This is a genomic window from Nitrosomonas aestuarii (genome assembly GCF_003046585.1).
Lineage (GTDB): Bacteria > Pseudomonadota > Gammaproteobacteria > Burkholderiales > Nitrosomonadaceae > Nitrosomonas > Nitrosomonas aestuarii.
In genome coordinates this window covers 57672-115342 of the sequence record NZ_QAAE01000003.1, presented here as the reverse complement: position 1 = coordinate 115342, position 57671 = coordinate 57672, and the positions used below count along the sequence as shown (strand labels likewise).

Below are 57671 nucleotides of genomic sequence, written 5' to 3'. Positions count from 1 at the left end.
TATATGACATTGTCGGACTCTCTACGCCGCGTAAAGAGTTAAATGCTGTGACGCGGATATAGTGATTTGGAAAAGTTTTACGGCAACTGTTGATTTCCATCAGAATTCCAGCAGGATCTTTCAAATCAAACATGGGGTTGCCGAACATTTCCCAATATGTGTTACGTGGATGGGGGTCATCGGTATATTCAATGCCGATTGCCCAGCCATTTTTTAGCGCATATTTCAACTGTGCCGAGATCTGCTTATCAGTCAGTGGGGGTAGGAAAGAAAACTGTCCTTGCGTAAGCAGATTACCTGTATTGGTCATCATAATAGTTTCTCCTGAATATGATTAAACACTTGCGGTAGTGGATGGTACAAAATCAGCCGTATCGGTGGATTCATAGTTGAACGTAATATCTTTCCATGTCTCCAGTGCCTGTTTGAGCGGCGTACACGATTTAGCAGCATCTGCAAGTATCTGCGGACCTTCTTTCACGTAGTCACGACCCTCGTTCCGTGCCAGAATCATGGCTTCAAGCGCGACGCGATTGGCTGTTGCTCCAGCTTGTATGCCTTGAGGATGGCCAATGGTACCGCCACCAAACTGCAACACCACATCTTCACCCAGATAATCAATGAGTTGATGCATCTGGCCTGCATGAATACCACCTGAAGCTACTGGCATGCATTTATTCAGAGATGCCCAATCCTGATCGAAGAACAATCCATGCTCCAGGCTTTTCTCAGTACGTGTTTCACGTAAAGTATCATAAAACCCCTTGATCATGAGTGGATCGCCTTCAAGCTTGCCAACAACAGTACCTGCATGAATGTGATCTACACCGGCCATTCGCATCCATTTGCAAATGACGCGGAAATTCATGCCGTGATTTTTCTGACGTGAATAAGTTGAGTTACCAGCGCGATGCAGATGCAATATCATGTCATTTTTGCGTGCCCATTTAGCCATTGATTGAATCGCGGTATAACCGACCACCAGATCAATCATGACAATGACGGAGCCCAGCGATTTGGCAAACTCTGCACGTTCATACATATCTTCCATGGTTCCGGCCGTGACATTCAAATAATGCCCTTTAACTTCACCGGTGGCTGCCGACGCCTTGTTTACGGCTTCCATGCAATACAGAAAACGATCACGCCAATGCATAAATGGCTGAGAGTTAATGTTTTCATCATCTTTCATGAAGTCTAAGCCGCCTTTGAGACCTTCATACACCACGCGTCCATAGTTGCGACCTGAAAGACCCAGTTTCGGTTTAGTTGTAGCGCCTAACAATGGGCGGCCAAATTTATCTAAACGTTCCCGTTCAACAACGATACCGGTTGCTGGACCCTGAAATGTTTTGAGATAAGCAACCGGAATGCGCATATCTTCCAGCCGCAGTGCCTTAACCGCTTTGAAACCAAACACATTACCGATAATGGAAGCAGTCAGGTTAGCAATTGATCCTTCTTCGAACAGATCCAGGTCGTATGCAATGTAAGCAAAGTATTGCGCCTCGTTATCGGTACCAGGACCAGTATTAGGCACAAGTTCAGAACGATAGGCTTTAGCACGATATAACTCGCATGCAGTCAACCTGTCTGTCCACACTACAGTCCATGTAGCTGTGGAGGATTCGCCCGCGACTGCCGCCGCTGCCTCTTCATGATCAACCCCTGCTTGCGGTGTAATCCGAAACATTGCAATAACATCGGTGTCTTTGGGCTTGTAATCGGGTTCCCAGTAGCCCATTTTTTTATACGGAATGACACCTGACTTATAACGCTCTTTACCTTCTTTCATAGTTTGAGAAGCCATAATTTTTATCTCCAGAATATTTAGGAAACCCACTGTATATACATTTTTAACAACGAGATCAGCGTGCACACCGGATCAATAAAAAAGCATCCTATAGCGGGCTTCAGGTATCATGCACTATTATATGCATTTATAATAGTCATAGTTTTCTATGTATACTATAGATTATAATCTATGATATGGAGGGATCACGATGCGTCATAGCACTTTGCGCCAACTTGAAGTCTTTGAAGCAATCGTTCGTTATGGTAGTTACACGCGTGCTGCAGAAGAATTGTTCTTGACCCAACCAACAGTGTCCATGCAAATCAAGAAGCTAACTGATGCAATCGGCTTGCCACTGTTCGAACAAATTGGCAAAAAAATTTACCTCACTGATGCGGGAAAAGAACTGCATGAAATGAATCAGGATATTTTCAAACGTTTCGAGCGTTTTGAAATGATTGCTGCAGATATGAAAGGAATGAAGACCGGCAAACTGCGACTTGCAGTGGTAACAACGGCCAAGTATTTTGTACCGCGATTACTTGGCATGTTTTGCCGCAAATATCCTGGAATTGAAGTTTCTCTGAAAGTAAGTAACCGCGCACATATTCTGGAGCGTTTAGCCAACAATCAGGATGATCTTTATGTTTTGGGACAACCCCCTAAGGAGATAGATGTGATTGCTGAAACATTCCTGGAAAATCAGCTGGTCGCACTTGCATCGGTTGATCATCCACTCGCCAGTGAAAAAGGAATTACAGCGAAGCGCATCGTCAAAGAGTCGTTTTTATCCCGCGAGTCTGGTTCCGGTACGCGCATAGCTACTGAACGTTTTTTTGCTGACCTGAATCTGAAACTCAAAGTGAGAATGGAACTGGGCAGTAATGAAGCAATCAAACAGGCCATTATTGGAGGATTGGGCATATCAATCCTGTCACACCATACTATTGCGCTGGACGCACCTGCGGGGCAGTTCGTTGTGTTGGATGTAAAAGGCTTGCCCATTAATCGCCATTGGTATTATGCCTATCCAGCAGGAAAGCAGTTGTCGGTCGTGGCGCAAGTATTTCTAGAATACTTACAGCAGGCATCACAACTGTTGACCGATGTTTCTTGCCACTATGCGAGTACCGGTCACTGTCCACTGTTACCCAATCAAAACCAGAAAAGTTCAAATCAATTCAGAATCAAGAATGTATCGTCAGACTCGTGATTTATGACAAAATATTTCCGATTTGTTTTCAGTTACATTTTATAATCCTACAATTACAAGAACGCTTGAGGAATAAATCTCATGGCATACAATGAATATAAAATACTGCATATTGCAGAAGGTGGTCTGGGCACCATTTTTTTAGGCGCTTCAGGTCTGCCGCTTAAAAAGCTGGAAACAATTCTCAATAAAGAAGCCGCTGACGGTTGGCAATTGGTATTTCAATTGGTTGAACAAAAACGCTTTATGTTATTCTGGAAGCGTGAAGCCGTCATCATCACGCTCGGCCGTTAGCGCACGAGACTGCAGGCATTACTCATGGTATCAAGCGATGAAGCACTTGAAGAAGAAGAACGTCTGCGTAAACTGATTCGTGCATTACCGGATGACAAGCGGTTTGCTTTTCATAAAGAGGCAGAAAAACAGTTAAAAGACCCGGATACTTATGCAACCTTAAACTATCTGTTCATTGCCGGTCTTCACCATTTTTATTTAGGAAAATGGATACGCGGTTTTTTCAATATTGCCGTTTTCCTGGCAGGTGCGATAATGTTGTTCACTCCTCTGACCATCGTTGGCATTTTACTGATTATCATCATCACGGTTATCGAATTTTATGCGCTTTTCAAATCGCAGACTATTGTTCAAGTTTACAACAACTGCGTCTCGGAGAAGATATACCGCCAAATAATCAAGAAATAAAAATACCTCTGATATGTTAGAGCGTCTAACACGGCTTTGATTTCAATCAGAAACTGATCCGCACACCCAGATTAAACTGACGCCCTCTGCGGAATTGACGTGTCAATTCGCCACCTTGTAAAATCAAAACATCATCATCCAGTAAATTTTGCATATTCAGGCGAACTGACAACCATTTATTAACAGTCTGGTTATATACAAAATCCAGTTGGTGGAACGGTTCCTCATATTTATCAGGCGCACCCAGCAGACCGGCCGAGACAATACGCTTACTCGCGATGTTATACAGCAGTGTTGCCTGCGTTCCCCAACCGGGATTTTCATAGCCGATCTGGAAATTGAAAATTTGCGCAGAATGCCCTTGGAGCGGGCGATTATTTGTCGTTTGCGCTCCCAGATTCTGAGCGTTCAATTTCACATTGGAATCCGACCAGGTATAGTTCCCACCTGCATAAAAGTTTTGCATCACAGGATGGATAAAACCTAAATCCTTGAGTAATTCCACTTCAAACCCAAATACTGTTGCTTTGTCGGCGTTCTGATAAGTCTGCAATCCGGCTGTGCCTGGTAATGTCACCAGCTCGATCGGCTGTGTCAGGTCTTTCCAGAAGAAACTCGCCATCACTACCTCACTCGGAGACATAAAGTACTCCCAGCGCACATCGAAATTGGTGATATCCGTTTGTTGCAAATTCGGATTACCGGTTGTTTCCTGATTGGTATTCAGATCGGTAAAAGGTGCCGGCGACAATTCTCTGAAATCCGGTCTTGAGATTGTCTGGCTGAAGCCGGCGCGCAATTGCTGCTTATCGGATATCATCCAGGTGGCTGTGGCCGAAGGCAGCATATCCGTACGATTGATTTCACTTGTGACTGACTGATTCGAGTTGGCAACATTTTGGAATGTTTCGACAAACTGGTCATTCTTTTCCCATCTTGCACCCCCTGTAATATTGACACGATCATATAGTGCAAGATCCACTTTCCCATAATAGGAAAACAGTTTCTGTGACGCATTATAGCTATCGGTTGGACGCGTAGTGTCACGTAGTTGGAAACCATTCGATCCGATATTCGACGGTTGAAGAATGGATTCCAGTGATGATTGTCGCAAAACAGCCGGATCTGAACCGCTCGGCCCTACCGGGAAAAAAGCAAAACGCTGAATACCGGATTTGCGTGTTTTGTCCTGAAGAATGAAACCGCCGTTTAATGTAACCTTATAATCCTGAAAAAATTCTAAAGGCAATTTGGTATCTACGCGCCAGCTTTCATCTTTATCAGTCAGATCACCAAAAGAAATCTGGTTGCTATCCGCTCTTCGGGATAATGCAAAGTTGCCATCGGTTAATTCATCAAAACGATAGTCCCGTGTATTGGGTTCTTCCCGGTTTGCAGTTGCATTAGTATACAACCAGTTAATCGATAAATCCTTTGCCCAGTCGAACCGGTGATCGCCACCGACCTGTTGCATAAATAATTGGTTGGAAAAAAACCGCAGTTTTGTTCGACGCACATCGGTAACCTCGGCATCGGTAAAGCCCTGACTGATTCGGGCCTCATCGACCGCCTGACGCAGAAACATGGTTCTGGTGAAAATCCGGTGATTATCCTTGTACTCCAAGTCCGCCGCCACATAACCATTCAATTCCATAGTACTTAGCGTACGTCTGGTATCGAAATCCTGAATCAGCCTTAAACTGTCATCTGTCGTTGTTGGGGTGTATTCCCGATTGATTTCATTCTGATTTCTGAATTGCTGATTCCAGCCACCGGCAGCGATATAACCCGCCCTGAAATTGCCCATGTTAAACACATCTCCCAACGCCGCCTGAAATCCGGCATCAGGTCCCTGTTTTTTCTCCGTTACATCCCATACACCTGAGATGTCTTCGCCGAAGGATTCAATTTCTGCAGCTGTAAAGCCGCCAGGATTAAAAAGCGTTTGAGGTTGTATGGTTCCGCCATTGGCTGTCGCTGCAGCAATTGAGCCGGGGAGATCACGCGCGCCATCATCAAAACTCAGAAAATCGATGCCGCCGCCTTTGTAAGAAAGTCCGTCAGCAAATGATGTATTGTCATTAAACCCGGTACTCGCGCTCAGATTAAAGAAAAACTCGTCCGGTATGCCGCGCGTACGCATTTCCAGTGTCCCGCCCGCGAACTCACCCGGGCGATCTGCTGAATAGGTTTTTTGCACCAGTACACTGTCCAGAAAATTCGTGGGAAAAAGATCCAGCGGCACAACGCGACGAGTTGCATCCGGACTCGGAACCGCAGCACCGTTTACCAGTGTCGATGAAAATCGTTCACCCAGGCCGCGAATAAAAATAAACTGACCGCCGACGAGCGTTAAACCGGATGCTCTGCGCAATGCACTGGCAACATCCGAATCCCCGCTGCGGCTGAATTGTTCGGCGCCCAGGACCGTTGTCACTTCGGTCGATGTTTTTTGTTCTTCCATTACAGAAGCCAACGTACCCGCCAGATGGGGTTCCAATACTACATATTCAGCCAGTTCAACACCTGCAGGAGTCAAGCTGAAGGCTATTTCAGTCGTCTGATTAATGATAATCTCAACTTCATCCTGGGTCTGACTGCTATAAGCTGGATGCAGTAACGAAACACTGTAACTGCCGACTGGAATCGTGGCTTCCAGCCTGCCTTCATCATCGGTTCTGAGCTGCTGCCGGAGACCACTCACAAAAACCTGTACATCTTTAACCGGTCTGTTTGTTTCTACGGAAAGCACTTTCACACTGATCACGCCATCGCCTTCAATGATTTTTTCTTCCGCTGTCTCTTCAACACCTGCAACGGTACCAGTCACCGAGCTTTCAATATTCAGCTGCGGCACGCGGCCATCCGGATAAAAAGTCAGCAAAATCTGTACATTCTCAGCCGGCCGTAGCGGCAGATCAAATACATATGACTGGTCGCTTGTTGTCACTTTCATATGATATTCACCCGGCGGCAGTTTTGCTGCCACACTGCCGTTGTCATTTGTTTTGATAGCCGCCTCGCCATCGGTGCGCCAACTGAATACGGAAGGTGAATCATTAATCAATTGCGTATCGGTTTTATCATAGTCCACACTGATGACTGTTAATTCGGCATCCACAATTGGCAAACCTTCCTGAAACAGGTGAATTGAGAATTCAGCCAGTTCCGGTTGTTCGGTTTCTCCCCATGCGTAAGCGCAAAACAAACCGACCAGCATCCATACAGCCAGACAGGAAAGGCTTTTTTTGATTTTGTTTTTAACCGTTTTTAAAAGGGTGTTCATGAGGAAAAATGATTGATCAGACTGCGGGTTATTGTTAGCTTAAGCGGCTTCCGATCATTAAGGAGATATATCTGTAATAAGTTGGAGGCAAACCGAATACGCTATGCGCCCGAGATGCAAAACAAACAACTGCTAAATACATTTCCATGGTTCTTCTTTACACACTTGCATCAAACGGCGCAGCTCCACGCCTTTTCTAAACAATTCGCTCTCGGACAAATGATCCAGGTGCTTATTGGCTTCGGCAAAACGACCACTTGAAAAATACGCGTATGCTAAGGCGTAACGTACATGCTGGTCTTCAAGCAGTCCCGTCCGGTACAAAGCAGACTCCATATTGGCGGCGCGTTCAAATTGCTTGAGCGCCAATAAAATTGACAAACGTTGCTTTAATTTTATTTTTTGATCCTGCACGCCTTCATTGAGCGTTAACGCTTTATGAAAGCGATTTGCCCGGCGGTAGACTTCCGCCGCTTCCGATAACAAATCCGGATTAAGCAATGCTGCCTGCTCAAGAATAAATGCCGCCGAATTGAGTTGCCCTTGATCAAGATAGGTATGTGCCAAAAGTTTTGCAACCATCTGGTTATTATTAAATTGCAAACGGGCGATTTCCAGAATATCCAGCGCTTCCTTGTATTGCCTGCTTAACCGCAGCGCGTTGCCTATCGCAATATAATCTTCTGCAGCAGCTTTCGATTGCGCAAGATATCGCCTCCCTAGCTGGGTAGCTTCATGAAACAACTGCAACTCCACGAAATAAAACACCTTGCGTCTGAGAAAGCCATAATCTTGCGGAAACAGGCGTATTCCTTCATTCAGAGCATTGATAGCAGCGGCCGGTTCTTCCAAGTGCCAATGGGCTTGTGCTTTTAAAGTAATTAAGTTGGCTTTTTCGGCATGCGCACCCGATTTATCGATGGCTTGAATCGTGCTTCGATAATCTTTAAGTGAATAATGCGCCTGTGCCAGATAAACAAAAATAACCGAATCCGCCTGACCGCTCTTCACCGCCGACTGCAAGCTGTCCTTCGCTGCATGAAAATCGTTCAGATTTAGATAAGCCAGGCCCTGCAACGTGTAGTAGCGCGACAGGTCCGTTTTTTCATCCTCCAGATCCACGCTCTGCAATGCCAACAAGGCACGGTCACTATGGCCGTCCCGCAACATCACTGCAGCCAATTCCATAAAATCTGTCTGCTGTGATTTGTTATCACCCGCCCACACAGACATACCTTGCAATCCCAGCCAGATAACGACACTAAGCAGGCAAAGGCTTCTGAAAAACGGAAATACGATACTAGGCACAGTTGTATTCAGCTCAATCAGGACAAGTCAAAGCGGATTCTTTGCTTAGCCCACACTTTGACGACATCACCTTGATATTTAGCCGGCTCGAATTGCCAGGAACGTATGCCTTGCAGGGCAGCTGCATCAAAAACACCGGACGGGTTTGATTCCAGCACCTGAACTTGATCTACCGAACCTTTTTCACTGACCAGTATCGATAAAACCACATACCCTTTGACACCGTTCTTTTTTGCCGAAGGTGGATATCTGAATGCACTTTGCGATATTGCTTTGGGCGGCACATCAACCAGATCGGCCGTCATTACCACATTACCCTTATTGCCGATTAACGAATCATCCAGATTACCAAGCTGTCCGGCATTAAAACCCAACAGCCCAAGATCAATTCCGGATAGTGCCGTATCGAGCCCGGTAAATGGCGCAGGCGCCTGACTTGGTGTAATGCGCCGCGGTGGCTCTACCTTTTTGATTTCTTTTTTTGGTTGCTCCTGGATCTGTTTGACTATACTGATTTCAGTGATTTCCTGCCCAGGTGTTTTGTCAACTTTGCCAATAAACTGATTCATGGCCAGAATTAAACTAAAAACCAGCACCGGGCCAATGAGCATTGAAAACGTTGCCGCCCAATGTTTACCATTGAATCCCTTTTGGTTTGTTGATGTCATTGTCGTGATTGTTTCCATAATTGATTATCCCGCTTCTTTTTTGGTTGCCACGCCTACACTTTCCGCACCAGATAAACGTGCCTGGTCCACAACTTCAACCAGCTTACCGGCAGGAACACCTTCATCCGTTATTACCAGAACAACTTTACTGGTGGATGTGCTTAATAAATCCCGCAGCTTGCTCTGTATCAGCCACATACGAACCGGTTCGCCATCCAGATATGTGTCGCCATGCTGATCCACAAAAAGCCGGATGGCTTTGCTGGATGCAGCCACCGCACTGCTCGCCTTAGGGCGTTCCAGTTCGAGCTTCATATCCTTTACAAAAGTTGTCGTAACCATAAAAAATATCAACAAGATAAAAACAATATCAATCATCGGACCGATATCAATGGTTGCATCGGTTTCTATTGGATCGTCGTGATATTTCATGATGAAGAACCTTTTTCCTGATTAGCCAGGTGTGATGACTGAGTGAATGGGGTTGGCTGTGTGCACAGCAGTTCTCTGATCTGTAATAGCTCCCGCTCGATTTTTTGTTGCTTCTTATGCAGCATGCTATGAATCAGCATACCGGGAATTGCGACTGCCAATCCTGTCTGGGTGGATATCAATGCCTGCGATATTCCGCCCGCAATACCGCCAGATTGAGTGAATAATGACATTGATCCCAGCGAATCAAATGTTTCAATCATCCCGATAACCGTTCCAAGCAGTCCAAGTAAAGGGGATACCACAACAATGGTTTTGGTCATGACTGAAAATTTTTTGATTTCTTTTAGATAAACATAAAAAAATTCATCAAGGTAGCGCCGCAGATTGTTAACGCCTCTATTACGTAAAGCAAGTCCCTGCTGAACGGCCTGTTCAACGATATTGCGGGGCGATTGATCGATGTTTTGACTAAAAAAATCGAGCATGTCATGAATTGACATGGAACGCTTTGACTTCATCGTCCAATAGCGGTACCCCAGTCCATACCAAAGCAGCAGAGCGCACAAAAATAACGGTGGCATGACAAAGCCGCCGGCGCCGAACAGCTCCTTAATCAACAGAATGTATTCATGCAGATTGACAGACACTGATTCGTTTCCTATCTGGATGGATGACCCAGGGCTGGTGTCATGTTGCTAGCGGATAATTCTGCAGAACTTGTCTGTAAGTCCGACATCGGTGCGCCAAGAAAGGCATTGGTCACTCTGAGCGCCGCATGTTCCATATCGCGTTTAATATTTCTTGCCCAGGCTGACAATACTGAACCTACTAATAAGGCCGGAATAGCCACAATCAAACCGAGTTTTGTTGTCACAAGTGCTATGGAAATGCCGCCGGACAGCAGTTTGGGGTCTCCGGTGCCAAATTCGGTGATGACGTCAAATGTCGCTATCATTCCGGTAACGGTTCCAAGCAGACCCAGCAGTGGAGAAACAGACGCGATCACTAAAATGGCGGAGCCAAAACGATCCAGCACGCCGGATTCGCGTAATATCGCTTCATGCACAACACTTTCCATATGATCGCGGTCATCTTTCAGGTGACGCAGTGTGTTGGACAGAACACGGGTTATTGCAGCAGACCCCGCTTCAGAGCTTTCTTTGGCCGCTTCCAGATCACCAGCGATCACCTGCTGTACCACCTGGTCAGAGAGTGCGTGCGTATTTGAACTGTTGGCACGCAGCAAATAAATTCGAATGCATGCCAGTAGCAACACGAATCCACCAAGTCCGACAATCACCCAGCCGATAATGCCGCCCGAATGGATAACTTCGATGATGGTTTTTTCAGCCATTTCATCAATGGCCTGGGTGCGCGATTCGAAGAGAAACAGCTGTAGTAATTCTGGCTGCTGGTTTTTACTCAGTGCTATCGCGCTATCCGCACTGGGTTCTCTCCAGATTTTAAAATCACCACCACCTGCCGGGACCAGGCTGCCGCTGCCTTCTGGACTGACACCATAGGCAGCGATGTTACCTAAACGAATAATTTCACCTTGAGTCTGTTTGCCATTTTCAAGAAAGAAGGTGCCTTGTTCGGTCTGGATCATACCGAGTTCCCGAATCAGTGATAAAGCCTGATTAAATATATATCCCACTTTAGTAGGGTCAGCCCCACGCATCTCCATTAATGACGCAGGTACTGTTATTTCGTGATTTTTTAGTGTCGCTTCCGCCTGTGCATACGTAATTTCCAATGCATCACTTCGTTCAAATACCGCTGCTTCGTCCCGTTCCGCTTCGGCCAGCAATGTATTCAGTTGATCAATCTTAGCGGAACGTTCAATGGAACCGCGTTCGAGTACACTAATCTTATTGCTGAGACCGCGCTCTTCACTTTGTATACTCGACTGATATTTTTTCAAACGTTCGATCAGTTCTCTTTTCTGTGCCTCAAGAAATGCATACTCGCGTTTATAAGCGGTTTCCAGGTTTATTTTTTCCTGTGCAGGTGATTGCTGTTGCGAATTTGTAGCTGCTGCAGGCGTCGGTCCGTTTGCCGGCGACACCGTCTCTGCATTTACTGATTCCTCAGCATGGGTTGAAACTGAAGCAAAAACTATAACAGCTGAAAACGCCAGCGTTAAAAACAACAAAAAATTCTTTTTCATTTTCTGAGTGGATTTGGTAATTCAAAATAACCTTGACGAATTTGTTTTTTTAATGCGTCAAACAGCTTTGCAATACGCTCGATGTCACCCGTTGCATTGATCGCCTCAAATTTCCAGCCATGCTCATCCGATTGCCTGGCTACCCCTGCCCTGTTGTCCCGGGTCTGAAAGAAAAGAAATACTGTTCCCAGCTTTGCCACATCTGCGAGCACTTTCTCTCCGTCCAGTGAGATAGTTTGTTGATAAAGACCATTTTCTTTGCTCAAACGAATTTCATCTTCAATTAATGCCCATGCCTGATTAACTGCTTTATTCGGATCAACCAATTGATTTTCTATATTGTTCACAAGAGATTCAATGGCCTGGATGCGATCATCTACTTTGAATGGGAACCCGGTCAGCACATATTGTTTATAGCTCGCCAGCACTTTCAGCAAAACAGGTTTTAACTGTTCACCGGAATGTTCTGCCTGCGAAGATGCTTCCGATAGTTTTGCAAGTGTGTGCTCGAGTTTTTCGATAGCCGTTTTTTGCCTTCTTTCTTCCACACTCAAATCTGCTAACTGGGACGATAAAGAAGTAATTCTGCTCGCGTGCTTTTCTTTCTCAAGATCAAGTTCAGTCTGAAGCGATTCAACCTCGCCTCGTATCTTCGCTAAAGATTTCGCCAGGTTTCCAAGATTGGCGGCGTCTACCACAGCCATCGGTGCGAGCCATATCGACATGCTTAGCACGAATAAAAGAAAAGGAGCCTTCCACGAATATTTCAACATAATTTTTTTATCAGTAACTTATAACGCAATCAAACAGCCATATATGTTGTATTTATTAACAGCACATTGTCATGTTTGATCAATATGCCTGCATGCTACTCAGCAAATGTTTCATTTTCATGACACACAAATGAATTTACATATAGCTATTTAATAAGGTGGTAGAGAGCTGATTCATTGATTACCGATAACCGCCCGGTCTTTAATTATTTATCGATAAATAAAGAAGAAATTAAGAAAAAGAAGCTACGGCCGATAAACATTCACAATGATTGACGTAATTACCGATTGTTATCACAACAAACTAACGCATCTATGAATATCTGGAATCTAAAAAACAAATCAGTTCTAATCGTTGATGATTTCGACAAAATGCGCTTGCTTATACGCGAAATACTCTCACCTTTGATGCCGCAAAAAATCACAATGGCCAAAAATGGCGAGGAAGCCATCGAATTACTTGAAAAGCAGTGTTTTGATATTGTGCTGTGTGATTACAAGCTCGGGGACGGAAAAGATGGTCAACAAGTTCTGGAAGAAGCTCGCCATCGTGACCTGTTAAAATACAATGCAACATTTATCATGATTACAGCGGAGAACACGTCTGCAATGGTCATGGGAGCCATCGATTTTTTACCGGATGATTACATTTCCAAACCTTTTACACCTTCACAATTACAGAAACGCCTGGAAAAGGCTTCCCGAAAAAAAGCTCAACTCGACAATATAGCTACTGCCATTTACGATAAAAATTATTCCAAAGCCATTACATTATGCGAGCAAAGACTTCAGGAGAGTCCGACTGGCCAGATGGAAGTTCTGAGAACAAAGGGTGAGTTACTCAAAAAGCTCGGTCGCCTGAATGACGCCGAAAATTTTTACACATCACTTCTGAAAGAAAGAAATATACCCTGGGTAAGACAGTCTCTTGGACAGGTATATTTTCAAAAAGGAAATTATTCTGAAGCAGAAACGCAATTTAAATTGCTGCTCAAAGACAACCCCGCAAATGTAAATGCACTGGACTGGCTTGCCAGCACGCTGGAAAAACAGGGCGAATTGGAGAACAGTCAAAATATACTGCAGCAGGCAATTCGAAGATCGCCCAAATCACCTGTCAGACAACGAAAGTTAGCAGCTATTGCACTCATAAACGGTGCCTATGATGTTGCCGAGAAAGCATACGAATATGCCATAAATGAATGCAAGCACTCCTGTCTTAGCAGTATGGCCGATTGTTCCGGTCTGATTAAATCCATGATAAAACAAGGCAAAACAGAAGAAGCGTCCAAATCAATTGAAAATATACAAAAGAATTTTAAAAACAATCCCGAAGCCCGATTCCATACGGCGCTAGCCAGTTCAGTTCTGTATCGTGAAACCAATGAACTCGAAAAATGCAGAAAAAACCTTGAAACTGTATTAAAACTAATAAATTCGCAATCAGAGGAGATCAGTACGGAAGCCGCACTGGACATCACTAAAAATTGCCTGGCACTTGATAATCCTGAATTGGCAATTAACGTTATCAAACAACTGGTCAACAATCACTCTGAAAATGAACAATTGATGAATCAGGTCAGAGATATTTACGAAAAAGCGGGCAGATCCGAAGAAGGCAATGCAATCATTCAAAACACAAAAAAAGAAATTATTAGAATCAATAATGAGGGCGTAAAGTTGGCTCAGGATGGCAAACTGGAACAATCGATTGATTTCTTTATTCAGGCAGCTAAAGGCCTGCCAAACAATGCAACGATTAATTTTAATGCTGCCTACTCAATGATCCAGCAAATGAAGAAAACAGGCGATACCGGCAAATATTTTTCATTATCCAAAACACTTCTCGAACAGGGTCATAAAATCGATCCCCATAATCAGAAGTACTTTCAGTTGATTAAACTCGTTGAAGATTTAAGCAGTCAGGCAGCTTGAAACAATCATCATAAAAGGACAACCATGAAAACAATCAATTTTTCAACTGTGCTGGCCAGTGCTGTTCACGATATAAAAAACGCGCTCAACATATTGATCAATAATATTGATGCAATCAGCAATACCACGGTTAATGCAGAAAATAAAACCGAACTGGAGCAATTGCAATATCAGGGGAAACGCATTAATAATCATCTGATTCAATTACTGGTCTTGTATCGTATTAATCAATCACAATATTTCCCCAATCTCATGGAAACCGGGATCAAGGAGTTTCTCGATGAAGCAATTGACCAGTATACATCCCTGTTTGCTCTCAAAAACATCACACTCACAGTGGACTGTACAGATGATTTGTATTGGTATATCGACTGTGATCTCATCAATGGCGTTTTGACCAATATCATGAATAATTTATACATGCATGCAAAATCAAAAATTGAAATCAGCGCTCGACAGGAAAGTAACACCCTTATTTTACAAATTAAAGATGATGGCTTTGGTTTTTCCGATGAGATGTTGTTAACGCCATTCTGCAGTCAACAGAAAAAATTCAATTTCAATTCCAGCAGTACAGGGCTTGGACTTTATTTTTCCAGCATTGCTGCTGAAATGCATCAGAATAACGGGAAATCCGGTTATATCTCCACCAGCAATGACGGACTCAATGGCGGCGGTTGTTTCTCTATTATGCTGCCTTAATTTCCTACAGCTTTCTACGAATACTACACGCGATCTTTATCGGAAATAATCGGGTATTATTATCAATTATTACAAATTTTCTTCAATTGTCACAAAATTGTAACCTAATTTTTATAGCATTCTTGGAAAGTTAACTGAGATTTAAGTGAATAATCACATAAATTTGTTGATTTTAGAGTCCCTAAAATACTTTGGTCAGTTATAACAATCTGATGGAGCTTCTCTCATGTCTATAACCGTACTGGTCGTAGAAGATGAACCGGCAATACAGGAACTAATTTCCTACAATTTAAAAAAGTCCGGCCTGGCGCCGGTCTGTGCGGCAAATGCTGAACAGGCGACTGTCATGGTCAACAATGTCTTGCCGGATCTGGTGCTACTCGACTGGATGCTGCCTAACTCGAGTGGCATTGAATTCGCCCGCCAACTGCGGCGCAATTCGCGCACACAAGCCATCCCGATCATCATGTTAACGGCCAAGGTTGAGTTGGATGACAAAATTTCCGGCCTGGAAGCCGGTGCGGACGACTATATTACCAAACCATTCTCCCCCCGCGAACTGATTGCCCGTATCAAAGCGGTATTGCGCCGGCGCGTGCCTGAAATATCTGATGAAATTATAGAAGCCGGTGGAGTCAAAATCGACCCTACCAAACACCGTGTATTTGCATATCTGAACGATACATCTGCCGAGCTGACCGAAGTTAAACTCGGCCCCACTGAGTTTCGCCTACTCCATTTTCTCATGGCGCACAAAGAGCGTGTCTATACCCGCACACAGTTACTGGATCGCATCTGGGGTGATCATGTTTTCATCGAAGATCGAACCGTCGATGTCCATATCCGCCGTTTACGCAAGGTATTGGAAAAAATCGGCAAAGAAGACCTGGTGCAGACCGTCAGGGGAACGGGTTATCGTTTCTCAAGCGAATATGAAATGAATCCTGAAGAAGAGCATCAACAATCCTGACGCTAACCTATCAACGCTGCAAATTTACTATCTTCTCCATCGAACAACTTTCAACTGGCATCATGCCGCGGCCAAAAAATATTCTATGAGATAAAGCCCGCCCACGCTGCCCAGAGCGGCATGAGCAAAGATAATAAGATGACGGCCGATTGGCTGGAAAGATCCGGTGCTGAGGTTTTTGGTCTCTTCATTGTAGAACCTACTGTCTATAAATTACAAGAAAATTCTACTTTTGACTTCGGTTATTTTTCGGGGGGATTACCCGAGCAATTGATATAGCCAAAGTTATAGCCAAAAGAAAATATCCAATTGGAAAACCGTGTAGTCTGGTTGGCAGTCAGCCCATCGCACAGAGGACTGACTATAGATCAATATTGAGTAGCTCATGTTCTGTTTTCATGTGCAGCATGACGGCACGCTGTATCTCATCATTATAAAACAAAAACTTATTACGACCAGCTTGTTTGCACTGATACATGGCAGCATCCGCCTGCTTCATGAGTGTTTCGATATCTTTTCCATCCTGGGGAAAAAGTGCAATGCCGATACTACCGGATGTAAATGTCTCAGATTTTTCTCTCAGAAAAACACGTTCTGATAGAACTGCAAGTATTTTTCCAGAGATCATAAGAATATCGGGAATTATTCTATAATTTTTTAAAATAATGACAAATTCGTCGCCACCCAGCCGTGCAACTATATCCGATTTACGTACGCAATTCTTCAGACGTGTTGCTATCTCTATTAATAAATTATCACCGGCATGATGTCCCAAGGTATCGTTAATCTGTTTGAATCGATCCAGATCAATGAAGAGTACAGCTAATTGTGTATTCATACGCTCTGCAATCTTCAATTCCTCAGACAAACGATCCATACACATTTTACGATTAGGCAAGCTGGTCAAGGCATCAAAATTGGCCTGATACCAGATACTTTCTTCATATTGCTTGCGTTGAGTTATATCAGTAAACATGCCGATATAATGCGTTATCACACCCGCTGTATCCTTAACCACACTGACATTCAGCCATACCAGGTATTCCTGGCCATCCGGTTTTTTGTGCCAGACCTCACCTTCCCAATGAGAATCAATGAGCAGTTTATTCCACATCTGGCGTGCAACAACCTCACCCTCCATGGCTTCACTCATAAACAGAAAATCTTCTCCTAAAATCCTTTCCGTACAATAACCGGAGACCCGGACAAATGCAGGATTAACCATACTTATTTGTCTGTCAGCATTGGCAATCATGATTGCTTCTGTAAGATTTGCAAAAACCTCAGCAGAAAGACGCAATTCTGTTTCAAATTTCTGACGCTCATTCATAAGTTGATTGAATGTTTGTGCCATAATGCCAACTTCGTCCCTTCCAGTTACCAGCAGCGGTTGATCGTACCGATGCTCTATAAACATTCTTCTCATACTACTGGAAATATTTTTGAGTTCACTTACCAGCCTGCGCATAATTAAAATACCTAGAATAAGTGATAACATCAGGGTCACCAATGTAATATTTATGAACAACCACAAACTGCGCTTCGCCGAATGCATGTTGGCAGCAGTTTGTTCATGAATACTCATTTTAAGTTGATCACTTGCTTCTTTTATCAGGTTAATCCGCTCTGTGGAATTTTTCCACCATGCAACGGCATCTTTCCCGGCCAGCCCCTTGCGAAAATATGAAATTGCTTGCAAAGCCGACGTATCATCCACCTTTGTTATCTCATCAATAGTTTGAATAGGTATTCCCTGCTGCTTCAGGGTCGTTATCTTGGCGACCATTCTAAAATAATTATCAAATGTTTCTTCAATGGCCGTCAGGTGCACATGGTCTTCTCGAGTCATTCCCGGAATATCTTTAAAGCGTTTAAAAAGGTCTTGTACTTGTGCTTCAAGATGCAAGATATTCTCCAACTGGACTTTATCGCCGTTAATGACGTAATTCTTGTAATTGTATATGAACCCTCCGTAACCGATGAGAGACTGTAATTCATTCAATAGCTCGTTGCGCACGACTTTATTAATGGCCGCATTACGAAACTCAGTTACTTTTTCATTTACAGGGTGGGATAGCTGCTGTTGAAGCATGTCACGATATTCAAGCGGCGTTTTAATTGCAAAGTTTTTCAGCAAAGTTTCCTGAGACTCGATATAGGAAATAATCTGACGAAAATAGTCTGCATTAATTTCCCCTGAGGCAAAAACCCAGATCAATGTGGCCCGCTCCTGTCCGGCGCGCTCCCGCAACCAGAGTAGGTTATTATAGGCGTCGATCAACCTGTTTAATCTCTGATTACTTGATAGTTGTTGCAGATTTCGAATAAAGTTAATGCCCTGTGCATTTAAAGCAGAAAATTTTTCAATCGTATTACCAAAGTTCACTGAATCAATGTTACTTCGAATTACCGGGAGCGCATATAACGATTTGTCCAGATCAGAAGATAGTTCATTTGCGTCGCCATTTATAAAATTGAAATCAATATCTTTCTTTTGTTGGAGATAGCTGCGCAGTGCGCTGTTAGTCAATTCGCGCTGAGCATTTATTTCTTTTTGAAAGAATGTAGAACCGGTTTCGATAAGGCCCGTACTGATCCCACGCTCTTTCTGCATTTCGAATATCAGGTTATCAAGCTTGATTACCATGGACAAAAAAATGTAAGTATGCCTGCTATTTTTGTAGTACTGGTACTTCTCCGCAGCGCCAGAAATCGCAAAAAAAAGGATTGCGATAATTGGAATAGTCACATAAAGAATGAGTTTATTACGAACACCAATGTTGTTCAGCCATCGTTGGATGTGGCGGTACATTAACGAATTCCTTTTATCGCAAAAAATCAGGCATGCAGACGTAGAGGCAAGCAATCCGATCTAATAAATATGCCTGATCCAGGTTTTATAAAGAAAGAAGCGTTTTTTTGTGTTCGAGAACAAAACCAGTCAATTTTATCGCGTTCTTTAGATAGCCAAATCAAATGACTCAACCAGTGCAGAGAATTCTAAATAATACAGACCCCACCGGATATATTGCACAGAACTTGCACAAGAAAATACCGGAAATTTCAAACCAATATGCCTTGCAACTTTACGATACCAGAAATACCTTCTTCACACCATTTCCTCATGCTAAAGATTGCACTTTTAATTACTCCTAAGGTAACCCGTTTTTCATATAAATTTGTATTTTTGCGTTTAAAATTCCCTATGACGTCAATAAAATATTCGCGGCATACTACCTACCAAAGGGCTACGCCATTGCCTGCGCGCTGCATCTGTCATTGACTAAGTTGTTTGAGAATTAGCATGTAACGCGCCGATGCTTGGCCAAATAAAGCGGAGTCCAGGCATGCGGCAGTTTATAAACAAAATGATAACGTGCCACATGGTAACTGGGATCAAAACCATAAAAATTCAGTTTCATACGACGCAGTTCTGCTTCCCGGTAGCTTTGCAAAGGTTTTTGTTGCTCATCACATTGACGCCGTTGCACTTTTAGTCGCAGACGAACAGAATAATCCGGTACATGGGCACATTGTTCAGCAAGTTGCACGATTTGTTTGATAAAAGCCTGCCGATCCAGCGCAAAACAAGCATCGATCAATCCTATACTAACGGCTTCCTGAGCACCGATCGGCAAGCGGTTGTGTGTCAACGACACGGCTGCATCCTGGCTGACACGTTTGGGCAGCAAATATGTCCAGTATTCCGATCCGTACAGATTGCCCATACTTTTATAATGCGGATTCAAAATCACACTTTTTCTTGCATAAATATAGTCCGCAGCCAGAGACAGAAAAACACCACCCGCGCCGGCATTACCTTGCAGAGCGGCGATAGTGATTTGTCGTTCACTGGTGATAATGGCACGTACTAGATCATTCATGGCGTTGATGTTACGCCAGGATTCGTCTGCAGGGCTTGCTGCCTGCTCAATATGATTGAGGTGAATGCCGTTCGACCAGAAATCCGGCCCGCCCATAAGTACAATTACTTTAACATTCTGCTTTGTGGCACGTACAAAAGCTCGTCGCAAGCGTTCACATTGTCCGGTATCCATTGCACCGTTGTAAAAGGCGAAATGCAAATAACCGACACCATTCTTCTGTTCAAACCAGATATCACGATAGGTACTATACGAACTGGTCACAAAAGGATCATAAGCGACTTCAGGCACGTCCTTGAGCACATCACCTGGAAGTTGCCGCAAAGCCATTGTAGCCGCCTGTTTGAACGAGAAACCACTTTCGGCCTGTTCAGCTTTAGGTTTTAAATAACCGATCCATACTGCTCCATCAATGGTCGCGCGGCAAAGAGCATTATTGCGCGTTGCGATAATATCTCCTGGCTCACCGGTTAAGTGTTCTTCAGGATATGCGTCAAACAAATACCAGGATGAATTGTAAATTGTGTCGAGCACACCCGGAAACCCATCTGCTGCAGCTATTTTTTTCAAGACCGTATCGGTATTATCGTGTTGCCAATTGATCGCACGATCAGTCTGACGAATGGGCCGATGCAGTCGTCCGTGCACTTCGGGATACGAATATTCCAGTGGCAGGGGTGTATAGTTACCGGACGCAAAACGTTCAACAGCTGTCAGTACGGCACAGACTGCAGCTTCAACCACCTGATGTCGATACAAACTGCTTTTTTTAGTCAAGTGAATCGACGGCATCGAAAAAGTCTCTGTAGCCCAGATATCTCCGGCATCCATTTGCGCATTGGCCTGTAAAACGGTTACGCCCCATTCTTTTTTTTCATACATGATGGCCCAATCAAGGGCGGAAGGCCCGCGGTCACCTATAATGCCGGGATGAACGACGAAACACGGAATTCTGCGCCAGATGGTTTCAGGAATAGCACGTTTCAGAAACGGCGCAATAATCAATTCGGGTTGAAATAATTCAACCGCTTCAGTGCTAACGGCATCATTGATATCAAATTCGATGGCAATGTCATGATTACGACGTGTCATTTCGACAAAAAGACGCTGTGTGAGGCTATTGAAACTGTGTGTCAGAAACAAGATCTTCACTGGTTCAATTTTGCTTCTCACCCGCAGGTATCAACAGATCCGAGGCAACTGATCGCCACTCAACCAGTCTACTACACGCCTGCCACCAAACCGGGTTTCCATTTGTACAAAAGAGTGGCTGTCTTCAATCACCTCACCGATAATGGCAGCATTTTGACCCAGCGGATGCGCTTGCATAACCGCCAGTAATTTATCAGCATCTTCAGCTGAGCAGATAGCAATCAACTTACCTTCGTTTGCAATATATAAGGGATCAAAACCAAGAAATTCGCAGGCAGCGCTTACCTGAGTTTGCATCGGAATCTGATTTTCATACAGTATCATTCCCGTACCAGATTGCTGCGCGATTTCATTAAGTGAGGCAGCAATGCCGCCACGGGTCGGATCGCGCAGCACATGAATATCTGGTGCAATTTTGACCATACTAGCCACCAGGCTATGCAGCGATGCGGTATCGGATTCGAGCGTACTCTGAAAAGACAGATCCTCACGTATCAACATAATTGCAATACCATGATCACCTACTGTACCGGATAGCAGTATTTTGTCTCCGGGTTTGGCGCGCTCCGAGGAAATGTTTACACCTTCCGGCACCGTACCGATGCCCGTCGTGGTGATAAAAACACCGTCACCGCTGCCCTGCTCTACGACTTTGGTATCTCCGGTAATAATGGGAATAGGGATTGCCCGAGCGGCGGCGGCCATAGATTCCACAATTTTCTTGAGGTCGGCAAGCGGGAAGCCTTCTTCCAGAATAAAACTGGCTGCAAGATAGCACGGCTTCGCGCCTGACATGACAACGTCGTTTACCGTGCCATTAACCGAAAGGCTGCCAATGTTACCACCCGGAAAAAATAATGGTGTGATGACATGGCTATCTGTCGACATAACCATACGCCCGCTGTAGCCCATAAAACTGGCCTGATCGTTCATTTGCCGCAACAACGGATTATCAAATGCTGTCACAAAAAGGTTGTCGATCAATTGTGTCATAGCACGTCCGCCGCTGCCATGCACCATTTCCACAAGCCCATTTTTAAAATCCAGTGGCCGCGTGTAGACTTTTTTTCTTTTGCGTGTTTGCTGCATTAATTCTTTGTCACTGTATTCCCAGGACGGGGCTCTCGAAATCTGCCATAGCGGTAATACGCAGCACAGGCTCCTTCTGATGACACCATGCAGGAACCGATCGGATTTTCTGGCGTACAGGCCGTCCCAAAAATTTTACAATCACGCGGATGTTTGACACCGCGCAAAATCGCACCGCATTCGCAGGCCTTGTTATCGGCAATTGATAACACGGGTATGTCGAAACGTTGCTCCGCATCAAAGTCAGCAAAACCGGATTTGATGCGCAATGCGCTGTAAGGCACCAGACCTAGACCTCGCCATTCAAATGATCGCCGTAGCTCAAACACTTCAGCCACCAATAATTGCGCTTTCAGGTTGCCGTCGGGCAAAACAGCACGGGTAAATTCATTTTCCACATCTGCGCGACCTGCGTTTAACTGTCGAATGAGCATCAAAATGGCCTGCATCACATCAAGTGGCTCAAACCCGGCAATCACCACGGGTTTTTGAAATTCCTCTGCAAAATAGCGATAAGGCTCACTGCCGATCACAGTCGACACATGCGCAGGACCAATGAAACCGTCCAATTGCACCAGTCCCAATTGTCGTATTTCTGGCGACTGTAAAATATGCGATATGGCAGATGGTGTTAATACATGGTTACAAAATACCGTGAAATTAGTCAACCCCAGCGCTTGCGCCTGCTTGATAATGACTGCTGTCGGCGGCGTGGTGGTTTCAAAGCCAATCGCCAGAAAAACCACCTGACGCTGCGGATTTAGTTGCGCAATTTTCAAAACATCAGCACTGGAATAAATCATGCGTATGTCGCAACCCTGCGCTTTTATTTTCAAAAGGCTGTTGCCCCCTGCAGCCGGTACGCGCAGCATATCGCCGTAGCTGCACAAAATCAGCCCGGGTGTCTGAGCCAGTTGAATCATGTTTTCCAACTTGCCCATCGGCAAAACACAAACGGGACAACCAGGGCCATGAATCATGTGAATATTATCAGGCAGCAGATCAACGATGCCATAACGTGAAATCGCATGGGTATGACCTCCACAGAACTCCATCAAACTGTATTCGCGACGCGGATCTGCTTCTACAGCAATGTTATGAGCAATTTTACGCGCCAGAGTCCCATCTCGAAATGCATCGATATATTTCATGCGTTATTTAGTAGATTGCGTATTTTCATCAATCTGATTGGACATTTCATCAAACAACAACAGTGTCTTCTCGGCTTCATCGGGGTCGAGTTTCTGCAATGCGAAACCTACATGGACGATAACGTAATCTCCCGGCTCGACTTGATCAACCAATGCCAACGAAATCTCCTTACGGACGCCTGCCAGATTAACAATCGCGTTGTCTCCTGATGTAAGCCGTTCAACAAGTGCGGGTATAGCCAGACACATTAGATAATTTCACAAAATTAATTCTGCAATACGCAGATTATGTCATAATTTGCTGTCACATTGATATATGATCCTAATAGCATGGAATGGAAGGTTTATATGCATAATCAGGCTTTATTGAGCAGTGTACTCTCTCTGCTTTTTTTCTCTATTCTACCTTTCAGTGCCAGTGCCAATGGGATATGGGTTGACGTTAACACAACCGAACATACCTTAACCGTTATGCAAGGCGATAAAGTTGAACATATATTCGAAAATATTGCTATTGGCCGTTTTGGTACTACCTGGCACAAAATAACGAAAGACGACAAAACACCACTCGGCGACTTCAGAATCGGTTGGATAAATGAACAAAGCCGCTATTACCGCTTCTTCGGATTGGACTATCCCAATCGGGAAACAGCGCAGCGTGCATTCGAAGATAATCGAATCACAGAAGAGACCTGGTTAACCATTCTGAAAGCAACCAATCAGGAGAAAACACCCCCTCAAAATACTATTTTAGGCGGCTTCATCGGTATTCATGGTATCGGTAGAGGCGATCCTGAAATACATGACCAATTTCATTGGACAAACGGGTGCATTGCTCTGACTAACAAGCAGATTGATCAATTAGGAAAATGGTTAAAACCCGGCGTTATGGTTAAGATTCGTTGACACGGGATTTTGTCGTTCAGATACATATATATTTTAGCTTCTTAAAAAGATATCCAAAATTTGCATGGAACCCATTTATTTTATTGAATAAATCAGCTAATATTCAAGATAGCTACTGATATGAAAATAATCAGGAGTGAGTTTATGAGATGGTTGAATTCATGTGTTGTAATGGTTTTTTAAAAAAAGATAGAGGAGATAAAATAGTATGACCCAAGATATTAAACGTACACTGGCATTAATCGTAACAACCGGCGCATTTATTGGTTTAACAGGATGTGCAACAACAGGTGATTTAGATTCCACCAGAGGAGATTTGCAAACTCAAATCGATAGACTGTCTGCTGATGTTTCTGCCGCCAAATCAGAAGCTGCTGCTGCCAACTCAAAAGCAAATGATGCTGTCAATATCGCCAATGAAGCAAATAGACGCTCAATGGATACAGCAGAAAAAATTGATCGTATGTTCAGAAAAACAATGCAAAAATAAGCTTTTGTTTTCTGGCCTATTTGTAACAAGCCCCTCGTTTTGAGGGGTTTCTTGTATTTTTTTACGATTCTATATTTCCATTTCATCGGCCATTACCGCACGGTCATGAGCCCATGCCCGCAGTTTACCAATCCGCTCCGCCATTACCACAGCCAATGGACGCGTGCGTTCAAGTTCTCGCAGAATATCATCCGAAGTAAGCGCAGTGTTATTATCACGTGCTCTGACCTCAAAAATAGCGGCAATCACAGCCTGCTCAATCTCAGCACCGGAAAAACTGCTGGCACTGGCAGCCAATCCGGCCAGGTCAAAAACTGCCGGATCAAAACCACGTTTCTTTAAATGAATGGCAAAAATCTGTTCCCGTGCTGCAGCATTCGGAAAGTCTACAAAAAAGATTTCATCAAATCGCCCTTTGCGGATGAGTTCAGGTGGCAGCGTTGATATATCGTTGGCCGTAGCTACAATGAATACAGGTTTTGCCGCACTACTGCGCTCGGACAGCCAAGTCAGGAATGTACCAAGTATACGCCGAGACACGCCACCATCCTGTTCGGAAGCACCCGCTCCAAGCCCTTTTTCAAGCTCATCTATCCATAATACACAAGGCGCCATACCTTCTGCTGCAGCAAGTGCGGTACGCAAATTACGTTCGCTCTCACCGTAAAATTTATTATAGACCGCACCAAAATCCAGACGCATCAACGGCACGTTCCACTCCCCGGCAATTGCGCGCGCTGCCAGGCTTTTACCCCCGCCCATCACTCCGAGTAACAATATTCCTTTCGGTCTATCCAGTGCTGCCGTCTTGAGATCAAGAAACGGTTTATGACGCAGTGTGACCCAATGCTTCATCCGCGCAAGTCCGCCAACAGCGTTAAACTTGAGCACTGATTCTTCAAAGCCGAGCACCCCGGCCCCACCCAATGCTTTATGCTTAATTGACAGTATACGGCGAATATCATTCTGATTAATTTCACCATCGGCCCGCAACGCCTGGCGTACCAGACGACGCACATCTTCGAATTCAAGTCCAAGCAGATGCATAATGAGCAGATCAACCGTATGACGATCACCGCGGACTTTATTACCATTCTGCGTCTGGTATAATTGCGCTTCATTGATGACGATTGCTTTAATATCGTCCCGTGACGGCAGTCTCGGTTTGAAATGTCCTGCCAGCCGCAATAATTCCGAGGGAACCTCTTCCAAAGTCGGACTGACAAATACCAGTGTGCGACCGCATTTTGCGTGATCCATCGCGATTTCCCGAATCAACCTCACAACAACAGCATCTTTGAATCCAGGATGTGCGTCACATAATACGTAAACACCATTTTGTAAAGATTTATCGATATGCCTGAGACAGTCAATTAACTCGTTTGTCTGATAAATGGCTTTGCCATGATCATCACCTGCTTTAGCGGCTTGAATGCCGCCCACAAACCCGCCGCCAGTCCCCATAACCCGGCCAAGTCCATCAACAATGCTCCAGCGCATCATCAGTTGATTCTCCAGATTGGCTGCCTGCGTCAGCAATTTCAGCATGCGCGGTTCTTCATGGGTTTCAATCAGAATCAACGGGACTCTGGCGCGTATTAAAGCTGAAAGTTCGTTAATTTGAGCGCGTTCGTTCATATGGCAATTCTTATGCGATTATTCGGTAATGTAATAGTCTTGCAACGGCTGTGGCCTGATCAATCTTGAATGCAATAACAACGAGACCGTTTTTCAGAGTGAATTTAGAATTGAATCCAACGCTGCGAATATATGGGCTTGACTGAGACGGTTTCTCCACCAGTAAAAATTAAGGAATATAGTAAAACCAGCTTGATTATCTTTGACAAAGTTGGCAGTTTATTACTGAAGTCCTTCAAGGAAGGATAAATAAACGAGACTTTTTTCAACCCTACAACGGACAGTTGCTACTTGAATCCGCACTATATACATAGAAGTATCGATTTAATCTGACACTGCGTTATTTTTAAATAACAGATAAAGGCTTGATGGATATGACTCAAATAGAAAATCATATCAAACCGAAACTGGGTTTATTGGAACTGGCCAGGTGACGTAAAAACGTTCAACAAGCGTGCAAGGTGATGCGCTATAGCCGGGACAGTTATTATCAATTTAATTCAATATGACACTCAGGATGCCTTTACAATCTTTGCCAACAGTACCATGTGCAATACGCTGCATGGTGCCATCGCCACTGAGTGTGGAGGTATTCAGCGACGCTCCAAGCGCGAAAGTCTCGCCAGTAGCCGACGTATATAAAATGGAGACCTGGAAGTTGCTCGTTACAGGGTTGAAAACAGTGCTTCCTCTGGCAGGATATGTAAATCCATTGGACTTCGCCACCGCCTTGCCATCCAGCGTATAAGTATTCTGGTCAGGCAAATGCTGCAAGTCGAAGTCAAAGATGACGTTCTCCGAGCAACCCATTCCATCCCATTCAAGAGTAACCGGATCCGCCTTACTATAGGATATAGGTCCAAACATAACACCCAAAGCAACAAAAACTACAGTAATCAGTTTATTCATTTCATAGCATCCCTTATTAATGGCCGCAATCGCTACCCTTGACTTATGGAGTCAGATATATACCCAGTTTATAAGCAAAAATTAAGCCTGTTTTGACATAAGCTGTAAATTCAATAAATTATTTATTACCCCCTCCTGCAATACAATATAAAAGTAAAATATTTCGACAATAAGGGCTAAAGCCGTGTTGTAAAAAATGGGCGTACTCAGAGTTAACCAACGCTTTCTAATAGAAAGACTGATCTGACTTTCAATTCTGTTTTTGAAAATTCCCGATTAAATCCACACTTTTACATTTGAATTACAGGAAAACTAAATTTCATTTTCTAGGCTATTGATCTGCGACACCTGATAAGAGATTTCTCGGGGGTCTTCTGATAGTTTCAGCAATCATATGAGAAAGACTCTTTACGCCAAGTTCAGATGTCAGCATAATTTTGTCGTCTAACCCTGGATAAAAAGATACCACTTTATCAAGCTGTATATCATGCAGAATTATGATCATTTTTTTTGATAACAGCTTCTTTAATTCATACTCGGTCCATTTCCGGCCAAAGTATTCCTCACTTAAAATAACCACCCCGAATGGGCATGCGTTCAGCCCAACATTGATACATTGCAGCAAAGAGTCATTTGCGGCTAACGTTGCAGAATCAAACCAAACCTTAAGCCCTCTCATTTTTATTTCATCGGCCAGATTGTTGGCAAAACCTTTCTGAGCTGTCTGATAGCTGATAAAAACATCCCATCTGTTTTCTGTTATCCAATAAGCTTCATAGTTATATATGATTACCCCAAATTCTTTGGAATCTTTGGGAAGCTGAACGTTTTCCCAATCAATCCAGTCATCCGTATAGGGTTGACGAACCAATTCAAAGTTAACACCCTTTTTAGCAAGATATGATTCCAGTTTGGAATCTATCTGGCCACGTTTAATGTCCGTAGCATCAAATGAATCGCCGTGAAATTTACACGCTGTAAAATTACAGTTGTAGAAATGTGCATGACTCAGTTTTAAAGCGTTAATCTCTGCGCCAACAAACGAAGTATGCCGGTTCTTCCATAGATAGGATTCAATCCTATGGATTGTCGATTTGTTCAAACAGCATTTATTAAGATCAGTACCTTTTATTTCAGCGTCATCAAAACTTGATTCGCTAAAATCGGTCAGTGTTGCTGAAACGCCATTAAACCTTGCACGAATCAAATCGCAATTGGACATATTCACATTTAAAAGGCGAGTGCCGTCAAAGTTGGTTGCACCAAAATTTGCGCGCGATAAATTGGCGTTTCGTATGTCCAAATGTGAAAGATCCATTGTGTCGTCGCGGTATCGATTCCATTCCGATACTCCGGCACAAAGCAGCTCAACGCTTTTTTGATTGTCCACTATTTTCCCTGTACATCACATCCGAATGTTGCCATGACTAAATATTATATCCGCATTAGAAAAGGAGATTTGATTAAACCAACTCAGAAGAAAGTTGCAAAATAATCGAATCCTGAAAACATAGATTTTGAATTATTTACAAGCGAGTGTCTAAGTATGTGGAAGAAATACTAAAACGCGGAGCAAGTCAGAAAATCAATTTGATATATAATCCATTGATTTTATTGGTGGGCGGTTCGGGGGTTATCTCGAACCAAAAAAATGAGAACTTACCAGAGTGCAGCCGGAATAACAAGGCGTCTGCATCAGAGCTAAATTCGGCATTCAGCGCAGAAACATGCCGAGAGCTTTTCGATACGCTGGCGCAATGGAACAATTATCTTGAAGATCATGTTCCATATTTTCAAAGCCAAACACAGGAGCCGACACCATGAGCGGCTCTATCAATACTTTATCTGTGGGTGATGCGTTTTCGGTCAGTGCGGCCCGCCCCCGCAACAAACCCAAACGGCGCTATACGCCGCCATTTTCTTTGCGCCTCACGGTCGAAGAACGCAAGCGGCTGAATGAAATGGCGGGTAATCAACCGCTGGGGTCTTATATTCGTGATCGCCTGTTTGGCGCAAAGGCCGTAAAACGCCGCAAGGTTAAAAAGCCGACCGTTGATAGCGCTATGCTCGCACTGGTGCTGAGTGAATTGGGCCAGTCACGGCTGGCTTCCAATATTAACCAACTGGCCAAAGCCGCCAATATGGGCGCGCTCGATATAACCCCGGAAATTGAGAAAGAGATTGAGCAAGCTTGCCGGGAAATTCAGACCATGCGAGCCTTGCTCATTGCAGCCCTTGGCGTAGTGCCGGAGCAAGATGAATGATCCTTGTTGGCAACCAGCGCGGCGGGGCCAAGAATTTGGCTTTGCACCTGCTCAAAGAAGAAAATGAGCATGTCGAAGTTCACGAAGTGCGCGGCTTTGCCTCGCATAACCTTATCGCCGCGCTGAATGAAGCCTATGCGATTAGCCTCGCCACGCGCTGCAAGCAGTTTTTATTCTCGCTCAGCCTTAATCCACCAAAAGATGAAAATGTTTCGACTAAAGTCTTTAAACAAGCCATTGAGCAAGCCGAGGAAAAACTTGGTTTAACTGGCCAGCCCCGCGCTATCGTCTTTCATGAAAAGAAAGGGCGCAGGCATTGTCATGCTGTGTGGTCACGGATTAACGCAGCGGAAATGAAAGCGGTGCAGCTTTCTTTTACCAAACGTAAGCTGAGCGGCCTATCGCGTGAATTGTTTCTGGAACATGGCTGGGAGATGCCCACTGGGTTAAAGCAGTCTCATGCCCGCGATCCGCGTAACTTTACACTGGCGCAGTGGCAACAGGCCAAGCGCATTGGTAAAGACCCGAAACAAATCAAGGCCGTGTTTCAAGAAAGCTGGTCGGCCAACGATACACAAGGCGGTTTTGCTCATGCATTGAAAGAAGAAGGCTATGTCCTTGCGCGTGGTGATCGGCGCGGCTTTGTCGCGGTGGATCATCGGGGTGAAGTTTTTGCTATTTCAAAGTGGGTTGGCATTAAAGCAAAGAAAGTGCGCAGTAAATTGAGCGATGAGCAAAGCTTGCCGTTGGTCGATGAGGCCAGAATCCTGATTGCGAAGGATATGACCTTGCGGCTGGATACGCTGTTTCAAGAACAAGCAAGCGCATTTGAAGCCCGCATGGCGCAGCTTGAAGAAAAGCGCCAATCAATGACGCGCCAGCACAAGATTAAGCGGCAAAAACTGCGCGATGGACAGCATTTGCATTGGCAACACAAACAGCAGGAATGGCGCAATAATCTTAACAAAGGGTTTCGCGGTCTGTTTGACCGCATTACCGGAAAGCGGCGCAAAATCGAAGAACGTAACGAACAGGACGCTTGGCAGATCAAATTAGACCAGCAGAAAGAGCGCGATACGCTGATTTTTAGCCAGCTTGAAACAAGCCGCACCCTACAATCACGTATCGAGCGGTTGGAAGCGCTGAAATTTCACCGGCTGGATGAGCTGGAGCGCGATAAGTCGCAGTATCAAGATATGCGTCAGCAACGTATTGAGCAGCTCGAAACACAGCGACAAGAACAAAACCGCAGCCGTCCACAGCCCCGCCAGCGCGGCCCGGATTGGTTGCTCTGATATTTGGCGCTCAATGGTTGTATATGCGCTGGGCCGGGGGATTAATTACGCGCAGGGAAAACTTAATGGTGGGTTTTTTGTTATTGACATCCGCAGGTTGTCTTAATCTATTGATATATAGATAAACTTTGACATCCCTGAAATCGATCATTATGGTGCTTACGATTGAAGGGAAGTTGAAAATGGAAAAGTTTTTATTACTGTTGTTTGTTGGGTTAACAATATCTAGTTGTTTACCGGAAGAGAGAGATTCAAGTGCGGTGCGGGTTGAAATCGCCGGGCGAGTTTTTAAGGTTCCCAAAGGATATTTTGACGGCGCGGGCGCATATGGAAAAGATACAGAAAGTGTTGTGCTGGAATACTCTTTGCCGGGATTTGAGGTTTTGCCAGAATATTCTCAACACAAAGCGGAGCGCCAAAAGCTCATCAGTGCAGGGCGAATGCGAGGAATGCTTTTGCAGAATGAAGCCAATAGACCTTCGTTCAATCCTGTTGTAAAGGAACATATGCGCAGCGCAGATTTTAAAAAAGAAGAGAACCTAGTCTATGGACTAGAAAAATATGTCCATCAAGTTCCTGAACCTATATCACCGGACCCGAATTATGGTCCAAATATTCAGAATGACATTCTTATAGAAAGAAGTAGCGATGGATCAGTCAAAAGCTATTTACGCTGTAGTCCGCCGGGGAAGTATGAAATTCCGGGTTGTGAGCACAGATTTATAGATAAGGGGCTTCTATACGATATTCACTGGCGCATCCAAGAGCTTCCAAATTGGCGGGCGCAAAGAGAGGCAGCCATTCAGTTTATCGATTCCTTGGAATATATACGGCCAAATAGACTTTTGGAAACATTGGAAAAACATCAATCTTCTCTACCCTTTAAAGAACAGGAATAAGCACCATGGGACTTTCACAAACTGAACGCACAGAAGCACTAGCAATTCTTGGTGATCAAACAAAATCTAAAACCGAAAGAAGTCGTGATTTTTACTCTTATTTGAATGATAAAGGTGAAGATTATGGCCGTTTGGGCTTGGGCGTTACAGAGAACAACACATGGCAAGGCAAGTGGGCGAATGGCTTTGCAGAAAGCGCCGCGCAAAATAATGGCGGCGGTTTTGAACATGGATCACAAAAATGGGTTGATACGAACTTTCGTTTAGCCGAACGGCACATGCAAACCTATATCGACAACCAAGGTGAAACACCTGGACGTTCCGATATTCAACAATACCATAATGCAGAGTATCTTTTTCAAGGCCTAAACGTTAACGACTGGCTGCCAAACAAAATGCTTAATGAATCTAGTGATCCGGATGGGCTTTGGGTTGACTGGATGCGCAATGATAATCCGGCGGATGTGATGCAGGATGCTGTTCTTACTGCAAAAGCCGGGGGCGCTATCATAATTCCGCCTTTCTTCATGGTACAAGCGATCAGTGACCCGCAAGGGCTTCCTGAGGCAATGGAGTTTGCGCGTAATCTTCATGGGGGTATGACGAATGTAATGTCTGACCCAAATGTTCGCAGAGATTTCCTGAAGGATTTATTTGGTGATGCTGTTGGGGGAATCCTGGACGATTTATATAATGTTCCTAGCGACGTATCTGGTGTTCCTGACGATTACGGCTGGGCTTTGGGTAATCCGGATGCAATTATAGGTGAGCTTGCTCCATGGCTTCAAGATGCTCTTGCGCCGATAGACGGTGAACCCGGAGAGCGGCCTGCTTTGTCCGGAGGGTGCCCGCTTATAATTGATATGGACGGAGGCGGGATTGAGCTGATTTCGTTTGAAAACTCCAGCGTTTATTTCGATTTCCTCGGCAATGATGTGGCTGTAAAAATGGGCTGGGTGGGGGCTGATGATGGTTTTCTTGTCCATGATCTGAACGGCGACGGGCAGATTGAAAGCGTGGAGGAAATGTTCGGCTCAAAATACGGGCGGTCCTATTTGATGACCACGATTCAAGAAGATATTGACGACCATAACGGCTTTGCGGCTTTGTCGGTGTTTGATAGCAATAGCGATGGGCAAATCTCCGCGCTTGATACGGTGTGGGGCGATTTACAAGTCTGGCAAGATGCGAATAGCGATGGCGTGACCGATGCCGGAGAGCTGATCACTCTTGACGGGGCCGGAATTGAAAGCATTGATCTGGCTGGGGTGGTGACGAAACTAGGCGAAGGCCCCTTTGCGGAGGAAATCGAGGGTCACAGGGTCACGCATTTTTCAACCGTAACGATGAGCGATGGCGCAGAGCGCGAGATTGTCGATGCCTGGCTGAATACGGATTTGATGGATGCATATTATGCTGGGGATTATACGCTCGATGTGCGCACGCTCTTTTTGCCGACATTGCGCGGCTATGGACAGCTCCCCGATCTGCATATTGCCATGAGCCTTGATAACGGCGCGGGCGGTTTGCTGGAACAAATGCAGAGCTTTGCAACCAGCCATACATTTGAAGAGATGTTCGGGCAGTTTGATGCGGTGCGCGGCGAGGTGGAGGATATTCTTTATGCATGGGCCGGGATTGATGAAGCCGCTATGCGCGCAAATCCGGATTTTAGTGATAACGGGCTTTATAACCTCATGCCTGAATATCATTTCGTGCGTACATTCATGGGGCAAAACACGGAATATGTCGGGACATGGTTTGACCGGACGGGGCTAATGCCGCGAGCCATAGATGGCATAAGCGCAATCACGGAAAGCTATCAGAATTTAGTGGATGCTTTAACCGCGCGGCTGGTGTTCCAAAGCGGCGGCAATGCGCTGTTTGATAGCGGGGTGAGCTATAGCCCATTCTCAGACACATTTGAAGGGACATTCGCGCTTTCGCAAACTGCGCTTGATTTGCTCGAAGCCGAAGCAACCGGGCATGCAGATCTTCTGGGTTTCTGGAATGGTTTCGCGAAATATCTGGATAATACGCAAGAGATCATAAATTTAACCCCTGCCGAGGTCACGATGCTGGAAACGGCTGTGAGCGATAGTAGCGGCGGCGCTCTCGGGTGGGGCGATGTTATAAACACGCTAAGCGTTAATGTAATGCAGGCAGCCGATGGTGGGGATAGTGTTACCGGAACAGCTTTTGATGATGAAATCACCGGCAGCTATGAAAGTGACACGCTTTATGGCGGTGATGGCGATGATGTGTTTATTGAAGATGCAACGCCGGGGCCTAATAACGGCATCTCTGATGATATTTACATTGGAGGCAAAGGAAATGACACATATATAGATGGCTTTGGAAACGATATTTTCCAATATGACTATGGCGATGATGTCATTCTTTTAGGCCATGGTGGCACTGATTATCAAACGACCACGGATGCCATTCGCTTTGGCGCGGGGATCACGCTCGAAGATGTCAGCTTTCATCTGTCAGAGGTTTTGAATAACACGCCCAATGGAGAATTCAACACTATTAAAGTTGCCGGGCGCGGCACGATTTCAATTCAGGATATTAGTGCAAATGCTTATGAAATCATTGACGAACTGCATTTTGATGATGGAACAATCATCGATTTTTCTACCTTCTTCGCGACCTATCACGGCGATCGGCATGATAATAGCTTTGGCGTAAATGTAGGACAACGCTGGCATATGCTAGGCGATGCGGCGATTTATGGCTACGAAGGTAATGATCAACTCACTGCGGGAGGGATGGCTGCCGGCCGGAACGTCACAATGTATGGCGGCTCAGGTGATGACACGTTCGCCCCGTTGGACGCCAATGGCGTAGTTTACGGCGGTAGCGGTAATGATGTGGCGCTTCTGGGAAGCGGCGATGATATTTATCACTATGAAAGCGGCAATGACATTATCCGCACTGGTGGCGGCGGGCAAAACACAATCACCCTGCCGGAAAATGTGACGCTGAGTGATCTCAATTTTTATCGCTATAATGATCCGCGAAAAGGTAATCCACAAATATTGGATGCCAAAATTGATGTTGATGGTTTAGGCTCAATTTCTATTTGGCAGCAGTTTATCGGCACAGCCTATCAGATTGTACAAACGTTGCAGTTTCATGATGGCTCAACTGCCGAGTTAGCCGATCAAAGCTTTCTAACAATTGGTACCGATGGCGATGATAGATTTTATGGCGGCTATGGCTGGCCAAATGATGACGACACCTATTTATTTAGTTCTGGCAAGGACACTATAAGCGACTCTAGTGGCACGGATACGCTGTTATTTGGGCCGGGAATTACATTTTCTGATTTGAATATATACCGCGTGGCCTATGCAAAAACCGATACCAACATTTGGCGGGGCAATGATCTATTTATAGAAGATCAAAATGGCAATTCCATGGAAATAGAACTTTATGACCTTGATTATCTGTCTAACGATTACGCGCTTGAACATTTGAAATTCTCAGATGGGTCTGTGATTAATCTTACTGATTTAGAGATCGAAGTGCATGGCACCGATGCGGCTGAAAATTTTTATTGGGTGAGAAAAGATGCTTCTGACGATGATACGTTTTTTGGGTATGGTGGGGATGATAACCTTTATGGCGGTGAAGGCAATGACATCTTACATGGCGGGGCCGGAGATGATGATATTGATGGCGGTAGCGGCATTGATGAATCCGTTTACCAGGGTTATTACGCTGATTTTAGCATCACCGCTGATACCTATTATACGTATGTAAGTGATACAGTCGGAAACGAAGGCAACGATAGGCTCAGAAAAGTTGAAACGCTGCGCTTTGCTGATGGCACATATGACGTGGCAAGCGGTGTATTTACGCCTGCTCTTGTCAATGCCGCGCCTGTCGCTGAGGATGACAGCGCAGTAACAGCGCAAGACACATCTGTCATCATTGACGTGTTGTCTAACGACAGTGATCCGGATGGCGACCTGCTTTCTGTGGCGCAGCTTGGTGCGGCGCTGCATGGCTCTGTCGTGCAAAATGCGAATGGTACGCTTACCTATACGCCGGATGCTGGCTTCTCTGGTGCAGACAGCTTTACCTATACCGTCTCCGATGGCGTGGACACGGGCGGCGCGACGGTAAATATCACTGTGCAGGCGGCTACGGGCGGCGGCGATGTGAATAACGCGCTGCAAACTCTTGTGCAAAATGCCGATTATGAGGGCGCGGATGCTATTCTTGCTGGCCTAAACGCGCAAGAAATGGGCAGCCTTTCCGGCGATACCCTGTCCGCCCTGCTTGGCGCAGGCATTTACCTGATGAGCGATAGTGGCAATTATCTTTACAACGCAGGCAGCTATCATTCTGTGCATAGTTTGGGCGGGAATGACACAATATTTGGCGGCACCAATAATTCCCGTCTGTTTGGCGGCGACGGTAATGACAAATTATATGATTATCGCGGCGGGGATGATTACCTGAATGGTGGCGATGGCGATGATTATCTCAGCTCAGGTGACGGTGATGATGTTTTATATGGCGGCGACGGCGCAGATACACTTGTTGGCGGCGCAGGCGCTGATACATTTGTCTTCCGGCAAGGTGATAGCGGTATTGATAAAATCTATATGAATATTGCGGATGCAGACCGGCTTGATGTTTTGGATATGTTAACCGGTTATGATCCTGCGCAAAATGCCCTTGGTGATTTTGTTCAGCTTACAAGCGATGGGTTTTCAACTCACGTTTTTGTGGACGCGGACGGGCAAGGCCCCGGCAATGCAACCGAGATTGCGGTTCTCTACGGCAATTCAGGCGTTAATATTCAAGATGTGATCGATACTGGAAGCGTTGTTAATGCAAATAATTCTCCAGTAGCGGTCAATGACAGCGTTGTAACAACAAAGAACACCGCCAAGGTTATAGATATTTTGAATAACGATAGTGATCCGGATGGCGACCCGCTTTCTGTGACGCAGCTTGGTGCGGCGCTGCATGGCTCCGTCACGCAAAATGCGAATGGTACGCTCACCTATACGCCCGGCGCTAACTTCTCTGGCGCGGACAGCTTTACCTATACCATCTCTGATGGTGTGGACACAGATACGGCCAGCGTTTTTGTGCAGGTCACGGCGGTCAATGCCGCGCCTGTAGCTGAGGATGACAGCGCAGTAACAGCGCAAGACACATCTGTCATCATTGACGTGTTGTCTAACGATAGTGATCCGGATGGCGACCCGCTTTCTGTGACGCAGTCTGGTGCGGCGCTGCATGGCTCCGTTACGCAAAATGCGAATGGTACGCTCACCTATACGCCCGGCGCTAATTTCTCTGGTGCAGACAGCTTTACCTATACCATCTCCGATGGCGTGGACACGGGCGGCGCGACGGTAAATATCGATGTGCAGGCGGCTACGGGCGGCGGCGGTGATGTGAATAACGCGCTGCAAACTCTTGTGCAAAATGCCGATTATGAGGGCGCGGACGCTATTCTTGCTGACCTAAACGCGCAAGAAATGGACAGTCTTTCCGGCGATACCTTGTCCGCCCTGCTTGGCGCAGGCATTTACCTGATGAGCGATAGTGGCGATTATCTTTACAACGCAGGCAGCTATCATTCTGTACATAGTTTGGACGGAAACGATAAAATGTTGGGCGGCACCAATAATTCTCGTCTGTTTGGCGGTAGCGGTGATGATACCTTGTATGATTATCGCGGCGGGGATGATTATCTGGATGGTGGTAGCGGGAATGATACTCTAAGCTCAGGTGACGGTGACGATATTTTATATGGCGGCGACGGCGCAGATACTCTTGTTGGCGGCGCAGGCGCTGATACATTTGTCTTCCGGCAAGGTGATAGCGGCATTGATAAAATCTATATGAATATCGCGGATGGAGACCGGCTTGATGTTTCTGATCTCATATCAGCTTATGATCCATTAAGCGATGCGATTAATGATTTTGTGCAAATTACGGACAATGGAGCGAACAGCACCCTATCCGTTGATGTTGATGGCGGCGGAGACAGCTTTGTTCAGATTGCCTCGCTTGCAGGTGTAACGGGGCTCACGAATGAAGAGGCATTGGAAACCAGCGGCATTTTGATTACGGTTTAAATCCAGAATCATTTGTGTGAGATTAAGTTCACGCAAATCATTTTACCGAAATCTGCAAGATTTCGGCGGCGCGATTTTTTGAAGCGCTCAAAATAAAAACGCTGCCAGCCTTGAGCTGATAGCGCCTAACTTACTCTAGTGGTTCCAAAAAACGTGAACTTCCTCATATCCTGTTTCTATGGTGAAAATATCGCCGCTTAGCTCTATATCCCGGCCCATGCGCTCATAGTCGATATAGTACGCCAGGTTTTCAGGAATCTGCGTTGTGCCTTCGGTCAGCTCTTCCGCATAATCCGCGAGTGATTTATAGCAGCCGCAATAATTTTCTTCTGCCGCTGTTTTAGCTTCATCCAGATTGCCACCAACATTATTCAGTAATTCACCGCCAAAATCCGGATATTCTTCAATGAAGCAAGCGATTTCATGCGCGGCTTCAAGTCCTTCATACTCACCCAATGAATAGCCATCAAATCCTTCATAGTCATGAATGGCGTATTCTTCCGCGAACCCTTCGGGGCTTTCGGCCAGCATTTGATTAACCTGATTCCAAATATCATCCAGATCGTCGGTCGCGTTAATCCAAACGCCGTGTAATTTACCATTATTGTATGCCGCCAAATCTGCAACATAAATTCTGATTTCAGTGCTCATAGTCTTTTCTCCTTAAATCGGTGTTGAGGTTTTGAGCGAAGCGTCTTTGCCTCGCGCTTAACCTCTGCCGACTAGGGCGACTAAGGCGGTGGTGAAAAAGTCCAGAAAAATTGCGGAGGGTCTGCCCCACGCAGTGGATCAGGTGGAAACCGTCATTTTTCTTTACTTTGAGGGGAACAAGAACCCCTCTATTTGTTTTAAAATAGGCGCACCTTTTGGTGCGACATATGTACTCTTCAATAATTGCAATACTGGCAAGCCTTTGCTTAGGTAGTAATATTCTATCTAGTCTTTAAGTCCTTTATATCTGCCTCATTCATAAAGTACAGGCTTCTGTTCGCTCGGGTACAGGCTACATACAGTTTGTTTCTACTTGAAGCAGGCAGTTTAGAAAAATTTCCGCTCGTATAAGCTTTAAATGCTTTCGGGTACAGCACCACGCAAACATCGTCATACTGATCCAGCCCTTTAGATTTCCCCCAATTATTTGAATAGCAAGGGTATTTGCTATGCTCTTTGAAAAAAAGTTTTACAACATTATCGTCGTAGAAAACCTTTTTAAATATCTTCTCTCCATCAAGATAATAAACCCCTGTCTCTTCTTTTTTGTGAGATTCGATATTGACACCAAGACTTTGCATAACAAACGCACAAACTGAAGACGAACATCGATAGCTGCGAGAGAGCGTATCTTTATCCACTGTGATGTCGATGTCAGAAAAGTGCTTCTGATACCTTGTAAAGTCGTGAAACAGGTTTTTATTTGTTGGCCCATCTCTGCTTGTATCAAATGTATGCTGATAGAAATCACCGACAAGCAATATATCCATATCGCTCCTGCATATTTCTTTCAAAAGATTGAAATCATGTCCGGCAAAATCCTGCACTTCGTCAAGCAAAAACTCATCGTAGTATTTTTCTAGCCTCGCTCTCACATCGTCGATGACGTTATCAAGGGCAAGCTTCGCTATCCTATTGCTATAAAGGCGGGAATGGCCATCAATGAAGAATCTTCTGTCAGTTCTTCTAAGACGTAATGTAAAGGCTGGTGGTACATCCCAGTTAATACCTTTCGAACGCCAGGCGTAGTGCAAAAATGGCTTGTAGCAGAAGGAATATAAAAAGGTGAAGTATGTTTGGACTGTTATATTTTCTGGTAAATATCCAAATTTTTCAATTATTTTACGCCTTAGATGATTATAATTGCTCTCAGAATACGTGATGACAAGCGACCGCTTTTCAAAAGAAAGGCTGTTTACTATATGCGTTGTCTTGCCAGACCCAGCGACAGCAAAAATTACCCTCTTATCCATTCGAAAGCCTGCTTGATATAATCTGGAGCTTCAAGGCGATCCATACCAGCATCCAATATTGTTAATGCGGCGTCTGCCTTGTTAGATAACATGTAGTCTTCAACAGATAGTGTTCTTCTTCCGGCTGCAAATAACTCATCACATAATGCTGTATTGTCTTGGTAAATACATTTTTCAAGCGTGGTTCTGTTAGCATTGTTCGTTTCACTAAATACCTGAATAGAATCCCCAACATAACCAGCATAGTTGTCTACACAGTTTGATTGGTAATTTCCATCATTATCCCGAGTTACGGCTGTTTTTATCTTAAGAAGTGAAGCCAAATCCAAATATCTCTTGAAAGCTGTACCACCGACAGAAATGACGTGTATGTTTGTGTCTTCCAACTTTTCGCTATATAGCTTTTCATACATACCATCGACGAGCATATATTCGGCATCACCTTCCACGAGTATCACTTTGGCTGAAAGTATGAACTCAAGTATTTTATTATTTGGCGCTTTAACGAAATAACTCGCAGTGTCATCAGGCAAGTCAGAGAGCGAAACGGGATCCTTTTTAGATGGGCTTATTAGAGAGGCATTATGAAGGTCTAAACGGGAGCAAACGCTGTTACTGTGCGTAGCAATAATTATCTGCGTCTGCGTTGCCTTTTCAATTTCATTGATCAATTTCTTCATATTGAGGTGGCTGAGATGGTTTTCAGGCTCCTCAATGAGAATTAGATCAATGGGCCTAGCCCCTTCCTTTTGTTGTAATGCAAATTCAGTTTTTATGAAGCACTGCTTTCCTTTTCCCATTTGAGCGACAGGTATGCCTCCTTGAGTAATCATTAAATCCTGCTCAAGATTCGATTTTCCGTCATTTTTTAAGTCAAACTTAGTTGCATCTAACGCATCATTCAGCGTGACCAAGGATTCTGACGTAAAAGTAGCTTTAGTATGTCTATACGCATGACTATTTTGATGGCGCTCGACGAGACTTGTATTCGCTTCATACAAAGACTTTGTATATTGTCGAGTGGCGTATTCCGTTCCGATCAGAGAACTGTCTATAAAGATATGATTAAGGAATTTTCTGTTTTGGGTGTAAAGCTGCCCGGAAAAGGTTGAGAACTGGATATTGTAATATTCAAATGGAAAAAGAGCCTGTTCATTTGCCAATGCGCTCTCAATTTCCTGTCCATATTCGTCAATCATGGGCTCGCAAACAAGTTTGAGACCATGGCACGTCACCTCATCACTATTATTCTTTCCATCAAGCCATATTTCTCCATGGTCATTCAAAAATATTTCGATAGCCATCCTAGGTAAATCAGACAGCTTCTTATCTCCATTTAGAAACTCTAAAACTGAGACTTGGTTAAATAGTGTTTCAAGACCAAGATTTTCGACCCGAGACCGACTACCTGTTAGAACTAGGTCAATTGCCTGTAAAATTGTGCTTTTTCCAGCTTCATTGTCGCCGATAAAAATATTACGTTTCTCTCTCGCTACATATTCAAAGTCATCAAAGCGTTTAAAATTAAACAGCTTTAGCTTCTCAATGTATTTCATGAGTGCGCCTCCGAAGAGTCCATGTCTTCCAAAAACTCGGATGGCAACTCCCCGCTGGTAACAAGAAGTCTATCTCTTGCCCTGGTACAGGCGACATATAACAGATGGCGCTCTGTATCATAAACCTCTTCAAGATCAGCATTGTCAGCAACAGACTCGATCCGCTCCTGTGAAGGAATGATCTCATCGTCACAGGCCATAACGACAACGGCTCTAAATTCCAGTCCTTTAGCCAGGTGCATTGTGCAGATCGATGCGTATCCGTGCGCAAGCTGAATGTAGCTGTCTAACTGTTTATACGTTATGCATGCCTTTTCAATTGCCGATACCGCTCTTGGTATTTCCTTGTCTGAACGAACAATCAAGCCGATTTCGTGAGCCTCATATCCATTTTCAGTTAGCTTTGACAACCAACTTGAAACAAACTCAATTTCTTCTTTGTACGTGTTAAAATTGCGAATAGTTGGCTCTGGGCCATTAAATACTGATACTGTATTGGTTCGATCATCTTCATAGCCATCAACATCAGCAACACTGGGGCCGAGTAATCGGTCTGATTGCATTCGAATTTGATGCGATGTCCGGTAATTCACGCGAAGCGTCTTTGACCTACCGCGAATATCAACACCCAAAGACTTCCAGGAAAAAGCCTGCTGGAATATGCGCTGGCCTAAATCACCTGCAAAAAATAGAGCGTTTGACTTTTTACCACCAAGTGCGGCTAGAAATCGTAATTGTGGAATGCTTATGTCCTGAGCCTCATCGACCACTACGAAGTCAAAGGGGCTGTTTTCCTTTTCTTCCAGGGAATGAGTTAAATCCAGATATATTCCAGCCATAGAAACTGAATTGGTTTCAATGAGTTCAGCGTTTACCTTTTCAAATATCGCCCATAAAACTTGCCGCTGGGTTTCCGCCAACCTGGTTTTTCGCCCCAATCTTTGAACACTTTTGTATTCATCCCATGTATTGATCTGCCAGGCATTCACTACCTGAAGCCATTCTTCAAAAATGAATGCTGTCGAATAGCGAAGTCCCTCGGCATCTTGGGAGTGTTTCGAGATGAGTTCAAATAACTTATCTCGATTGAGTAATTGTTTACTGCTGGCATTAAATTTGTGCAGCCGAACGGCGATAGAATCCATTGAATGGATTTCCAAACGCTCTGCCAGTCGTGGGGTATTTCCGATTAAGTGCTTAAGCTTTTCTTTGAGTGCATTGGCCAAGATGTCAGAGAATGTTGTGAGCAAAATCCGCGCCTCGGAATTTTCTCTGGCTAAATGCACTGCGCGATGTAAGGCCACAATGGTTTTACCCGTTCCAGCAGAGCCGGAAACACGGGCTGGCCCATTAAAATCTTTTTCGACTAGCTCCTGCTGGTCAGGGTGAAGGAAAACTGTCCACTTCTCCCATGGAGCATCGAGCGCTCGTTCCAGCTCTTCCGTATCAACCATGGTACGGAAGCGGCGCTGAGCATCGGGGTGATCGAATGGGCTGCTCTCTGGAGGAGCGACCACAGGTGGTCTTGGTGTTCCACCAACGGCGATTTCAATAAGAGCTTCTGCCGCTTCCGCGGGCAGGTGACCCGATAACTCTAAGATCGAATCTTCATCGGATGCCTTTACATCGGCGAGCCACTCTGGTGGTACACCATATTCCAGCAACTGATCATCGTTGAACCCATCGAAGAGCAAGGGTTTAGGCGGTGGCGTGGCCTCCACATTGACATAGTAAGGAACACGTATCTCTTCGACGCGCTCTCTGATTTCAACGAGCTGGGCCGCGCCTGTTTTTGGATGCGTTTCAAGCTTTCGCTTTTCGGCCCACTTATAGGCATCATCATGATGATCGACATAGCAGAGCAGCAAACTGGCATTTGAGCGGTGAACAATGATGCGGATGTCACGATTAACACGTACCGACCAGAAATTTTTATCCTGAGCACGATCCAACTTGTGGAAGCTATGGCCTGGATTTTCAGGGCTTATCTGAAGGTCAAAGGCAGTGGTTTTCACAGCCTTTTGCTCATCGCTTGTTAGCTTAGCGAGGCTACTGGTAAACGAATCTGAGATGCGAAATTCCATGGCCATTTAACCCCCTAAACTCGATAAACCTTCATGACCTCATCACCAAGATGGTTGATAACCTTGACCGCAATACGTCCGTTCTTAGGTTTATCAAATGGACGAGATATATCGCTATTCAACGTATCCCATACTTCTTGATTGATTTCGGCCTTGAGTGTCGTTTTTAGCGACTTGTAAGGATCATTCGCTCCAAGGAAATAAGCCTGACGCACGAAGAAGCTTTCTTCGTTATAGTCAGTGTCGATAAACCAGCAAGCAATACCCTCAGCACCATCACTGCGCACCTCACCTGTATTAGGGTGAAACACGTCGACACCATTAATTTTGATTTGTATTTGTCCGTCTTCTACATCCATAACGTCAATGTCTGGCTCACCAAAGATCACGAACAAATTGCCTTTACCTGTATTTTTCAGGTCGTCGGCCATGTGCAAGTCGGCATTCATACGTGCTTTTAGTACCGGAACGCGACCAAGTTTTTCAAACTCTGTGGAGTGCGCATCATAGTTAAAGGCGCAAGCGATCAACACATCAAAGCCAGCATCAGCGGCTTCTCGAGCTGCTTGGACCAAATCGGGACGAGAGACAGTACCAAATTCCGACCCGATAAAAATTGCGGCGCGTTTCTCCTTCTCAGTTTCGTCAATATACTTACCTTCGGCGCACACCAAATCACCTGGCCAAGGGGCTAGTGATAAAAAGTCAATTTTGTCTTCTTTATTAGCTTGCTGTACGCCAGCAGTTTTGAGATTTTCAAGGATGATCTGAACAAAATCTTGCTCGTCTTCAAACTCTTCTTTCTGCTCTGTAGGATCAATCAGTTCGTCATCAATGCCTACGGTTAGGGCACGATGCGGAGAAAGGCTTTCCACGGTGAACGGCCCAGCGACACGAACCTTTTTATTGTCTTCGTATGGCTTATCGTATAGATACTCAGAATCAGCTTTTACAGCTATCGAAGCGTCTATTTCTTTTTGTCTAGCAATGCGCTGCTCCCACCAAGATACGTGTAATTCTTTGGCTTTTTTTGAAGATTTATCATCAATCTCGTCAGGAATTTCCCATTCTTCCCAAGCCTGTCCTAGCGCCTTGTTTAATTCTGTTCTGAGTGGTTCCAGCTCCTTTTGAAACCTATCCCATATAACATCAATTTCGGAATTATTAGCAATCGCTTTTAACGTGATGTGTGGTACTCGTTCGTAAACAAAACCATAGCGAATATTGTCTGTTGTAGGTTTGACAGAAGGAGCTGAGCGAGTTATTTCCGCTTCCTTCACTAGACCATCTTGAGAATCAGAAAGTAAATAATAGGGATACCTTGCACCCATTATTCTTGCTCTAGCAAGTGCAAGAGATACTCTAGAGGTATCGATAGTTATCCAGCGTCTCCCCCACTGTTCTGCAACATAAGCAGTTGTGCCTGATCCACAGGTGGGATCTAACACCAAATCACCTGGATCGCTTGCCAATAACAAACATCGTTGAACTATTTTTTGATTAGTTTGTACTACATAAATGACATTGGAAGCCCCCCCACTATCAGTCCACAAATTTGTTAGTGATTTTACAGGGTTATCGCTCCAATATTTTTTAAGTCGAATCTGCTTTCTTTGTTTAATTATCCTATCTGCACGGGCCAGTGTTTCCATTCCCGAAGTCGTAGTTTTCCAATGGGCCTTTTTGCCAGGGTGGAAAACTTGCCCCTGAAAAAGAAAATCAACAGTTCCTTTTTCCGACGCACCATCCGAAGTTAGTGGATCAGGAGAATAATCGCCTTCATCTCCATCCTTTGGCAAAAATATCTTCTTAGCTTTAACTTTTGATTTGTCTTTAGCAAACCAAAGTATATAGTCAGACACGTTTCCTATCATCGCCCCCGGCTGACTCCCAGTCTTTTGAAAAGTAATTTCGCTAATAAAATTGGAATCGCCAAATACTTCATCCAGCACTGATCTGACACGATGTACGTTTTCATCTCCGATCTGGACAAAAATTGAACCTGTTTCATCGAGCAAATCCCGAGCAACAGTTAATCGATCACGTAAATAAGTTAGGTACGTATGAATCCCATCCTTCCATGTGTCGCGGAAAGCTTTAACCATTTCCGGCTCTCTTGTGATGTGCTCAGATTTTCCATCTTTTACATCCCTTGTAGTGGTTGACCATTGGAAATTTGAATTAAACTTAATCCCATAGGGTGGGTCAAAAAATAAAGTCTGTACTTTTCCCCGTAGTCCTTCGCGCTCCGCTAATGAAGCCATAACTTGCAGGCTATCACCCAAAATCATGCGATTAGACCAATGTGCATCATGTTGATAAAACTCAGTTTTAGCATCTTCACTTGGCAACCCATTGAAGTCTGCAAAAAGGTCGCCCATAAAACCCTGATTTTGCTCATAAGCTTTCGCCTGAGCCTTCTCGGTTTGTCGGCGCAAATCATCGATCAGAACTTTGGGGTGAACCTTTTCCTGAATATAAAGCGGCGGCGCGTGAACAACAAGATCAGACCAATCCTGCTCATCCTTACCTCGCCACACTAACTGAGGGTCGAGGTCACGGTGGCGCCGTTCATAAGCGACACGAACGGAGCTTTTATCTTTCTCGTGGAGTACCGCTTCATATTCCGCTGTCGGAATATTTTTGCGCGATGCATCTTCGTGGGTAAGGGTTTCTACCTGCTTTTTGGCTTTGCTTCTTTGGGTAAAGGGTGTCGGTCTCGCCATGTTATTGTCCTTTCCCCAACGCTGTTTCTATCATCTTGTTAAACTGCTCTTCGACTTTCTTTTTAAAATCGTATTCCATCTCAAACACATCCCCAAACTCGACAAATGCCCACCTGCCATAGTTTTCTATATTGTTTACGCCTGGTATCCAGTAGGTATCCATTGTCAGTTTCTTTTCTTTTGCATCTTCTCTTCGATAACCTTTGATCTCTACGATCAGGTTTAAAGGGTCATCATTGCCATCGTTTACCTGAACAATAAAGTCCGGCCTGTATTTTCTAGTTTCGGAACCATAGCGATAGGGAACTTCTAAACCAAGGCTATGATTTTTAACGTAGGCGGTCACACGCTCATGGGACTCCGCCACGCGGCAGAATTCAGCTTCCCAGTCACTGTCGAGAATGACCCAGTTAATATGGGACTTCAGTGGGTTGGTTTGCCATCGTTCCGTTTTCGAGGTGTTAAAGCTGACATGTATTGTCGATCCGGTTGGGTTATAGGCATCGAGCAATGCTTTTATCGGTCTGTCTTTATTTTGCTCTGCTTGTGTAATGGCTGCTGTTATCCTGGAACACGCCATATCGGCAAGCTCTTGGTACATGAGCTGCGCGGGATAAGTTTGGCCTTTGCATACCAGACACCCATCCAACCACTGCTTGGTAATACGTTTAAGCTGACCGAACAAATGCAGTTTCGGCTCTTCACCTGGGTCTCGCCATTTGGTGTAAAGCAGTCGCTGCGTCAGGTTGAAGAGCAATGTGGAATGTCGCAAATCACCAGTGTGAATGAGATTAAGGTCAACAGCCTCGCCGATAATACCCGCATTTTGGGTAACGGAAGGGCCGACTAATTCAGGTGTTAATTCGAGAATGGAGTCTTCATTAAATTCTGCTGTAAGTCGCTCTTCTGGCAGTTCTACACGATAGCCCGTTACACGAGGAAAGCGGATTTCAAGTTTATCGCGTTCTGGGCGAACTGCTTTTACGTGGATAGTCTCTCTTGGAGGCTGCGGTGGGGCAACAACCGGCTTGGCTGTAAAGTCGAAGGGAATACCCAAAACATCGGCATATTCAACATTGAAACGATTCTCTTCGTTAAGATCGTAAGACTGCCTCCTTAGTGCGCGACCGATTACTTGCTCACAAAGTAACTGAGTACCAAATGCTCTAACCCCCAAAACATGTGTCACTGTATTGGCATCCCATCCTTCGGTAAGCATGGAGACAGACACAACACATCGAATATTTCCGCCTAACGCTCCATACTTCCCAACCGTATTCATCACCTCACGGAGAAGGTCTTGGTCGGTTATATTGTCTGCTGCACGAACGTCTTTAGTACGCTCAATGATTTCTCGGCGATAGCGCTCGATCTCATCGGCTGCCATTGAGCGGAAGTTTGTATCTAAGGCTTCACCAGATTCTAGTTGTTCACTATCAATCAACAATGTGTTTGGTTTAGCCAAGGGATTTCCGTGGTCATCGAAATTTCTGAATAGTTTTAATCTTCCATTTTCAAGTTCAGTTGAACCATCCTCATTTTCACGATGAAAGCCAGATATATAATCAAATACCAGCTTGGAAGTAGAAGTATTGTTACAAACAACAATGAAACACGGCGGCACTTTTATACCTTCCTTTTCCCATAGCTCATAGGTTTTCTCGTAATGCCCATACAGGGCTTCGAGAGCCGTTTTTAACTTGCTTGGAATGCTTAAAGGATCGAGTGCTTGCCCTTTGCTGCGCCCTTTTTTGGGCATTTCTGGCCCAATATGCTTCCATAGTTCACGAAATACTGGCACATCCGCACCTGAAATGTTGTCTGCGACAGGGACACGGGGTAATTTCACAATGCCGCATTCTATAGCATCCATCAGAGAGAAATCATTCATTGTCCAGGGAAACAGTGTTCCTTCGGCATAGCCGGAGCCACTTAAAAAGAAGGGAGTCGCGGAAAGGTCAACAACTCGGTTGATTCCGAGTTTTTTTGCAATAATTTCCAGCCCCGAAATCCAAAGCCGCGCGGCTTCGCGATTGCTATCCGCTTCTTTCTTTTCGTCCCCCTTTAAATCTCCTTCTTCATCTTCCCCTGGCTTTTCACGGTAACAGTGGTGAGCCTCGTCATTTAATACCATGACGTTTTTCATACCCATCAATTCGGGCACGACACGCTGAAGCATCTGACCTTCTGTTTCCTGGGTATTTAGGTCTTCACCTCTTTTACCTTTTAGAAGTGCGCGACCACCAGCGGAAATGTCCACGCGCTCGCGTAATTTGAAAGCGTGATAGTTGGTAATTACGATCTTGGCGCGCTCCAAGTCTGCCAGCATGTCGTTTGGCACAATTTCACGATTTTGATAATAGCTGTCTGGGTCGTTGGGCTGAAGAACACGAAGGCGGTCTTTAATCGTCAAACCTGGCGCTACAATTAGAAAGCCGCGAGTGAATTTTTTACTGCTGGGTTGGCGAACTGCGTTGATTGTCTGCCATACGATTAGCATGGACATAACGGTGGTTTTTCCTGCACCCGTAGCCAGTTTAAGTGCTAAACGCATCAAACCAGGGTTAGCATCGTCATTTGCATTTTTAAGATAGTCGAGGAATTTCTTGCCTGATTTTCCCATTTTCGGCGCAACTTCTGTTAGCCAAATCGCCACTTCGACAGCTTCAACCTGACAGAAAAATGGACGAATGCCATTGAACTCATAGTGCCGCCAATGTTTCAACAATCTTGCAGTATCCGGCGTGACTAGCCAATCGCGTTCACTCGGTAGTTCACGCCATGCGTCTATGTGGCTGCGAAGTTCGTTAATAAATGAAATCGGATCATATTTCTGACTGCCATCACTCAGCCCAAGACTCTCGTCGAACAGTTCTTGAGATCTTACGTCTTTGCGTTTCCTCGGCTGCGGTATAGGTGTGATGAATTCCGCTTTTCGGCGAAAATTAACAATATGTTGAGTTGGTAAGCCATCGACCATTTCCCAATGAGCGGATGGATACTCATAAGGGGAGTTTATTATAGGCTTGTTAAAAAAATCATCGCTCATACTTAATTAGCTTTTTATATTCCAGAAGTGATTGCCTACGACGTCTTCATTCATTACTATTGCGTAACATCTCTCTGTTTAATATTCGCATTCTTAAATTGCCAGCCCCTACCAACTATTAAGCTTGTTAGGTCTTACTATGCATTTAATCAGCAGGTGAGAGAGTAAAGTAAAACCGAAGAATCAACAACCGCAAAAAAACACTTTGCATCAAATGGTTATTCTCTTATGCGCTGTCTAAATATGCCAAATTCAAAACTGAATCGCATCCAAGGATGCTTCCTTGGTTGTCATCCACTGGCGAAACAGTGGTCGAGATTGAGCGGCGAAACGCTCACGACATCCAATCGGCGCACGATTGGTCTCAAAGAATTTGTCGATGGGATTCCAAAGGGAGGTATGAAATGCTCCCTTGGCCATGGGGGTTTTGGGGGCAGCCTGGAGGCTACCCCGAATGGTGATTGAACGGCCACACGTTCTGATGGTGCATGATGGCTCGATGCCTGAATGCACCACATCAGCGCTTGCCTGAAAATTTTGCAACGCAATTTTTGAAGCTTAGCGCACCCGAGAGGGATGCAACGGGAGAACGGCAGTATCTCCCTTGCCAAGATAGGCGTTGGGCTAGAAAATGGCACATTTTGTAGTACAACGCACATCTTGCGTGTAACGGGAAGCGATGTAGGACAATAAGCGCCTGCGTAGTACAAAAGAATTGACGCATTAATGGCTTGGAAATTTTTCGATCAGGGTAGTGGGACTGGACGCTTACAAAACAACCTGAACTGTATTGACTCACCCACGATCTAATATCTGGTTATTTCGCAGGAAGTCGAAGGGGTTGTCCAGTACGAACAACCCGCCCGATTGGTGGAATTAATCTGTAGCAATTTCAGCAACACGAAAGTCATCTGAAGAAAGTTCTGGGCGCGTCTGCAAATAGTCTTCCAACTCCATTCTGGCTTCTTCAAGTGCCGGAAATCTCACAGGCCGCCCGTTTTCTGACCAAGTGTTGATCCAGCCTTGGCCTAAGGTTTTATGTTGTATTTCATATGCCATCGTTCTATCTCCTTGTTGGTTTTTCAAAGCGGAGACAAAAGCCGACGGCAAGACAGAATCGGCTATCGAAGCAAAAGAATGAAAAACCAGCCCATGGGATGAGCGTCTATCGAAATATAAAAATCAGGGTAAAAATACATGAGAAACAAGAATTAGAAATACTTATCGCAGTTTGCACGAATCTTTACAAAGTATTAAAACTATAAGCGTATGATATTTATGAGTTCTGGAGAGATTAAAAATGAGTGAGACAAGTTACAAATATTTTACCAACGGCGTTTGGCCGATTCGAGCGGTTTATGATGATCAAAACCGATTAAGAGGAACCGAAGCACCAAATCGTGAAACAGGCGAAATTGAGTTGAACATGCATTGGGTTAATAAGGTTTTTGATGACAGAAGCGGCGACATTGACGAAATCACAAAAGAAGAATTTGATGCGCGTGTTATTGAGTTTTTGGCGCAAAAAAAAACTAATCCCGAGCCGTCGCCTTAAATCGGCAGCATGGGGTAAAACTATTTCAGCAAATAAAAAATAATAAGCTGAAATAACAAAAAAACAGGGTGCGTAATGGGAGACGGTATAAAACGGCCACAGCCGGATTTATCCTTTGATGAACTGTATCAGCAGGCGCAAGCTTCTGCCCCTGTACTGGAAAATACAGGGCAATCCGTTCTTGATCGCTTAAAAACCCATAATCCTGAAATGTTTGAAGGCGTTGTTTTTGAGGTGGGGCCTTTGAAGGAACCTGAACGGGCGCTTGATAAAATCAATAGTGATTATGAGGGTGATCCGCGGCAGATAAAAGATTTAGTGCGCGGGCGGTTCGTTGTTGATAAACCGGAGCAGATTGTCGCGATCAAACAAGCCATTTTAGAAGAACTGGATGTTGATTCCTTGAAGGATAAATATGCCGAGCCATCATCAACAACCGGATACAGGGACTTAAACACAAAAATTGCTCTGGAAAACGGGCATATCGCCGAAATTCAGGTTCAGCAGCGCGATATGATGCGCGTGAACAAGCCTACACACGACATCATGGAAGAGATTCAGGAGATTAAGCGTCTTGCTAAAAATGAAAATAGAATTTTTAGTGGTTACGAGGCATCAAGAATAGAAACTCTTAAACAACAAGCTCTTGAACTCCACAATGCCGCTGCCCATGACGGCAATCTGAATACGCTTGTAAAACCGGAACTGAGAGAGCAGTTTTCCTATAAGGGTGAGCTTGATGCCAAAGGCAGCGCCCTTGGAAAAGTGGCCGAAACATTTGGACGCCTTGGCAAAAACGGTGGCCTTATCGCAGGTGTAGCTTTTGGCACTTTATCAAGCGCATTCACGTATGCTGCCGGTGGTTCAACAGCAGAAGCCGCAGAAGCTCTATATGAAGGAGCCATTCCTTATGGTGAAACGCAAATAGATGCGCTGCGCGGCGATCCACAAGCCATGAAGCGCTCTGGCCTCATCGAAACAACTTCCAATATCGGCGCGGCGGGCGGTGCATTGGCGGGCGCAGCCATAGGCACGGCTGTTATGCCCGGTGTCGGCACCGCCGTTGGCGCTGTGGTTGGTGGCATCGGCGGCGGACTTGCCAGCGGCGAGATTACAGCGCTTGTTTATGATAATTTTGCAGCGATTAAAGGCCGCGCTCTTCATATTTCCAATGAAGCTGCAGGCGCGCTCAACATGGCTGCGCTGAAAACTGCCAGTCTTTGGAATTGGCTTAAGGGCCCGGACACGCCAAATATTGATTTAACGGCTGCGTTTAACGGACTCCCCAACGCGATGGTCGATGATATGCCGCCGGAAGTGGTGTCATTGATTGAACTCAAACAGTCTCCGGATTTATTTGAACAACAATTTGAATCGCTTAAGGAAGACGGATCGCTTTATCAAGTTGCCGCTTATATTGAAAATAATCCTTTGCCCCCAAAAAGTGAGCAAACCTATGAGAACCGCGCAGACCCGCAGAAAATTTATACCGCCAGCCTGAGTTTTTAGTGCGGCAATATGAAACCGGTGAACCATTTAAAACTCTGGAGACTTCTCGATCAGGCTGCGCAACTCAATTGAAAACTCATCCAGTCCGTCATTGTCGATGAGTTTAGTAATGTATGCTTACATATATATCAAGACGTAGAAAATAAAATTGCTTTTGAAACGCTTGAAGAGGTTTAGCTCTCAGCCTCGAAAATTGGATCAAAGCCAGCCCACATCATGCGTGCACCATCAAACGGCATTTCTGGCATTTCTTTCCATCGTGGGTCAGATTCCATTTCTTTTGCCGCTGCTTCGTAGGTTTTTTTATCTGGCCATTCAATCCAAGAAAACACAACTGTTTCATCATCTTTAGCTTTCACGGCGCGTTTAAAATCCGTAACCTTGCCATCAGGTACACTCTCACCCCATGCCTCAACGATTTTCAGAGCGCCATATTCTTGAAAAATGGGCGCGGATTTTTCTGCTAATTTTATATATGCGTCTTTGTTTTTGGTGGGAACTGGTATAAGAAATCCTTGAATATAACTCATTTGTTTTTCCTTATTATGTTTAAGACTTTACCCGGTTGGACGAGCACAACAAGATTGCCGTCAAGATCGCGAAGCCGCACGAGATTGACCGATGGTGCTGGCTCAACATCTCCCGGATTAAGCCCAGATTTTTCGAGTTGCGCGTGCTCGTCTTTTAAGCCATCGACAATTAGAGTGAGCGCCAAAAATGACTGATATAGTGCTTCTTCAGTTTTTGGCGATCAGGTAAGTACCCGCGCCAACCATAAGAGCGCCCGAAGCTAGCCGGGCTTTATTCTCAATTGCCAGCCCTTTGCTCATAAGCATAACTTTCGTTGCCGTAAAAGCATAGGTCAATTTGACACCGCCGACAGTGACAACCGTTACGAGTAAAATGACAGATATGTCCGGTAACGTCAGTGCAGATACATCGACAAATGCTGGAAACAGGCTGGCATAAAAGAAAATTGCTTTAACGTCGCCAAGCGTTACAAACAGGCCTGCGAGGAAACTGGCGCATATTCCGTTGCTGGTGCGGGAATATTCAAAGGTTATTTTTTTCGTTCTGCTTCTGATCAAGGTTATACCGAACCAGATCAGGTAAATGCCTGCTACGAATTTGATCGCAAAAAATAAACCGCCCATCATTCCGGATAGGGCTGTTAAACCCAGTATTGCCAGCATCACAAATATCAAATCGCCAGCCACGATGCCCATTGAAACGGCAACGCCATTGGCCAGATTCATCGTGGCCGAGCGAGCAACAACCAAAGCCACACTCGTGCTGGGAATGGCGGCGAGCGTTATCATGATGATAAAAAGCACCAAAGCGTCAAAAAGACTCATGGGGGTTCCTGCGATACGTTTGGTAATAGCCGGGTTTCATTAACATGCATATTCAGAAAAAGCTTCACATTCTTTTACATGTTACAGCCGATTACGTTGGTATAAAAGTAATTGCATACTTTAAAGCCGCAATCGCGTCTTTCCCCTGAACGGTTTGCCAAACAGCGGGATAAATCTTGCATCATTTCACCGTACATTTTCAGGTAGACGCGATAGTGACGGATTTTGTTTTGGTTACCTGGCATTGACGATCAGCCTTTCCTTAGCGGTCGCATAGTGCGAGAGTGCGCGGTAAATGGTACGTGAAGACACATCGAATTGATTTGCGATCTGTCCCGGAGTTATACCGGGCTGATGCTGTAGCAGGTTTTGCATGTAGGCAATCTGAATATGTGAGAGCTTTCTTGGTCTGCCGATATGTACACCTCGCTGCCGCGCTGCTTCCATCCCGGCCTTGGTGCGCTCGCGAATAAGATTACGTTCCAGCTCTGAAAACGCATGACGTATTTGGTACATGCATTTACCCATTGCGGTGCTGGTGTCGATATTTTCGGTTAAACAGCGAAACGCCACGCTTCGGTTTTCAAAGACTTCCAATATATCCAGCGCATTTTTAAGTGAACGAAAGGCGCGATCCATCTTCCAGACGACAAAAACATCGCCCGCTTGCAAACCAGCCAAAGCCTGCTCAAAACCGGGCCGTTGTTTGGCGGTGGCTGATACGCCGCAATCCTCAAAAATAGCGCTGCATCCGGCCAATTTCAAAGCATTGAGTTGCAGATCGAGATGCTGATCTTCCGTAGAGACACGGGCGTAACCGATGATGCGGCCAGAATTTTCCACCATGTGATTGTGCTTTTCGTACATTTTAATCCTTTAGCGATAGACAAAAGGGAACCCTTCTGACTTACCTTCATACGCGCTCCTGATCAACTAAAAAATGTAAAAACTGCGGCAAAAAACACCCGAAATCGGCTATTATTCCGCCGCAAGGAAATATGTGAATTGTGACAAAATGGTTCCCTTTTGTCACAAAGCAAGATACTGAAAAACATAGCGTTTTTCTGTGTTTTGGGTATGGTTTTTGGCGCGGGAATTGCGTTTGCGCAGGGCGAGTTACCATCAGTGAAAAATGACTATATCTCTTGTGATGTACAGCCTTGCGTCACAATTTCCGGAAGTGAGTGGTCTGAGAAAAACCAAAATGGCGTTGCTGTTGCCGTGCGAATGGGCGTGAAACCCGCTGTTACCGATGAACAAATAAAAATGGTACTCACCCACGATTTTAAGAAACATGGCGTGAATAACATTAAATTCTTTTACGAACAAAATGACGCGCCTGCTAACCTTATTTTTCTACATGTGCGCGGCGGATTAGAAGGGCCATTCCTGATAGGCGACGTGAGGGAACAAATTCCTTCAATTGCAAAGCGGGCATTAAACACCAACCCGCTTTTTGGTGTCGATTAGGAATTAAAGTTTGAGGAAAGCGTTTACTTCGGATACCTGTTCATTTTGTGCAACAATATCCTGATTGCTATCATCCGCATTTTTGATTTCATGTTGTGTATTTTGATCGGTTGTCGTTCGGGCGGCTAACATCATTTCTTCGGCATAACCACGTTCCTTCATTTCATGGAGGATTTGCTCCCGGCGCTGCGGGCTGGTGCTGTCATTATCCAATTCCGCAACTACCGCTTTGGCGTTACTCAAGTGGTATTGTTTCTGCGCCCATTCTGCATAGTCGCTATATTGTGGATCGTTTTGGTATTTGCCTTTAATCGAGCCATCTGGATTCAGCATTTCTTCGATGAGGTGTTTTTCCAGCCGCTTGCGGTAAGCTTCAATATTTTCGCCGGATTCCTGCTGCGGAATATCGTCCGCGCCCAATATTTCAAGCGCCAGTTTCTCCCGCCATGCATCACCATCACGCTGTTGGAATGAATCTTCCAACGCCTTGATACGGGCTTTCATTTGTTCCATATCGGCGCGGATTCGCTCAACCAATTCGACAAGCTGCGCCGTTCTACGCTCTTTGGTTTTGCGTTCTTGGTCTTGTTTGGACTCGTTGTTGCTAACGACAGAACCGCGCTCCATGACACCGCTGACGGAATCGCTGAGCTGCCCATGTAGAATTTTGGTTTCAATTTCGGCGAGTTCATGTCCGCGCAGACGGTTAAATTCTGCGTCTGACAAACACGCATCGCAATGAATGAAAATATTCGTTAATCCGCCGGAAACCCGTAAGCTTTCGTCCGTTGGCTTAACCATTGGCGGCCCCGCTTTGGGACGGTGCCGCCGAAACGCTTCGGTATACTATCGCCTCCCGAAGATTGAGAATAACAGCGTTATTCTCAATCACTGCTAATGAAATTTCAGGCACACTGCGCCCCATTGTCCCTGCCTCCCGGTTAGTAGAGTATTGGCTTGAAAGCGTTATCACACACACAAAATTGCCCTTTTACCCTAACAGGAACAGGTTAATAAGCGGTTAATTGCTTGGTGTTTATCTGAATTTTAGTATCGCGTTTTGCGTTCCAAGCGTCCCAACCGGGACGCTGGAATTGTGACGTGGGATTATTGCAATCCCACTACGCGTAAAGGATTGATAATGATGGATTGAGGCTGGTTTGCATGGCCTGATTCAATAGCTTCCAATGCGCCCTTGCCTTGATTGCCTGTAGTAGCCGCAATATGAAAGGTTGAAGCATAAGTATGGCCATCAATCGATAGCCGCAACTCACCTGACACACCTTGCGGCGCTTGACCCTCATAAAAATTGATGGCGATAGTCAATGTGCGCAAATCCAGCGGCACATCAAAACCAATGGTTTCATAACCGTTGGTTGGGCCGGGAGAATTGCGGTAATCTTTCCAGTAGCGCCCATGCGGCGTGACAATGCGTCCGAAATACAGCACCGGCGCACCGGGCATTGCCTGAGCGTATAAATCCAAATCGCACAAGGCGCATTGCCATGATATGCCGATCTGCACGTTTTCTGCACGGCGTATTTGCGCCTGAGCCAAAACGGTTTCACTGACGGGCCGCTCGAATATGGATTGCCTGCTTTCCACCGGGGGCAGGATGACCATCTCCAGCTTGTTTGACTTTACGGGCTTGAAAGCATGAGCAGGCGGCGCGGCATTACTTGAAACGCTTCGGAACACTGTCGGCACATCGCCGACAAAACCGCCCAGCTTGCCGCCAAGTAATTCAGCATAAAGCGTCCAAAAGCGTTTGACGAAATAAGCATGCCGGTCGCCTTGCATGATATTGTCGCTGCCATAGCCGATATGGACGATGACATTTTTAAGTAAGCCGGAATGACCGGCAGCGCCAAACGGCGTTTTGCCCTGCGAGGCGAACAAATGACCATCGGAAGGAAAGCGCCCGCCAGCCATAGAAAAGACCGGCTCTCTTGGGTCGTCATATAAAGGCGAACCCAAAATAATTACATCCAGCCCACCGTCTCGCTCAAAGTTATTGGCGACATAGCGCAAAAGTTGCGGCAGGCGCACAGCGCCGGATATGGATGGATGACCTTTTCCGCCCGGCGCGACAGATTGATCGGCAAAACGCTTGAGCGCGGTTGCAGCCTTGCGGTTTACACCCAGTCTGGCTTTAGGATTGTTATAGGCCGGATTATCGGGAATGTTGAACTCCCCAATGATTGACAAATTATAACCATCAAGCAGCGTCACCCGGCTGCCTTGGTTCAGCTCCGTGAGCTGTTGCAATAACGTAATGGAATGCCGCCGGGCTTCATCCGGCGTATAGTAAGGCGAAACCGCCACAACCAGATTGCGGGCCGAAGCTGCTTGAGCAGCTAACAGCCACATAATGAGTATGGTGCAGAACAACAAGGTATTTTTATACATACGAACCTCCTTAAAATTAACGGCCAGCATGGGAGTTCATCGTGGCGATATGACGTGCCCGCAGGCTGATATATTCCACGATCCGCTCGTTGATAAAGGCTTCACGCTCGGCCTCTAGCTCGACCCGGCGGCCATGGAGCTGCCCGCGTTTTTCACGCAAAACTTCATGAGTTGCGTGATGTTCCTTGAGCGCTTTTTCGATTTCGATAAATTCGAGATTCTCAACATAGACATCCGGTGAATAGCG

The 57671-nt window shown here is 45.1% G+C and carries 49 protein-coding genes and 1 pseudogene (2 of these 50 cut by a window edge); 18 read left to right on the top strand and 32 right to left on the bottom strand.

Going from position 1 to position 57671, the window contains the following annotated elements; genetic code table 11:
• Nucleotides 1-313, bottom strand: the 5' portion of a protein-coding gene (locus C8R11_RS03685) for a ribulose bisphosphate carboxylase small subunit (RefSeq protein WP_090701601.1). It extends 122 nt beyond the left edge of the window; the window shows 313 of its 435 coding nt (coding positions 1-313); it begins with the start codon at nt 311-313; its stop codon lies beyond the left edge, outside the window.
• Between the two features lie 21 nt (nt 314-334).
• Nucleotides 335-1810 (bottom strand): ribulose-bisphosphate carboxylase large subunit, encoded by a 1476-nt coding sequence (locus C8R11_RS03680; protein ID WP_244531927.1) that lies wholly within the window; start codon nt 1808-1810, stop codon nt 335-337.
• Between the two features lie 193 nt (nt 1811-2003).
• Here C8R11_RS03680 and C8R11_RS03675 point away from each other — a divergent pair, with 193 nt between their 5' ends.
• From C8R11_RS03675 to C8R11_RS03665, 3 genes are all read left to right on the top strand, one after another.
• Nucleotides 2004-3008, top strand: a complete 1005-nt coding sequence (locus C8R11_RS03675; RefSeq protein ID WP_107794528.1) for a LysR family transcriptional regulator — start codon at nt 2004-2006, stop codon at nt 3006-3008.
• 81 nt (nt 3009-3089) lie between these two features.
• Nucleotides 3090-3302 (top strand): DUF4177 domain-containing protein, encoded by a 213-nt coding sequence (locus C8R11_RS03670; RefSeq protein WP_090701595.1) that lies wholly within the window; start codon nt 3090-3092, stop codon nt 3300-3302.
• 24 nt (nt 3303-3326) lie between these two features.
• Nucleotides 3327-3710, top strand: a complete 384-nt coding sequence (locus C8R11_RS03665) for a TM2 domain-containing protein (protein WP_090701593.1) — start codon at nt 3327-3329, stop codon at nt 3708-3710.
• A gap of 46 nt (nt 3711-3756) precedes the next feature.
• Here C8R11_RS03665 and C8R11_RS03660 read toward each other — a convergent pair whose 3' ends face one another.
• From C8R11_RS03660 to C8R11_RS03630, 7 genes are all read right to left on the bottom strand, one after another.
• Nucleotides 3757-6996, bottom strand: coding sequence for a TonB-dependent receptor (locus tag C8R11_RS03660; protein WP_107794527.1), 3240 nt, complete (start codon nt 6994-6996; stop codon nt 3757-3759).
• A 132-nt stretch (nt 6997-7128) separates the two neighbouring features.
• The gene (locus tag C8R11_RS03655; protein WP_244907535.1) at nt 7129-8304 is read right to left on the bottom strand and encodes a tetratricopeptide repeat protein; all 1176 of its coding nucleotides are present in this window, start codon (nt 8302-8304) and stop codon (nt 7129-7131) included.
• Nucleotides 8305-8321: 17 nt separating this feature from the next.
• On the bottom strand, nt 8322-8990 hold the full coding sequence (locus C8R11_RS03650) for an energy transducer TonB (protein ID WP_244907534.1): 669 nt from the start codon (nt 8988-8990) through the stop codon (nt 8322-8324).
• 6 nt (nt 8991-8996) lie between these two features.
• On the bottom strand, nt 8997-9404 hold the full coding sequence (locus C8R11_RS03645) for an ExbD/TolR family protein (RefSeq protein WP_090701589.1): 408 nt from the start codon (nt 9402-9404) through the stop codon (nt 8997-8999).
• Entirely contained in the window at nt 9401-10054 is a 654-nt protein-coding gene (locus tag C8R11_RS03640; RefSeq protein WP_244907533.1) for a MotA/TolQ/ExbB proton channel family protein, read from the bottom strand. The genes C8R11_RS03645 and C8R11_RS03640 overlap by 4 nt, the downstream gene beginning before the upstream one ends.
• An 11-nt stretch (nt 10055-10065) precedes the next feature.
• Nucleotides 10066-11577 (bottom strand): MotA/TolQ/ExbB proton channel family protein, encoded by a 1512-nt coding sequence (locus C8R11_RS03635; RefSeq protein ID WP_107794525.1) that lies wholly within the window; start codon nt 11575-11577, stop codon nt 10066-10068.
• Complete coding sequence (locus C8R11_RS03630; RefSeq protein ID WP_107794524.1) at nt 11574-12350, bottom strand: DUF3450 domain-containing protein; 777 nt, start codon at nt 12348-12350, stop codon at nt 11574-11576. The genes C8R11_RS03635 and C8R11_RS03630 overlap by 4 nt, the downstream gene beginning before the upstream one ends.
• A gap of 315 nt (nt 12351-12665) precedes the next feature.
• Here C8R11_RS03630 and C8R11_RS03625 point away from each other — a divergent pair, with 315 nt between their 5' ends.
• The 4 genes from C8R11_RS03625 to C8R11_RS16020 all read left to right on the top strand — a co-directional run bounded on the left by C8R11_RS03625 (nt 12666) and on the right by C8R11_RS16020 (nt 16236).
• Complete coding sequence (locus C8R11_RS03625) at nt 12666-14285, top strand: tetratricopeptide repeat-containing response regulator (protein WP_107794523.1); 1620 nt, start codon at nt 12666-12668, stop codon at nt 14283-14285.
• A gap of 24 nt (nt 14286-14309) precedes the next feature.
• A complete protein-coding gene (locus tag C8R11_RS03620) occupies nt 14310-14987 on the top strand; it encodes a sensor histidine kinase (protein ID WP_107794522.1) in 678 nt (225 codons plus the stop codon).
• Between the two features lie 226 nt (nt 14988-15213).
• Nucleotides 15214-15957 carry a phosphate regulon transcriptional regulator PhoB gene (phoB, locus tag C8R11_RS03615; RefSeq protein WP_107794521.1) on the top strand — a complete coding sequence of 248 codons (744 nt, stop codon included), beginning with the start codon at nt 15214-15216 and terminating at the stop codon, nt 15955-15957.
• 120 nt (nt 15958-16077) lie between these two features.
• Complete coding sequence (locus C8R11_RS16020; protein ID WP_181258146.1) at nt 16078-16236, top strand: hypothetical protein; 159 nt, start codon at nt 16078-16080, stop codon at nt 16234-16236.
• Between the two features lie 82 nt (nt 16237-16318).
• Here the strand turns inward: C8R11_RS16020 and C8R11_RS16885 are convergent, their stop codons facing one another.
• The 5 genes from C8R11_RS16885 to C8R11_RS03590 all read right to left on the bottom strand — a co-directional run bounded on the left by C8R11_RS16885 (nt 16319) and on the right by C8R11_RS03590 (nt 23482).
• The gene (locus tag C8R11_RS16885; protein WP_107794520.1) at nt 16319-18769 is read right to left on the bottom strand and encodes a diguanylate cyclase domain-containing protein; all 2451 of its coding nucleotides are present in this window, start codon (nt 18767-18769) and stop codon (nt 16319-16321) included.
• Between the two features lie 487 nt (nt 18770-19256).
• Nucleotides 19257-20933 (bottom strand): enoyl-CoA hydratase-related protein, encoded by a 1677-nt coding sequence (locus C8R11_RS03605; RefSeq protein ID WP_107794682.1) that lies wholly within the window; start codon nt 20931-20933, stop codon nt 19257-19259.
• 90 nt (nt 20934-21023) lie between these two features.
• Nucleotides 21024-22082 carry a hydrogenase expression/formation protein HypE gene (gene hypE / locus C8R11_RS03600; protein WP_107794519.1) on the bottom strand — a complete coding sequence of 353 codons (1059 nt, stop codon included), beginning with the start codon at nt 22080-22082 and terminating at the stop codon, nt 21024-21026.
• A complete protein-coding gene (gene hypD, locus C8R11_RS03595) occupies nt 22082-23233 on the bottom strand; it encodes a hydrogenase formation protein HypD (RefSeq protein WP_107794518.1) in 1152 nt (383 codons plus the stop codon). The genes hypE and hypD overlap by 1 nt, the downstream gene beginning before the upstream one ends.
• Before the next feature lie 3 nt (nt 23234-23236).
• Entirely contained in the window at nt 23237-23482 is a 246-nt protein-coding gene (locus C8R11_RS03590) for a HypC/HybG/HupF family hydrogenase formation chaperone (RefSeq protein WP_090701558.1), read from the bottom strand.
• Nucleotides 23483-23563: 81 nt separating this feature from the next.
• Between C8R11_RS03590 and C8R11_RS03585 the strand changes: the two genes are divergently transcribed.
• Nucleotides 23564-24139, top strand: a complete 576-nt coding sequence (locus C8R11_RS03585; RefSeq protein WP_244907532.1) for a L,D-transpeptidase — start codon at nt 23564-23566, stop codon at nt 24137-24139.
• Between the two features lie 208 nt (nt 24140-24347).
• Entirely contained in the window at nt 24348-24629 is a 282-nt protein-coding gene (locus tag C8R11_RS03580; protein ID WP_090701553.1) for an Lpp/OprI family alanine-zipper lipoprotein, read from the top strand.
• A gap of 69 nt (nt 24630-24698) precedes the next feature.
• Here the strand turns inward: C8R11_RS03580 and C8R11_RS03575 are convergent, their stop codons facing one another.
• Nucleotides 24699-26267: an AAA family ATPase gene (locus tag C8R11_RS03575; RefSeq protein ID WP_107794517.1), complete on the bottom strand. Its 1569-nt coding sequence runs from the start codon at nt 26265-26267 to the stop codon at nt 24699-24701.
• A 374-nt stretch (nt 26268-26641) separates the two neighbouring features.
• Between C8R11_RS03575 and C8R11_RS03570 the strand changes: the two are divergent.
• A pseudogene (locus C8R11_RS03570) lies at nt 26642-26773 on the top strand (IS481 family transposase); the annotation flags it as partial.
• Here C8R11_RS03570 and C8R11_RS03565 read toward each other — a convergent pair.
• Both C8R11_RS03565 and C8R11_RS03560 read right to left on the bottom strand, forming a co-directional pair.
• A complete protein-coding gene (locus tag C8R11_RS03565; RefSeq protein WP_107794516.1) occupies nt 26763-27176 on the bottom strand; it encodes a hypothetical protein in 414 nt (137 codons plus the stop codon). The pseudogene C8R11_RS03570 and the gene C8R11_RS03565 sit on opposite strands and share 11 nt — an antisense overlap.
• Before the next feature lie 331 nt (nt 27177-27507).
• Nucleotides 27508-28566, bottom strand: coding sequence for a toll/interleukin-1 receptor domain-containing protein (locus C8R11_RS03560; RefSeq protein ID WP_146159065.1), 1059 nt, complete (start codon nt 28564-28566; stop codon nt 27508-27510).
• A 158-nt stretch (nt 28567-28724) separates the two neighbouring features.
• Here C8R11_RS03560 and C8R11_RS03555 point away from each other — a divergent pair, with 158 nt between their 5' ends.
• From C8R11_RS03555 to C8R11_RS03535, 5 genes are all read left to right on the top strand, one after another.
• The gene (locus tag C8R11_RS03555; RefSeq protein WP_107794514.1) at nt 28725-29000 is read left to right on the top strand and encodes a hypothetical protein; all 276 of its coding nucleotides are present in this window, start codon (nt 28725-28727) and stop codon (nt 28998-29000) included.
• Nucleotides 28997-29440, top strand: a complete 444-nt coding sequence (locus C8R11_RS03550; protein WP_219908535.1) for a hypothetical protein — start codon at nt 28997-28999, stop codon at nt 29438-29440. Before C8R11_RS03555 ends, C8R11_RS03550 begins: the two co-directional genes overlap by 4 nt.
• On the top strand, nt 29437-30735 hold the full coding sequence (locus C8R11_RS03545; protein WP_107794513.1) for a relaxase/mobilization nuclease domain-containing protein: 1299 nt from the start codon (nt 29437-29439) through the stop codon (nt 30733-30735). The genes C8R11_RS03550 and C8R11_RS03545 overlap by 4 nt, the downstream gene beginning before the upstream one ends.
• 182 nt (nt 30736-30917) lie before the next feature.
• A complete protein-coding gene (locus C8R11_RS03540) occupies nt 30918-31634 on the top strand; it encodes a hypothetical protein (protein WP_146159064.1) in 717 nt (238 codons plus the stop codon).
• A 5-nt stretch (nt 31635-31639) separates the two neighbouring features.
• Nucleotides 31640-37747: a cadherin-like domain-containing protein gene (locus C8R11_RS03535; protein ID WP_107794511.1), complete on the top strand. Its 6108-nt coding sequence runs from the start codon at nt 31640-31642 to the stop codon at nt 37745-37747.
• Between the two features lie 135 nt (nt 37748-37882).
• On the opposite strand, the gene C8R11_RS03530 is transcribed toward C8R11_RS03535, so the two are convergent.
• The 7 genes from C8R11_RS03530 to C8R11_RS03490 form a co-directional block, all read right to left on the bottom strand.
• Complete coding sequence (locus C8R11_RS03530; protein ID WP_107794510.1) at nt 37883-38398, bottom strand: antirestriction protein ArdA; 516 nt, start codon at nt 38396-38398, stop codon at nt 37883-37885.
• Nucleotides 38399-38679: 281 nt separating this feature from the next.
• Nucleotides 38680-39711, bottom strand: coding sequence for an AAA family ATPase (locus C8R11_RS03520; RefSeq protein WP_107794508.1), 1032 nt, complete (start codon nt 39709-39711; stop codon nt 38680-38682).
• Complete coding sequence (locus C8R11_RS03515) at nt 39696-41267, bottom strand: ATP-dependent nuclease (protein ID WP_107794507.1); 1572 nt, start codon at nt 41265-41267, stop codon at nt 39696-39698. The genes C8R11_RS03520 and C8R11_RS03515 overlap by 16 nt, the downstream gene beginning before the upstream one ends.
• Nucleotides 41264-43357, bottom strand: coding sequence for a UvrD-helicase domain-containing protein (locus C8R11_RS03510; protein ID WP_244907531.1), 2094 nt, complete (start codon nt 43355-43357; stop codon nt 41264-41266). Before C8R11_RS03510 ends, C8R11_RS03515 begins: the two co-directional genes overlap by 4 nt.
• Nucleotides 43358-43365: 8 nt before the next feature.
• Entirely contained in the window at nt 43366-46077 is a 2712-nt protein-coding gene (locus tag C8R11_RS03505) for a site-specific DNA-methyltransferase (protein WP_107794506.1), read from the bottom strand.
• Nucleotide 46078: 1 nt separating this feature from the next.
• Nucleotides 46079-49126: a BPTD_3080 family restriction endonuclease gene (locus C8R11_RS03500; protein WP_107794505.1), complete on the bottom strand. Its 3048-nt coding sequence runs from the start codon at nt 49124-49126 to the stop codon at nt 46079-46081.
• Nucleotides 49127-50002: 876 nt separating this feature from the next.
• On the bottom strand, nt 50003-50185 hold the full coding sequence (locus tag C8R11_RS03490; RefSeq protein ID WP_107794503.1) for a hypothetical protein: 183 nt from the start codon (nt 50183-50185) through the stop codon (nt 50003-50005).
• 241 nt (nt 50186-50426) lie between these two features.
• On the opposite strand from C8R11_RS03490, the gene C8R11_RS03485 reads away from it, so the two are divergent.
• Together C8R11_RS03485 and C8R11_RS03480 are read left to right on the top strand one after the other, a co-directional pair.
• Nucleotides 50427-50681: a hypothetical protein gene (locus C8R11_RS03485; protein WP_107794502.1), complete on the top strand. Its 255-nt coding sequence runs from the start codon at nt 50427-50429 to the stop codon at nt 50679-50681.
• Nucleotides 50682-50756: 75 nt separating this feature from the next.
• Nucleotides 50757-52190, top strand: coding sequence for a RelA/SpoT domain-containing protein (locus C8R11_RS03480; protein ID WP_107794501.1), 1434 nt, complete (start codon nt 50757-50759; stop codon nt 52188-52190).
• 173 nt (nt 52191-52363) lie between these two features.
• Here the strand turns inward: C8R11_RS03480 and C8R11_RS03475 are convergent, their stop codons facing one another.
• The 4 genes from C8R11_RS03475 to C8R11_RS03460 all read right to left on the bottom strand — a co-directional run bounded on the left by C8R11_RS03475 (nt 52364) and on the right by C8R11_RS03460 (nt 54391).
• Entirely contained in the window at nt 52364-52720 is a 357-nt protein-coding gene (locus tag C8R11_RS03475; RefSeq protein WP_107794500.1) for a DUF1428 domain-containing protein, read from the bottom strand.
• Entirely contained in the window at nt 52717-52905 is a 189-nt protein-coding gene (locus C8R11_RS03470; protein ID WP_107794499.1) for a hypothetical protein, read from the bottom strand. The genes C8R11_RS03475 and C8R11_RS03470 overlap by 4 nt, the downstream gene beginning before the upstream one ends.
• A 22-nt stretch (nt 52906-52927) precedes the next feature.
• On the bottom strand, nt 52928-53545 hold the full coding sequence (locus tag C8R11_RS03465) for a LysE family translocator (protein WP_107794498.1): 618 nt from the start codon (nt 53543-53545) through the stop codon (nt 52928-52930).
• Between the two features lie 234 nt (nt 53546-53779).
• Nucleotides 53780-54391 (bottom strand): recombinase family protein, encoded by a 612-nt coding sequence (locus C8R11_RS03460; protein ID WP_219908534.1) that lies wholly within the window; start codon nt 54389-54391, stop codon nt 53780-53782.
• Nucleotides 54392-54571: 180 nt separating this feature from the next.
• Here C8R11_RS03460 and C8R11_RS03455 point away from each other — a divergent pair, with 180 nt between their 5' ends.
• Nucleotides 54572-55015, top strand: a complete 444-nt coding sequence (locus tag C8R11_RS03455) for a hypothetical protein (RefSeq protein ID WP_107794496.1) — start codon at nt 54572-54574, stop codon at nt 55013-55015.
• Between the two features lie 3 nt (nt 55016-55018).
• Here the strand turns inward: C8R11_RS03455 and C8R11_RS03450 are convergent, their stop codons facing one another.
• The 4 genes from C8R11_RS03450 to C8R11_RS03440 form a co-directional block, all read right to left on the bottom strand.
• Nucleotides 55019-55816: a hypothetical protein gene (locus tag C8R11_RS03450; protein WP_107794495.1), complete on the bottom strand. Its 798-nt coding sequence runs from the start codon at nt 55814-55816 to the stop codon at nt 55019-55021.
• On the bottom strand, nt 55809-55994 hold the full coding sequence (locus C8R11_RS15855) for a hypothetical protein (protein WP_219908533.1): 186 nt from the start codon (nt 55992-55994) through the stop codon (nt 55809-55811). Before C8R11_RS15855 ends, C8R11_RS03450 begins: the two co-directional genes overlap by 8 nt.
• Before the next feature lie 128 nt (nt 55995-56122).
• The gene (locus tag C8R11_RS03445; RefSeq protein WP_107794494.1) at nt 56123-57424 is read right to left on the bottom strand and encodes a hypothetical protein; all 1302 of its coding nucleotides are present in this window, start codon (nt 57422-57424) and stop codon (nt 56123-56125) included.
• A 16-nt stretch (nt 57425-57440) separates the two neighbouring features.
• Nucleotides 57441-57671 carry the 3' end of a hypothetical protein gene (locus tag C8R11_RS03440; RefSeq protein ID WP_107794493.1) on the bottom strand. 816 nt of this gene lie beyond the right edge of the window, so only the last 231 of its 1047 coding nucleotides appear in the window; the start codon falls outside the window, past its right edge; its stop codon occupies nt 57441-57443.

Bases quoted from the DNA above. Each gene is read 5' to 3' on its own strand.
- C8R11_RS03680 (WP_244531927.1), bottom strand. From the start codon at position 1,810: ATGGCTTCTCAAACTATGAAAGAAGGTAAAGAGCGTTATAAGTCAGGT.
- C8R11_RS03675 (WP_107794528.1), top strand. From the start codon at position 2,004: ATGCGTCATAGCACTTTGCGCCAACTTGAAGTCTTTGAAGCAATCGTT.
- C8R11_RS03670 (WP_090701595.1), top strand. From the start codon at position 3,090: ATGGCATACAATGAATATAAAATACTGCATATTGCAGAAGGTGGTCTG.
- C8R11_RS03665 (WP_090701593.1), top strand. From the start codon at position 3,327: ATGGTATCAAGCGATGAAGCACTTGAAGAAGAAGAACGTCTGCGTAAA.
- C8R11_RS03660 (WP_107794527.1), bottom strand. From the start codon at position 6,996: ATGAACACCCTTTTAAAAACGGTTAAAAACAAAATCAAAAAAAGCCTT.
- C8R11_RS03650 (WP_244907534.1), bottom strand. From the start codon at position 8,990: ATGGAAACAATCACGACAATGACATCAACAAACCAAAAGGGATTCAAT.
- C8R11_RS03645 (WP_090701589.1), bottom strand. From the start codon at position 9,404: ATGAAATATCACGACGATCCAATAGAAACCGATGCAACCATTGATATC.
- C8R11_RS03635 (WP_107794525.1), bottom strand. From the start codon at position 11,577: ATGAAAAAGAATTTTTTGTTGTTTTTAACGCTGGCGTTTTCAGCTGTT.
- C8R11_RS03630 (WP_107794524.1), bottom strand. From the start codon at position 12,350: ATGTTGAAATATTCGTGGAAGGCTCCTTTTCTTTTATTCGTGCTAAGC.
- C8R11_RS03625 (WP_107794523.1), top strand. From the start codon at position 12,666: ATGAATATCTGGAATCTAAAAAACAAATCAGTTCTAATCGTTGATGAT.
- C8R11_RS03620 (WP_107794522.1), top strand. From the start codon at position 14,310: ATGAAAACAATCAATTTTTCAACTGTGCTGGCCAGTGCTGTTCACGAT.
- phoB (WP_107794521.1), top strand. From the start codon at position 15,214: ATGTCTATAACCGTACTGGTCGTAGAAGATGAACCGGCAATACAGGAA.
- C8R11_RS16020 (WP_181258146.1), top strand. From the start codon at position 16,078: ATGAGCAAAGATAATAAGATGACGGCCGATTGGCTGGAAAGATCCGGT.
- C8R11_RS16885 (WP_107794520.1), bottom strand. From the start codon at position 18,769: ATGTACCGCCACATCCAACGATGGCTGAACAACATTGGTGTTCGTAAT.
- C8R11_RS03605 (WP_107794682.1), bottom strand. From the start codon at position 20,933: ATGACACGTCGTAATCATGACATTGCCATCGAATTTGATATCAATGAT.
- hypE (WP_107794519.1), bottom strand. From the start codon at position 22,082: ATGCAGCAAACACGCAAAAGAAAAAAAGTCTACACGCGGCCACTGGAT.
- hypD (WP_107794518.1), bottom strand. From the start codon at position 23,233: ATGAAATATATCGATGCATTTCGAGATGGGACTCTGGCGCGTAAAATT.
- C8R11_RS03590 (WP_090701558.1), bottom strand. From the start codon at position 23,482: ATGTGTCTGGCTATACCCGCACTTGTTGAACGGCTTACATCAGGAGAC.
- C8R11_RS03585 (WP_244907532.1), top strand. From the start codon at position 23,564: ATGGAATGGAAGGTTTATATGCATAATCAGGCTTTATTGAGCAGTGTA.
- C8R11_RS03580 (WP_090701553.1), top strand. From the start codon at position 24,348: ATGACCCAAGATATTAAACGTACACTGGCATTAATCGTAACAACCGGC.
- C8R11_RS03575 (WP_107794517.1), bottom strand. From the start codon at position 26,267: ATGAACGAACGCGCTCAAATTAACGAACTTTCAGCTTTAATACGCGCC.
- C8R11_RS03565 (WP_107794516.1), bottom strand. From the start codon at position 27,176: ATGAATAAACTGATTACTGTAGTTTTTGTTGCTTTGGGTGTTATGTTT.
- C8R11_RS03550 (WP_219908535.1), top strand. From the start codon at position 28,997: ATGAGCGGCTCTATCAATACTTTATCTGTGGGTGATGCGTTTTCGGTC.
- C8R11_RS03545 (WP_107794513.1), top strand. From the start codon at position 29,437: ATGATCCTTGTTGGCAACCAGCGCGGCGGGGCCAAGAATTTGGCTTTG.
- C8R11_RS03540 (WP_146159064.1), top strand. From the start codon at position 30,918: ATGGAAAAGTTTTTATTACTGTTGTTTGTTGGGTTAACAATATCTAGT.
- C8R11_RS03535 (WP_107794511.1), top strand. From the start codon at position 31,640: ATGGGACTTTCACAAACTGAACGCACAGAAGCACTAGCAATTCTTGGT.
- C8R11_RS03530 (WP_107794510.1), bottom strand. From the start codon at position 38,398: ATGAGCACTGAAATCAGAATTTATGTTGCAGATTTGGCGGCATACAAT.
- C8R11_RS03520 (WP_107794508.1), bottom strand. From the start codon at position 39,711: ATGGATAAGAGGGTAATTTTTGCTGTCGCTGGGTCTGGCAAGACAACG.
- C8R11_RS03515 (WP_107794507.1), bottom strand. From the start codon at position 41,267: ATGAAATACATTGAGAAGCTAAAGCTGTTTAATTTTAAACGCTTTGAT.
- C8R11_RS03510 (WP_244907531.1), bottom strand. From the start codon at position 43,357: ATGGCCATGGAATTTCGCATCTCAGATTCGTTTACCAGTAGCCTCGCT.
- C8R11_RS03505 (WP_107794506.1), bottom strand. From the start codon at position 46,077: ATGGCGAGACCGACACCCTTTACCCAAAGAAGCAAAGCCAAAAAGCAG.
- C8R11_RS03500 (WP_107794505.1), bottom strand. From the start codon at position 49,126: ATGAGCGATGATTTTTTTAACAAGCCTATAATAAACTCCCCTTATGAG.
- C8R11_RS03490 (WP_107794503.1), bottom strand. From the start codon at position 50,185: ATGGCATATGAAATACAACATAAAACCTTAGGCCAAGGCTGGATCAAC.
- C8R11_RS03485 (WP_107794502.1), top strand. From the start codon at position 50,427: ATGAGTGAGACAAGTTACAAATATTTTACCAACGGCGTTTGGCCGATT.
- C8R11_RS03480 (WP_107794501.1), top strand. From the start codon at position 50,757: ATGGGAGACGGTATAAAACGGCCACAGCCGGATTTATCCTTTGATGAA.
- C8R11_RS03475 (WP_107794500.1), bottom strand. From the start codon at position 52,720: ATGAGTTATATTCAAGGATTTCTTATACCAGTTCCCACCAAAAACAAA.
- C8R11_RS03465 (WP_107794498.1), bottom strand. From the start codon at position 53,545: ATGAGTCTTTTTGACGCTTTGGTGCTTTTTATCATCATGATAACGCTC.
- C8R11_RS03460 (WP_219908534.1), bottom strand. From the start codon at position 54,391: ATGGTGGAAAATTCTGGCCGCATCATCGGTTACGCCCGTGTCTCTACG.
- C8R11_RS03450 (WP_107794495.1), bottom strand. From the start codon at position 55,816: ATGGTTAAGCCAACGGACGAAAGCTTACGGGTTTCCGGCGGATTAACG.
- C8R11_RS03445 (WP_107794494.1), bottom strand. From the start codon at position 57,424: ATGTATAAAAATACCTTGTTGTTCTGCACCATACTCATTATGTGGCTG.